The sequence below is a fragment of the Planosporangium spinosum genome (assembly GCF_049999945.1).
GTDB lineage: Bacteria > Actinomycetota > Actinomycetes > Mycobacteriales > Micromonosporaceae > Planosporangium > Planosporangium spinosum.
Genome location: NZ_JBLYUB010000028.1, coordinates 1 through 57367 on the forward strand (window position 1 = coordinate 1; position 57367 = coordinate 57367).

Genomic DNA, 57367 nt, shown 5'->3' on the forward strand with positions numbered 1-57367 from the left:
GTACGGACGCCGCTGGGACGGCGACGACGGCGAATCGCCCGAGCCCAAACGGCCAGCCCGGCTCCTCACCGACCTGCCACCCATCCTGCCCTGGTGGGGACCACGCCAGCGAGGTTGAAATCAGCTCACGGTGACGGTCACGACCGAGCCGGCCTCGACCTCGGCGCCGAGCTTGTAGCTGTCGGCGTTGCCGTGGTCAGCCGGGTCGGCGGTGGCCCAGGAGAGCAGGCCCGGCCAGCGCAGCGGCCCGACCGCCAGGTCGTCGGCCGTCGGCCGCTCCCTGGTGTCGAGGTGGGCCTCGCCGCCGGTACACCGGACCTGCCGGGGACTGTCGGCGGAGCCGGTACCGGTAACGGGGTCGGCGGACGCGGTGCCGGCGGGTGACGAGGCAGGCGGCTTCACCGGCTTCGTCATTACCGGAGCGACGGAGTCCGGGTCCGCACCGCACCCGGCCAGCAGCGTGGCCGTGGCCGCGACGGCGAGGAGGTGCCAGGCGCACACGTGTTCCCCTCCTGTCCGCGCGGCCGGGGCACGGCCGGGCGGGCGCCGCTGCCGGCGACCCGCCCGGCCATCGCCCGGCAGTGATATCCGGCCACCGGTCTGCCCGGCTACCGGCCGTGCCCGGTGACCGAGTTGCCCGGCTACCGGTCGAACTCGCCGTGCTTGACGCCGGCCACGAACGCGGCCCACCCGGCCGGGGTGAACGTCAGGACCGGACCAGCCGGGTCCTTGGAGTCGCGTACCGCGACGACCCCGGCAAGGTTGTCGGCTACTTCCACGCAGTTGCCGCCGTTGTTGCTGCGGCTGCTCTTGCGCCATCGGGCGCGGGACAGGTCGGTCATCGCGATCCCCACTCCTTGGCTGCGGCTGCGATCAGCTTCGTTGATTGTTGCTCGGTCAGGCACGATCGGACGAGGCCGGTCCACACCCTTTCGTAAGCCGCGATCTCCTGGGGCCGGTCGAGGTAGAGGCCGCCGGTCAGACCGTCGCTGTACACCGTGGGCGGTTCGGGGTTCGCGCCTCCCGTGGGGAAGTCCAGGATTACAAACGAGCCGCCGGTCATGGCGGCATGGTGCAGGCCGGTGCTTAGCGGAAGCACGCGGATCGATACGTTGGACAGCTTGCCAACTTCGTTGAGGTGGCGGAGTTGGTCGGCGATCGCGGCGGGCCCGCCGACCGGGCGGCGGAGCACAGCCTCGTTCAGCACGAAATCCACCTGAGGTGCCGGCGGGCGCTTGCGGGTGAGCAGCGCCTGGCGTTCGAGCCGCACCGCCACGCCACGCTCGATGTCCACCTCGGACGTGGCTGGATCGATCCGGAAGACCTCGGTCGCGTACGCCTCGGTCTGGAGCAGTCCTGGGACCAACTCCGGCTCGTACTGCCGCAGCCGGGTCGCGGCGCTCTCCAGGCCGACGTACAGCTCGAACCACGCCGGGATCGCGTCGCCGTAGGAGTGCCACCACCCCTTGGCCTTGGTCTCCTTCGCCAGGCCGGTCAGGACCTGGGTTATCTCGGGGGAGGCTCCGTACACCTTGCACATGGCCTCGACGTCGAGCGCGCGCATCGAGGTCGCGCCGCTCTCGATCCGCCAGATCTTGGGGGCCGACCACTCCAGTTCCTCGGCCGCCGCCTTCACGGTGAGCTGCGCTTCCTCTCGCAGTTGTCGCAGGTAACGCCCGAGTTGTCGCCTCGGGACCGTCGAGCCGGGATCGATCGCCACCGGTACTCCTTCGTCGGTGATTACATACCGGGCGCGATTTACGCTCGATATGTAATTCGAGGGTCTGCGATTGCGCAACGAGATTAGGGCTCACGATTAAATCGAGTCAATTAATTCGTCCGATGATGTTGCATTCTTGAGTAATCGCCACCACGATGGATCGCACGGGACGTGACGGTCGGATGTTCCGGATCCCCACACCCCAAAAGGCCCGGCCGTCACGCCCCTCTCCACGCAGAGGAGAGGGCCATGGACGAGGCTGATATCGCGCGAATCAAATTCCTGCACCGGCCGAGTGTGCGTTGGATCGGAACCCGTGTGATCTTCGGATGTTCCTGCCGGTCCGAGGTCTATCCGTGTGAATTGCGCCGCGCCGCCGACGAGGCGGAGCAGGCGAGGAAAAGGAAATGAGTTCGCTTCACGTACCGGTACGCCCACTGTGGACGTGCGCCTGCTGCTGGGAGGCGTGGCCCTGCCACACCCGCCGGGCCCAACTGCTGGCCGAATTCGACGGTGCGCCGGTGTCACTGGGGTTACTGATGGGTGCGCATTTTGTGCAAGCATCCCAGGACCTTCCGGCGATGGCCGCCGGGGAATTGTACGCGCGGTTTCTGGGCTGGATCCGCCGGCCGCCCCGCCCCGGCAACCGGGGCCACTGGTGACCGGGCCGACAGTGACCGGGGCGCCGGTGCGCGGCCGCCCGTTCCTCTGGCTGGCCGTCCGCCGGTGTGCGGCGCGTTGGCCCGCCGAATCAGTGAGCCATTTTCACCGTGACGGTGCGGTCCGGTGGGTGGGGGGCAGCGTGAGTCGTGCCGGGGCCGCCCAGTCGCGGCCGGTGCCGAGCGGAATGGCGACCCCCGTGGCGGGCGTGGTGGTGAGCAGGTGTCGGCGGGTCGGTCGGGGTGGTCATCGATCCTCCGGGGTGTCGGTAGTCTCGATGGTTTCGACCCGTGTGATGAGCAGCTTCAGCCGCCGGATCTCGTTGGCCAGCGCGGTGGTGCCGGCGGCGGTGAGGGTGATCCAGGTCCGGCCGCGCCGGCCCTCGTACCCCTTCTCCACCTCGATGAGGCCGGCCTCCTCGAGCACGCTCAGGTGCTTGGAGAGGTTGCCGGCGGTCAGCTCCAGCTGGGTGCGCAGGTAGCCGAATTCGACCCGGCGGGCCTCGTGCGTGATGGTGAGGATGCCGAGCCGGACCCGCTGGTGCACCACCTCGTCCAGGCCGGTGACCGGGTGCGCGGCGTGGGGGTCCGGGGTGTCGGTCACGGCGGTCACCGGTGCCGCCGGCGGGCCGCCGCGAAGCCGACCGCGCCCATCAGCAGCACGGCGCCGATGATGAGTTGCGATATCACCATTCCCGCCCGGATTCCGAAATGCGGCGGCCCGAAGTTCATCGTAGGCAGCACCAGCAGCACCAACGCCAGGTAGCCGAGGGTGAACAGTAGCAGCGCGACGTTGCGCTCCAACCGGGCGAGCACCAGCAGCGCGACCCCGATCATGCCCTGCGGTGAGATCAGTTGGTTCAGCAGGAACCACCAGTACGGGTCAGGGTGTGGGTGGTCCGGCAGCGGGTGGCTCCGCAGGTACAGGTCCCCTGCCACGAACGCGGCGGTGAACACGACGGTCGTGGCGGCACCGGTGATCGCGTAAGGCAGCACGCGGGCGCCCAGCCCGCGTGCCCGGGCGGCCCGCACGTAGCAGACGGCGATGACCGCGTAGGCCGCCAGCAGCGCCGGGGGCCAGTAGTACAGCCCGGCCCGTTGCTTTACCTGGCAGCTGCCGTCGGGGTGGCAGTGCAGCTGCAGGCCGAACCAGCTGACCGGGATCGCCACGAGGGTCACCGCGGCCAGCACCAACAGCGCGACCCAGGTCACACGCTGATCGACGCGCACCCGGTGGGCGAGGGTGCGTGCGTCGGACAGCAGCCGGCGGGGGTCGTCGCCGGCAGGTACCGAATGAGTGCTCATGCCAATAGGTTTCCATAACAAACCAGTCGGCGCTAGTGCAGGATTCGCGGGACTCCTGAGTTGGCCGAGAGAGATGATCGCCCGCGCGCCCGGCGACCTGCGTCTTGTACTCCGGTTCGGGACCCACCTCGATTGGGTGGTTTCGATGCTCGCCCGGTTCGCGTCCGCCCGCGACGATGGCAGCATCGGCCGGTCTGGACGGGAGCCCGCCGATGCCGCCGATGTCGAAGGTCGACCTGTTCGCGGCAATCCGACGGGACTCCCGCAGCCACGCACTACCGGACCGATGGCCCAGCCAAGCTCGAACCCGCCCTTCTGACCCCCGGGCGACACCGTCGACCCACCTCCAGGCGGGACCCAAACTCGGCGACATTGATCAAGCGGAAGCGCCCGATCCGGGCCCCGAAGTCACGCACATTTGGGACCCGTTGTCACGAACGAAGCCAGGCAAGGGATCGACGTGAAACGAGGCTCCCGGTAAGACAGCGATCGACCAAGGCCCGACGCCTCAACCGGGAGCCTCGTTGCTGTCCTACATTGCCGCGATTGCGCTGCTGCCCTCGCCGTGCCACCGCGATCGTGTAGGCCATCCTCGTCCTGCACCACCTCGAAGCCGATCGCTACCCACGATGAAAATGGCTCAGTAGCCGGTCTCCGTATCTCCCCGGCGCTGCCCGGCGCCACCCACGACCTGACCGCCGCCCGCACCACGGCATCGTCGACGCCCTGGCCGACGCCAACGTCATGACGTTCGCGGACAAGGGATACCAGGGTGCCGGCGGCACGGTCCGCACCCCGTTCAAACGCCACCACCAGCGTGCGCGCCTGTCGCGACGGCAGAAGGCCGTAAACCGGACCCACGCCAAGATCCGGGCCATCGGGGAGCGCGCCATCGCCACCGTCAAGGGCTGGAAGCTACTGGCCAAGCTGCACTGCTGTCCGCAGCGCGCCACCGCCCTGCTCGCGGCGACCCTCGTCCTTCAACTCCTGGAGGAGCAGCGCCAATCAGGCTGAAAACAGCCCCGTGTCGACGACCTGACCGAGGTGATCATCGCGTGGGCCGAGGCCTGGAATCGCGACCCGAAGCCGTTCGTCTGTACGGCCTCCGCGGACGACATCATCGCCAAGGTCCAACGAGGACGTGACAAACTCCACCAGGCCAAATCAGCGACGGAATACCAGCGCGATGCGCCTCCAGGCGACCGACGAACTCTTCGGCACGGCAGCGCGGTCCAAGCATCGGGGCGGGTCACGACCGGTTGACCGGTAGACGCCGGAATGTTGCCGCGTACCGATGGACGCTCCGCTCGCGGCGCCTGTCAAGGTGTCATAGCCGACATCAAGCCAACCGGCCGTGGGGCCGGTCTGGCCGCAGCAGGATGTCCCGGCAGTTGGTCGTGCCGAAGCGCGGGTTGCAGCCCGTCCGTGGTGCTGGTCAGCGACGGCGCCGAGTGGCTGGCTGTCACTCGCCATCCGGACAATCTCTAGAGTGAATTTGTGTCAACTAATTCGTCATTCGTGACATATATCACAATCGATCGCATTGACCGAAGTCTTCTTCGGTAAATAGATTGGTCGAGTTAAATATTAGGTAGGCAACTCGACGAAGGGGCTCAGGTCAGGTGTCTGCGAAGCACAAGGCTCGTGTAATGGGCGCAATGCGCAGGGCTCTAGTGGCGGTTGCTGTATTCAGCATGGCGTTCGCGGTTAATGCGAAGGCCGCGGCTGGATCAGTAGATGGTGCGGAAGAAACTCTACGGTGGGTGTCGGTGGAGGAGTACGGTGCCGCCACTGGGCTCTCCTTGGAGGCCATTCGGTCGATGCCTTCAGCGAGTCTTCCGGATCGTTTCCATATCGAGCTATCCAATGGAACATTCACAGAGTCGTTGTCGAAGGAGAGTCCGATTCCCGGCGGGGAAGCGGCAGGCCCAACTCCGCAAGACACCGGGACCCCCGGCGTTAATTGGTGGGGAATTGTTTGGGGTGGCAATGACTGGAATGGAACCTACGTCCCCATCCGGTTGGGAACCGATTCGTGGGGATACCAGCACTATTACATGAGGCACAACCTCTACTCCACCGAGCCATTTAAAGCCGCTCTTAGGTCCCATGGGCCGGACGCTCAGGGCAACTACACGGCCGTGCTGGTGGACAACGCGCTGATGATCCGCGAAACGGTCGTGTTCGGAGTGCAACTGGCCACGCGAACGAGCGACGGTGCCTACACGACCCCGGACGGTAAGTACATCGGAGTGATCACGGGCTACTGTAAGGGCAAAAATGTGTGTCCCGACGCGGTCAACCGTGTCCCCGTGCCATAATGCGATCAAGGCAAGCAATTTCCGCTAGGGGGTAGGGCGGCATGAACCTGGAGGATTGCGATCATGTGTACGGCTTCTTGCTGGGAAGCCTGCTGCCTTTCGTGGTAGCTCCTCCAGGTTCAGTCCCTAGACTCAGGGGAGTTGTTCGAGTAGATGCTGAACGTGCCCGAGTAGCGTTGTCTGATGATGCGAGCATGGCATCGGGTGTATCCGCTGAGTTTGCGTTGCCTGAGTTATTTCGTGACGGCAGCCTTCGCGATGTTGACCTAGCCATTGCCTACGTCTTTTCTGAGATTGCGCAGAGTCTGCGCCAAATTTCGCAGAATCCATTGCTCCGAAAAGACAGTCATGCAAATGTAGTTTGCGCGGTTTCGGCTTCTGAGCTGATCGGGGCATCTGCTGAGGTTCCTCCTAATCAAGACTTATTCCGCCTGCTCGCCCAGCTGTATGGCGGTCCGGCGTTGCCTCAGTTCAGGGAGGTATACAAATTTTCGGGATTCATGCTGAGGGGCCCTAATCGATGTCGCATTTACGTTCAGGCGTCGAGCGCAAGAACGTCGTATGGCCTTGATATTCCCCTCACGAGGAGCAGTGGTGAGTCCATCTTCGGGGTGGCGGCAGGCTTTGTGCAAGAGCTAGCGTCTAAGCTGCACACCGATGGTCAATTGTTTGATCCAATCATCAATCAGCCTGATGACTATTGTAATCGGGTCTATGACCTGACGAGCTGGATCAACCCACCTCGGATGGGCTTTCCACTTCCGCCTACCATGTGACTGGGGCCAATTTTGAAGGGCCTTGCAGGGTGTCACGGAGTGCTGCGGTGGGGTGGCAGCCTCATCCCGTCATGTTCAGCCCTGCAAGCGCGGGAATCGATGCGATCTTTTCTTTCGTCAGGTGTCCGATGACGATGCCGCCAGGCCGTCTCGGCGGCTGGCACTCGATCGCCTCGTCAGGTGTGACGATCAAATCGACGCTGAAGTCGTGTTCGGTCTCGGGTGGGTCGTCATCGACGACTTGGAGTTGGTGCTCGGTCGCGACGATCGTGGTGCCCGGGCCGATCAGACCGGCCTCGGTGAGCAATGTGACCTCAATGCCGGAGTACCCGGCGCCCTTACCTATACGTACGCCGTGGCGGTTGGCGGCCACGCTGCCGCAGGCGATCAGGTCAACGGGCTGCATCTCGTCGACCCAGATGGTCCGCGCGCTGTCGGCGGTGAGCGCCGCCGCCACATGGAAGTACTTGAATTGCTTTCAACCTGGGCTAGGCAGTTGCAGGCCAGACAGATCGATGGGCGTGTTGGTCCCTGAATGCGGACGAAGCTCTTGGTAGATGACGTGGTCGACCAAGGCTCATGTCGTCTGCCCGAGGAGCTTCGTGCTGACCTATCCTGCCACGATTCCGCTGTCGTGCCGTAGCCTGACCCACCTGGCCGAGCTGCTGCGCGCCCACCGCGCCCGCCGCGGCACCCAATACCGGCGCCTCAACCCCGGCCGGCAGGCCCTGCTGGTGCTGGCCCATCTGCGCAACGGCGACACTCCGGCCCGGCTGGCCGCCGGCTTCGCCGTCAGCCCCACCACCGCCTGGCGCTACATCCGCGAGGCCGTCGAGCCGCTTGCCGCGTCCGCACCCACCCTCACCCACAGGCCATGCCCGGCATCGCCCGGCTGGCGTACGCGATCGTCGACGGCACCCTGGTCCGCACCGACCGGCTGTCCGGGGCGGCCGACCGGCGCCACTACGCCGGCAAACACTACTGCCACGGCGTCGACGCCCAGGTCATCGCTGACCCGGCCGGCCGGCTGCACTGGATCTCCCCGGCGCTGCCTGTCGCGACGGCAGAAGGCCGTCAACCGGACCCACGCCAAGATCCGGGCCATCGGGGAGCGCGCCATCGCCACCGTCAAGGGCTGGAAGCTACTGGCCAAGCTGCACTGCTGTCCGCAGCGCGCCACCGCCCTGCTCGCGGCGACCCTCGTCCTTCAACTCCTGGAGGAGCAGCGCCAATCAGGCTGAAAACAGCTCCGTGGAGCCCCGACGGTGCGGAGCCCCGACGGAGCGGAATCTACTGGCGCAGGACGGTGAGGAACCGGCCGGCGGCCGCCTGGAGCGCCTCGGCCATCTGCGACAGGCCGTCGTCCGCGCCGCGCCGCCCCTCGGCCGCCGAGGTGATGCCGTCGACCATGGTTTCGACGCCGCGCATCGACTCGAGCACCGTGTCGATCGCGCCGACCACCTCGTCGGTCTGGTTCCGGATACCGGCGACCTTCTGGCTGATCTCGTCGGTCGCCCCGGCGGTCTTGTCGGCCAACTGCTTGACCTCGTTCGCCACGATCGCGAACCCGCGCCCCGCCTCGCCGGCCCGAGCGGCCTCGATCGTCGCGTTCAGCGCGAGGAGCCGGGTCTGTGCCGCCACACTGTTGATCAGTTGGACGATCTGCTCGATCTGCGCCGACGACTCGCTGAGCTGGCGGATCACGTCGGCCGAGCGGTCGGCCGCGACGACCGTGGAGCGGGTCGACTCCGCGAGGCTGCCCGCGGAGGCGCTCAACTCGGTGGCGGCGGAGGCGACGTGTTCCGACATCGACATGACGACCGACTCGAACTCGTCGGCCAGCGCCCGCCGCTGGTCGGCGGCCTCGTTCAGGTCATCGGCGCTCTGCCGGACGGCGATCCGGGCCTTCTCGATGGTCGCCGCGCCCCGCCGGAACGCGCCGCGCATGCCGCGCAGCAGGAAGCGGCGGTAGTAGCGACCCTCGCTCGCCGCGCCCAGCGAGACCGTCGACTCCCGGACGTAGGCGTCGGTCAGGTCGAGCATCCGGTTGAGGCCCTGCCGGGCCCGGGCGATCTCCGGTACGGCGTCCTCCCCGGCGAGTTGGGGGACGCGGACCTCCAGGTCGCCGACGGCCACGTGGTCGCAGAACTCGGCGATCGCCCGCAGCGCCTCGCGGTACACCTCGACGTCGTCGGCCTTGGCCGCGGGGCGCCGGCCGCCTCTCGGCAGTGCGCTCACAGGGTCACCTCTTCGGGTTCGAGCGACCAGACGAACTCGCCGTAGGAGGACGCGTTCGCCATCACGATCTCGTTGAGCAGGGCCGTCGACGCGGCGATCGCGTCGGCCGGACGCTCGTGGCGCCGCTCCTCGGCCAGCATCTGCTGGTAGACGGGTTGGATCCGGGCGAGCGCGGCGTGGTTCGCGGTACGCCGGTTGGAGTGGTACCCGATGATCTGCCCCTGCGAGGAGAAGGTCGGCGTGACGTGGGCGAGCACCCAGTAGTGGGCGCCGTCGCCGGCCAGGTTGACCACGTAGGCGAACAGCTCCTCGCCGGCCTGGATGGTGTCCCACAGCAGCTTGAACACGCCGCGCGGCATGTCCGGGTGGCGGATGACGTTGTGCGGCTGGCCGAGGATCTCCTCCTCGGTGTAGGCGGACACCCGCAGGAACACGTCGTTGACGTAGGTCAACCGGCCCTTCACGTCGGTCTTACTGACGATCACCTCGTCGTCGGAGAATGTGCGTTCGATCCCCGTAGGGCGCACCGAAGCCTGCCGCACGCGTACCCCTTGCCTCGTCGGTCGTACACGGGGTTATCGACCGGTGCGGCCGGTACCTGAGGCGTCCGGGGCCGCTACCCGCGGGCGAGCAGTTCCTCGACCTCGTCCTGGGTGGGTGGCTGGGCGCCCTTACGGGTGCAGACCAGCGCCGCCGCGGCGACCGCGAACCGCAGCGCCGGTACGAGATGGTCGGCGTCGAACGGGCCGGACGGCAGCCGGTGCAGGAACGCGGCCGTGAACGTGTCCCCGGCGCCGACGGTGTCGACGACGTCCACCTCGATCCCCGGTACCCGTACCGGGGCGTGCCCGCGCGGCACCGCGACCGCGCCGTCGGCGCCCTCGGTGACCAGGACCAGCGCCAGGTCGTGCCGGTCCAGCCAGTCCCGGACCACCACCAGCGGGTCCCGCCCGGGGTACAGCCACCGCAGGTCGTCGTCGCTGGCCTTGACGACGTGGGCGACGTCGAGCCAGGCCTCGACGTGCCGGCGGTAGGCGTCCCGGTCGGGCAGCAGGGCCGACCGTACGTTGACGTCGTAGGTCACCATCGTCTCGTCCCGGTGCGCCGCCGCCCATGCGTGCAGCACGTCCGCGCCGGGCGGCAGGACGGTGGCCAGCGAGCCCACGTGCAGCCCCTGCGTACCGGCCGGCAGGCGGTCGGGCAGCTCGTCGGGCGACCACTGCCAGTCGGCGGTACCGCTGACGTAGAACTGGTAGTCGGCGACCCCCTGCTCGTCGAACCCGACGACCGCGAGGGTGGTCGGCTCGCTGGCCGCGACGGCGAGGTGCAGGTCGACGCCGCTGTCGGCCAGGTACGCCCGCAGTTGCCGGCCGAAGCCGTCGCCGGACAGCCGGCAGGCCAGTGCGGCGGGGGTGCCCAGCCGGGCCAGGGCCACCGCCGTGTTGGCCGGGCCGCCCCCGTACGCCGCGTGCCAGGTCGTCGCCGCGGACCCGGCGGGTACGAGGTCGATGAGGGCCTCACCGCACACCACGATCATCTGGATCCCCCGTCGATCCGGCCGGTGCGGGCGCCCGCCGGTCGGTCCCGTACGGGCGCCCGCCGGTCAGCCTCTAGCGCAGGCGCCGTCGCCGCACCATCATGCCGATCCAGCCGATCAGCGCCGCGAGTAGGGTCCCGTTGAGGATGTACAGCGCGATGCGGTTGGTGCCGGTCAGCAGGCCCTCCTGCCCGGCCGCCCGGTCCACGCCCGGCGGCGGCGTGCCCGGTGCGCCGGTCGCGCCGGCCAGGCCCGGTATCGCCCCTGGCGCGCCGGCCACCCCGGCGACCTCGGTCGCACCGGGCGCCGCGCCCGGTGCCGCGCCGGCTCCGTCGGTCGTGCCGGCTCCGTCGGCCGTGGCGGGCAGCGGCGGCTCGGCCGGCTGCTGCTGCTGGGTGTCACCCCCCGGGGCGCTCGCGGCGGGGTTCTCGGCGCCGGCCGCCGGCGCGGTGTCGGGCGCCGCGGTCGCGCCCGGTGCGGCCGCCGCCGACGGTGCCGCGGCACCCGCACTCGGCGCCGCGGGTTGGCCGGTGCCGGCGGCCGCCGTCCGGTCCGCCCGCACGGCCGGCGGGGCCTGCTGGATCTGCTGGCCCGGTGCCGCCGGCGGGGCCGGGGTCTGGGTGCGCGGGGCGCTGGTGTGCGAGTGCCCGGCGGCGCCCGTCGACGCGGCCGGCTGCTGCGGTGCCGACCGGGTCGCGGAGGCGGTCGCCGAGGCCACCTGCGACGGGCTCGGCTCGGCGCCGAGCGCCCCGTCGGCGTCACACTCGTGGGCGGTGTTGATGCAGTGCACGGCCGACTTCATCAGCGCGTCCGGCATGAGGTTGATGAAGTCCGCGTGGTCGGTGAGCGGGTTGTGCTTCTGCTCGGGGAAGGTGTCCAGCGAGATCACCGACCGGGCCGGTACGTCGTAGGTGAGGACCATCCGTAGCTGCGGTACGGCGACCGTCTTCTCCCAGCAGGAGCCGTCGTTCTTGGGGAAGACGATGTGCGACCGGTGGTTGGGGCTGTCGGTGTTCTTGCCGTCCCAGCAACTCGGGAAGTCGAGGATGCGCTGCACCTGGCTGCCCTGCGGGCAGACCGGGTACCTGGTGGTGAGCCGGTTGTCGAAACCGGTGCAGGTCCAGGCGGCGCGGGCGTTGGTCGGTCCGTTGGTACCCGCCTTGGCGTCACCGGTGATCACGCGCAGGAACCGGGGCATCGCCCGTACCTTGGTCTTGGCGTTGCCGCGGAACTCCAGCCGGACCGAGGCGGGGCGCAGGATCGTGCCGATGTTGCCGTCGGCGCTGCCGCCGGGCTGGTCGGCGCCGGCCTTGTGGTCGGTGTCGGACTTGTGGCTCGGGTCGGTCTTCTGGTCGGTGTCGACCTTCGCGCGCGTCCGGAGCACCGGCCAGAAGTACGCCGACTGGTCGTTGCCCTTGCAGGTGGTACCCGCGGCGGCGAGGCTCCCGTCGGTCGAGAAACCGTCGGTGGACACGTTGCCGACGTAGTCGTGGATGTGGTGCGCGCCGTTGGTCACGCCCGGCGCCACGATGAAGTTGTCGGAGTTGTAGTGGTTGTTCTCGTTACGGCCGCACACCGAGACGAAGGTGCCACGCGAGGCGTCCCGCCCGGGTGACGCGTCCCGCACCTTCGCGGGTACGTCGTTGATCGAGACGAAGTCGCTGGCGAACGGGCCGCCCTGGTCGCCGTGCGGGCACGCCGCGCCGGCGGACGCCGAGGGGGCGGCGGACGGGGCCGATGTGGACGTGGCCTGGCCGGCCGACGTGGACGGTGACGCGGTGGCCGGCCGGGTCCCCGCCGACGCCGTCGCCTTCGGTACGTCGCAGACGCCCGGCGCCTGGTCGTTGGGCAGCTGCGCCATGATGGCCAGGATGTCGGGGTCGTCGCTCTCCGTCGCCACCGCGGCCCGGATACCGGCGGCGAAACCCGCCGCCAGCACGACGCCCATGGCGATCCCCAGGAAGCGTTTGCGCTTCGACCGGGCCCGGATCGCCGCTCGCCTCGCCATTCGCTCCACGTACGTGTCACCTCGCTCGTCGGGCGCGCCGCTACGTCCGTCAGGTGCCGGTGGGCCTGGTGAGGATGCCGGTCAGGCCGACCCGGGAGCCGGTCAGGCCGACCCGGGAGACGGCGCGGCGCGCGCTTCGTCGCGTAGTATTCCGCTCTCCCGATGCCGGGGAAACCTGGTCCGAGGGGCGCGGCCCACCCCTGTGACGGCGCGTCCACCCAGCTCAGGATGGGTGTCGATGGCCCGCTGCCCGGCCGCGTCACCGGTTACCTTGCGGTAATCACAAGGAACAATTAAGGCAGACTTGAATTTCCCATGATCATGCAGACCGCCTGGGCACGACCCCACCGATCCTTCATGATCGTGGATTTGGTGCGGGGACGGGGAACGCCGGCTCCCGCAGGGTGCGCAGGCGGGTACCGGCGACCGGGTCGTACTCCAGGCGCAGGGCCGTGTCCGCCGCCAGGCGGACGGTGAGCGCCTCGGCCGTCGGGCCGGGGTCCGGAGCGGGTACCACCGCCACCACCAGTGCCCCCTCGTCGAGCAGGTCGGCCAACAGGGCGCACTCGGTCGCGCCGACGTCCGGATGGGCGTCGAGGAAGACCGCGGTGACCGTGAACCGGGGCAGGCGGGCACGCAGCGCGTCCATCAGTGCCGGCGGGCCGAGCGGGCCGTCCGCGTCGTGGCCGTACACGATCACCAGTTCGTGGTGGGCGGCCAGGTCGGCCAGGGTCGCCACGGCGTCGGCCGGGGCCTGCGCCGCCGCGACCGCGGGTACGGCCACCACCGTGGTCGCGGTCGTGTCGAGATCGGCCGGCAGCGGGGGAGTCGGCGGGTAGGCCAGCGCACGCCCGATCTGGTCCCGGCGCAGGCGCAGGTGCAGCGCCGTGGTGAACGCCACGTTCGCCAGCAGCATGAAACCGATCGTGTACGAGCCGTCCAGCGCGTTCACGAGGACCAGGACCAGCGGCGGTACCAGACCGGCCAGGCTGCCGGCGGCGCCGATCACGCCGGTGACCAGGCCCGCCTGGCTGCGGGGTACGGTGCGGCCGACGAGGTCGCACAGCGCGCCGCCGGCCGTACCGAGCCCGACCGCCATACCCAGCAGGATCAGTCCCGCCACCGGCAGCGCGGGCTGGAACGCCAGCATGACGCCGAAGCAGCCGGTACCGGCGAAGCAGACGGTGAGCACCGCGGCCGCGTCACGTCGCGCGGCGAGCCGACCGCCGACCGGCCGGGCCAGCGCCGCCGCCAGGACGAGCACCGCCGTCTCCAGCGTCGCCCGGGTCCAGTCCAGCCGGTACTGCCGGTGCAGGTACTCCGGCAGGTACAGGACCATCGCCAGCAGGCTGCCGGCCGTGATGGCGTACAGCGCCACCCAGTACCTGGTCGTGCTCAGCCGCAGCGTCGTCGCGAGATCCCCGGCGAGCGACCGGTCCGGCCGGCGGGGCGGGGTGTCCCGGACGAGCACCGCCGCGACCACGGCGTACGCCGCCGGTGCCGCCGCGAGCAGCAGGAGGACGGTACGCAGACCGAGCAGACCGGTCAGCGGGCCGACCAGCGCCGCGCCCACCGCGGCGCCGCCGATACCGGCGCCGAAGACGCTCAGGCTGAAGCCGCGCCGGACGGGCCGGTCCCACCGCGCCACCATCGCGGCGCCCACGGTGAACGCGGCGATCCCGACGCCCAGCGTGCCGCAGGCCAGCGCGGCAGCCGGGCCGGTGCGGGTCAGCGCGAGGGTCACTACCGAACCGGCGGAAACGACGCTCACCAGCGGAAACGTCAGACGGGCACCGTAGGAGTCGGTGAGCGCGCCGATCGGTACGCAGACCAGCGCGCAGACCACGAGCGGCGCCGCGACCACCGCGGCCCGGGCCGTGCCGTTCAGGTCGTGGTACCAGGGCAGAAAGTGCGGGGCCACACCGACCAGCGCCCACGCCGCCGAGTTGACCGTGTACCCGACGACGGCCAACAACAACGTCGGCGCGCCCCGGCTCTGGCGGGCGGGGGCCGGGCTGACCGTCATCGGATCACCTCGCTGCGAGCGCCAGGCCGGCAGATTTATGGTGCTGAACGTCTTCACAGACTACGAAGCGCCGCTCCGCGCCGCGACACGTGGTGATCTTCGCCTCGATCGCGGCGTTGCCTGTACCGCTTTCGAGGGGTTCCCCTGCCCGGCGGCGCTGACGCCGACAACACTGTATCCGTGACCGACCATCTACCCGCGGTGGCGGCCGCCGAGGCGGGGCGCGACCGGTGGCTCGAAGGACGCCGCCAGCGGCTCCACACCGCCCGGGAGTGGCTGCTGTCCGGGGGGAGCGCACTGCTGTTCGGCCCCGCGGGCGTGGGCAAGTCGGCAGCGCTCGATCTGGTCACCGCGGCGGCCACCCGGTCGCGGGTCCTGCGCTTCGACGCCTACCGGCCGGAGCCGGGCCGGCCGTCGGTCACCCGGCGCGCGGCCGACCGCCCGTACGCGGCCCTGGCCGCTCTGTTCGGCGCGGTCGGGCCGGCCGACCTGGCGCCGCTGCCGGCCTCCCGCCGGGACGTGCTCGGCGCCCTGATGGCCGGGGACGCCGAGGCGCTCCCACCCGCCGCGGTACGGCTGGCGGTCCTGAACCTGGTCCGGTTCCTGGCCCGGTCGCGCCCGCTGCTGCTGGCCGTCGACGACCTCCAGGGCGTCGACCCGGCGAGCGCGGACGTCCTGCGGTTCGTGTCGACCCGGGTGGACGACGTACCGGTGCAGTTGGCGGCGACGGAGCGGGTCGCGCCGGGCGCGCTGCCGGTATGCCGCGGCCTGTGCCCGTCGCCGCTGCTGGTGGTACGCCTGGAACCGGTCGATGCCGGCGAGCGTGGGTGAGCTGAGATCGATCCGGGTCATGGGACGGCTCGGTCGCCGAACCCGGCTGGCCGCCCACAGGGGTCGTCAGCCACGCCCCCGGTTGTGAGGAGGGCACCCCTCTACCCGGATAGCTAGTAAGAGGGGCGCCCTCGTCAGGCGGTACCCGCCGTCTCGTGACGGCGGGTACCGACCTACCTCCAGTACCCGCCCGACCAGCGGTCGCCGGACCAGTAGGTGCCCGACCAGTACGTGCCGGACCAGTACGTGCCCGACCAGTACGTGCCGGTCCAGTAGTGGGTGTCCCACTCGTCGTCGGCCCACTTCGCCGAACCGCCCCACGGGCTGCCCGACCAGGTGGCCGGCGCCCACGTCCGGGACGCCCAGGAGGTGCCGGTCCAGCCGTCGCCGGCCATCCGGTGGTCCATCCAGACGCCGCCCTTCCAGGCGGTACCCGCGCTGGTGCGCTGCGCCCAGACGGCCGCGTTGAACGGGCCGAACAGGTCGACCTCGCCCAGCAGCGGCACGCCGTTGCGGGACACGTGGACGGTGCCGCGGCCCAGTTCCAGCGAACCGACCCCGAACCCGGCGAGGTAGTTCTGGGTCGCCGCCGGCGTCGGCTTGGCCAGGGCAGCCCCGAGGTTGAGCTCACCCAGCCGCATCGACGTGGCCTTGCCCACTGTCAGCGGCGTCGCGGACGATTTGAGCAGCGCCTTGACCTGGTCCGGCGTGAGGTTCGGGCGCTGCTGGAGCAGCAGCGCCACCGCCCCGGACACGACCGCGGTCGCCTGCGACGAGCCGGTGCCCCGGAACAGCCGGTCGCCGACCCGGGCGATCGGGAACGTCTTGTCGATCGACGAGCCCGGGTCGCGCAGCGACACGATCGACTCGCCGGGTGCGAGCAGGTCGACGTTGCGCGAGGTCGAGACCGAGCTGAACAGCGACAGCTCGTCGTCGGCGTAGCCCGCCGTCCCCTTGGTCGACGCCGACCCCACCGACAGCACGAACGGGTCGTACGCCGGGTTGGTGAGCCTGCTCGACAGGAGGCCGGTGTTGCCGCCCGACACGACCACGACGATCCCGTGCCGCCAGGCATTCTCGAGCGCGTACGACAGTGGGTCGATCGAGGCCGGCTGGGTGCTGTTCGACCCGTACGCGAGGTTGATCACCCGGATCGGGTTCGCCGGGTCGTCGTTGCGGTGCGCGACGACCCAGTCCACCGCGGCGATCATCTGCGACACGTCGACGGCGCCCTGCGCCGTACCGACCTTGACCGAGGTCAGCTTCGCCCCGGGGGCGAGGCCCCGGAACCCGGCCGCCGGGTCGTTGCCCATGATGATGCCGGCCATGTGCGTACCGTGGCCGAAGGTGTCCAGGTAGCGCACGGTCGAGCCCTGCGACTCGAAGGACAGGTCCGGCCCGTTGACCACCTGGGTCGCCGGCAGGCCCGGCACCTGGACGACGCCGGTGTCGATGAGCGCGACGCCGACCCCGCTGCCGTCCGCGCCGGCCGGCGCGCCGATCATCGTGGCGATGTCGCTCACCTTGGTCGCGGTGGCGGTGCTCGACCAGTCGGACGCCTGCCACAGGCCGCCCTCGAACGACGCTGACGGCGGGTGCGCCGTCGACGCCGCGCCGGCCGCGTAGGCGACCGGTGGTGTCCACAGCGCACCCGGCACCGCCGGTCCGGCAACGACGGCGAACGCGCCGATCGTGGCCAGCCAGCGGACCGGGCGTCGCTGCCTCGTTCCGTCTCGTGACACCGGATCTCCTTCCGTGGGTACCCGGAACCCGTGGGGGCTGGTGTCTAGACGATCGAGCACTTGCTACTGAATGTCACCGTCCTGCAACCGAAAATGACCGACCTGAGGACACAAGGGGCCGGGTCGGTGTACACCGATGACCCGACACCGGCCGGCATCCGCGCGGAGACGGCAGGCGGATCACACGTGACGTACGTCCGATCAGCCTCAGATGTGGCGGGCCGCTGCCGATTCGCGAGGTCATGACGCCACGGTCGGTAGGCACGGAGTCGTGACGCACGACAGGGATCACGATCTCACCCGCCTGGTCACCGACCCGGTGACCGGGGCGTACCCGCGTGCCCTGTTGCAGCCGCGGCTGGACGAGGAACTGGCCCGGGCCACCCGTACCGGACGCTCCTGCGCGGTCTTCCTGTTCGACGTCGACTTCTTCAAGACCGTCAACGACGCGTACGGCCACCTGCGCGGTGACGAGGTGCTCCGGCAGCTCGCGGAGCGGGTCCGGGCCGCGGTCCGCGCCGGCGACGCGCTCTTCCGGTACGGCGGGGACGAGTTCGTCCTCGTCCTGCCCGACACCGACCGGTCCGAGGCGATCCGGCTGGCGCTGCGGCTCACCGAGGAGGTCCGCGCCGCCGAGTTCGCCGGGCGGCCGCCGCTGCACCTGTCGATCAGCCTCGGCGTGGCGAGCTACCCGGAGGACGCCGACGACGCCGTCTCCCTGCTCGCCCACGCCGACCGGCGCAACTACCTGGCCAAACGGCGGGGCCGGGGCGGCGCGGTCGCTGACGACGCCGACACCGGCGTACGTGCGGTCTCCTCCCGGATGTGGGAGCGCGACGCGCCGATGGCCGCCGCCCAGGATTTCCTGACCCGGCTGCTGACCGAGCGGCGGGGGGCGCTGCGGGTCACCGGTGAGCCCGGCGCCGGCCACACCCGGTTCCTGTCCGAGGTCGCCACGGTGGCCCGGCTGCGCGGGTTCACCATCGTCACGCTGCCGTCCGGCGAGGCGGCGCTCGACGTGCCGTCCGGCGAGGCGGCGCTCGACGTGCCGTCCGGCGAGCCCGTCCTCGTCGTCAGTGACCGGGAGACCGGCCGGTACGCCACCGACACCGTCGCGCGCCTCCTGTCGGCCGCCCGGCCGCCCACCTCGCTCGGCCTCGTGTACGCCGACGCCGGTACCGGTCCGACCGCCGGCAGCCTGCCGGTGCTGGCCACCGTGGAGCTGGCGCCGTGGTCACCGGCCGCGCTGCGCGTCTTCCTGCGCCACACGTTGCGGGGCGAGCCCACCCGCACCCTGGTGACCTGGCTGGCCGGGCACAGCGGCGGCCTGCCGGCCCGCGCGGTGAGCGAGCTGGACCGGCTGCGGCGCCGCGACGGCCTCGTCGCGACCGCCAGCGGTGGCTGGACGGTGTCCCCGTCGCTGCTCGGCCGGCCACACCGACGCGGCCGGCTGCCCGTACCGATGACCCCGCTGGTGGGGCGGCAGCGCGAGCGGGCCCGGGTCACCGAGCTGCTGTCCGCCGGCCGCCTGGTGACCCTCGTCGGACCGGGCGGCATCGGCAAGACCCGACTGTCGCTGGCCGTGGCAGCCGACGTCACGGAGTCCTACGAGGACGGCGCGGTGTTCGTGCCGCTCGCCGACACCACCGGCGCCGACCTGGTCCTCGCCGCCGTCGCGACGGCCCTGGAGGTCGCCGAGGTACCCGGCGAGCCCCTGCTCGACACCGTCACCGGGTACCTCGCCGAGGCCGCCCTGCTGCTCGTCCTGGACAACTTCGAACAGGTGCTGGACGCCGCCGGGGTGGTCAGCGACCTGCTGGCGGCGGCCCCCGGCGTCAGCGTCCTGATCACCAGCCGTGCGCGGCTGTCGCTGTACGGCGAGCAGGTGTACCAGGTACCGCCGCTACCGCTGCCCGAGCCCGACGCGCGCGGCGGTACCGGCGGCGTGGCGCGGGCACTGCGGGACTCGCCCGCGGTCGCCCTGTTCGACCAGCGGGCCCGCGCCGTCGCCGAGTTCACGCTCACCCCGGCGAACCTGCCGGCGGTGGTGGCGCTGTGCCGGCGCCTCGACGGCCTGCCGCTGGCGATCGAACTTGCCGCCGCGCGTACCGACCGGCTCGGGCCGGAGGAGCTGCTGGCGCACCTCGCCCAGCACCTCGACGCGCTCGGCGAGGGCCCGCGCGACCTGCCGGCCCGGCAGCAGACCCTGCGCGGCGCGATCGACTGGAGCTTCGCGCTGCTCGACGCGGACAGTCAGCGCCTGTTCACCCGCCTCGCGGTGTTCGCCGGCGGATGGACCGTCGAGGCGGCCCTCGACGTCTGCGCCGCAGCCGACGAGGAGGCACCCGACGAGGAGGCACCCGACGATGGCACGGCCGGGGACGACGCGGCCGGGGTCGACGCGGCCGGGGTCGACGCGGCCGGGGTCGATGCGGCCGGGGTCGACGCGGCCGGGGTCGACGCGGCCGGGGACGACGCGGCGGCGGCCCGCGACCGGTTCGCCGCGCGGCTGGCCGCCCTCGCCGACAAGAGCCTGGTCGTCGCCGAACCCGCCCCCGGCGGCACCCGGTACCGGATGCTGGAGACGATCCGGGCGTACGCGGCCGACCGACTCGCCGCCGACCCGGGCGCCGGTGCGGTACGGGCCCGGCACGCCGTGTCCTACGCCGCGCTCGCCGAGCGGTCGGCGGTCGCGCTGACCGGTCCCGAGCAGGCCGCCTGGGCGGGGCTGCTGGACCGCGAATACCAGAACCTGCGGGCCGCGTTCGCCACCGGTGACGGGTGCGTCGCCGCCCGGCTGTGCCTGGGCCTGTGGCGGTACTGGCGTGGTGGCAACCACATCGGGGAGGGGCGCGACTGGCTCGACCGGGTCCTCGCCGACGGGCACGCGCTGACCGACACGGTCGCCGCGCAGTTGCTGTACGCCGCCGCTGTGCTGGCCGCCGGGCAGGACGACCACGAACGGGCGTACCGGCTCGCTGTCGACGGCCTGCGCCGGGCCGAGGCCGGCGGCGACCGGCCGACCATCGCCCAGGCGCACAACGCGCTCGGTATGGCCGCGATCGGCTCCGGCCGGTACGCGCTGGCCACCGAGCACCTGCGGGAGAGTCTGGCGATCTGGCGGGAACTGGACGCCGCGCCCGGCATGGCCATCGCGCTGGGCAACCTCACCCGGGCCGCGCTGCGCTCGGGCGACGTCACCGCCGCGGACGGGTACGCCCAGCAGTGCCTGGAACTGGAGCGCGCCGCCGGCAACACCCGGGGTATCGTGCTCGGCCTCGCCTGCCTCGGCGAGATTCTGCTGGCCAAGGGGGACGTGCCGGGCGCGCGGGCCGTCCTGGAGGAGAGCCTGGGCCTCAGCCGTACCCTTGGCGACCTGTTCGGCGAGGCGACCGTGCTGCACCAGCTCGGCAACGCCGCCCGCGCCGGCGGCGACGCGGACGAGGCGCTGGGCCTGTTCGCCGGGGCGCTGGTCCGCCGGCACGAGATCGGCGACCGCGAGGATCTGGCCGCCTCCCTCGACAGCGTCGCCGGCCTGATCGCCGACCGGGAACCGGCGCTGGCCGCGCACCTGCTCGGCGCCGCCGACGGGGTACGTGACCGGCACCGGCTGCCGGCGCCCACCGGCGGCGACCGGGAAGCGGCCCGCGACGCGGTCCGGGACCGGCTGGGGGACGCGGCGTTCACCTCGGCGTGGGCGGCCGGCCGGGCGGCGCCGATCCGGATGATCGTCGACCAGGTGCTCGACCTGGTCCCGGTCGCCACCTGAGGTCCGCCGCCGTCATGATCGTCACAACTTCCCGGAAACAGTGGTCTCCGGGCGGGGCTGAGACCACAACTTCCCGGAAGTTGTGACGATCATGGTGACCGCTCGCGGGGCGGCGGCCGTAGGGTCGGGTATGGCCAGCCGTACGGAACTCCTGGATGTCGCCGGCCGGGAGGTGGCCGTCACCAACCCCGACAAGGTCTTCTTCCCGCGGACCGGCCACACCAAGCTCGACCTGGTCCGGTACTACCTGGCGGTGGCGGACGGGGCGCTCCGCGGGGTCGCCGACCGGCCGATGGCGCTCAAGCGGTACGTCAACGGCGTCGAGGGCGAAGCGTTCTACCAGAAGCGGGCGCCTCGTACCCGTCCGGAGTGGATCGAGACCGTCACGCTGCGCTTCCCCTCCGGCCGCACCGCCGAGGAGATCGTGGTCCGTGACGCCGCCCAGCTCGCCTGGGTGGTCAACCTGGGCTGCGTCGACCTGCATCCGCACCCGGTACGCGTCAGCGATCTCGGCCACCCCGACGAGCTGCGGGTCGACCTCGACCCGGTACCCGGGGTCGGCTGGGACGACGTGCGGCGGGTCGCCCTGGTGGCCCGCGAGACCCTCGCCGACGTCGGCCTGACCGGCTGGCCGAAGACCTCCGGTTCGCGTGGCATGCACGTGTACTGCCGGATCCAGCCGCGCTGGACCTTCGCCGAGGTGCGCCGCGTGGCGGTCGCACTGGCCCGCGAGATCGAGCGCCGGGTACCCGACCTGGCGACGAGCCGGTGGTGGAAGGAGGAACGGCACGGCGTGTTCGTCGACTACAACCAGAACGCCAAGGACCGTACGACGGCGTCCGCGTACTCCGTGCGGCCCACCCCGGACGGCCGGGTCTCGACCCCGCTGCGCTGGGCGGAGGTACCCGACTGCACGCCCGAGGCGTTCACCGTCGACACCGTGCCGCAGCGGTACGCGCGCCTGGGTGACCCGTGGGCCGGCATCGACGACGCGGCCGGCTCGCTCGACGCGCTGCTGGCGCTCGCCGACGCGCACGAGCGGGCCGGGTTGGGGGACGAGCCCCGACCGGCGGACCGGAGTGCCGGACCGTCCGCGCCGGGGCGGCGCCGGTCCAGCATGCCGCTGATCGAGATCGCCCGGGCGGCCGGCAAGGAGGAGGCGCTCGCCGGCCTGGAGCGCTGGAAGGCCCGCCACCCGCAGGTCTGGGCGCGGCTCGCCCCCGCCGACGTCCTGGTGGACTCGATGCGGGGGCGGAGCAGCACCTGGACCCGGATCCGGCTCAACCTGCGCAACGTGCCGGAGGTCGAACGGCCGCCGCAGGAGCGGCTGGAGGTCGACTTCGATCCGTGGGGCGGCCGGGCCGCGGCGGCGAAGACGAACCGGCCGGACCACGGGGACGAAGACGAACCGGCCGGACCGCGGGGTGAATCGGCCGGATCGCGGGGTGAACCGGCCGGCGAATAGGAACCGGCCGTTCGTGGTAGGTACCGGGCATGAATGACATCACCGCGCTCATCCTCGATGACCACCACGCGTTCCGGCGCGGCTTCGCCCGCCTCGACGACGCCAAGGACGACCGGGAGTTGGCGGCGATCTGGAACCAGCTCGGCACGCACCTGGAGATCCACGCCGAGGCGGAGGAGGCGATCCTCTACCCGCACCTGCTCAAGCGCGGTGAGCCGGGCGAGGCCAAGGAGGAGACCGAGGACGCGATCCGCGACCACAACAAGATCCGCGACGCGGTCGTCGAGTCCCGGCGGCACCGGGTCGGCAGCGACGAGTGGTGGAAGGCGGTGTGGCAGGCCCGCACCGAGAACAGCGAGCACCTCGCCGAGGAGGAGGACGAGGCGCTGCCGGACTTCCGCAAGCACGCCAGTCTCGAACTGCGCGCCGAGCTGGCCCGCAGGTGGCTCGTCTTCTACGGCGAGCACCCCTGCGCCATGGGGCTCAAGGTCCAGGACAAGGACCCCGAGACGTACATCGAGGCGAACGAGTGAGCTGACCGACGCGAGCCGGTGCCGCGGTCGCCGGAGGCCTGGTCGGTTACGCCACCGACGGGCGGCGCGGCGGCACCGGTATCCGGTCCAGGTCCGAGGCGACCACGATGTCGCCGGAGAACTCCCCGGCCGCCTCCGCCGCGAACCGTTCCGGCTCGGTGTAGCGCTGCGAGAAGTGGGTGAGCACCAGGCGGCGTACCCCCGACTCGGCCGCCACCCGCCCGGCCTGCCGCGCGGTGAGGTGGCCGTACTCGGCGGCCAGTGCCGCCTCCGTGTGCAGGAACGTCGACTCGATGACGAGCAGGTCGGCGCCCTCGGCCAGGGCGTACACCGCGTCGCAGAGCCGGGTGTCCATGACGAACGCGAAGCGCTGCCCGGGGCGGACCACGCTGACGTCGGCGAGGTCGACACCGTCCAGCGATCCGCGTCGTTGCAGTTCGCCGACGCGCGGCCCGCTGATGCCGGCCGCCGCCAGCCGCTCCGGCAGCAGCCGCCGGCCGTCCGGCTCGACCAGGCGGTACCCGTACGCCTCGACCGGATGGTCGAGCCGGCGGGCCTCCAGCCGGCCGAAGTCGCCGGCCGCGACCAGTGCCTCTGCGCCGCTCACCGGCTCCTCGCGCAGGTCGGCCGTCTCGTGGAAGACGCTGGCGTGGCGCAGTCGGGCGAAGTAGTCGCTGCCCGAGGCCGGATAGTGGACCCGTACCGGGTGCGTGACCCGGTCCAGGGACAGCCGCTGCACCACCCCCGGTACGCCGAGGCAGTGATCACCGTGGAAGTGGGTCAGGCAGATCCGGGTGACGTCGCCGGCGGAGACCCCGGCGAACAGCATCTGCCGCTGGGTACCCTCGCCCGGGTCGAACAGCAGCCCCGCGCCGTCCCAGCGCAGCAGGTAGCCGTTGTGGTTGCGGTGGCGGGTCGGCACCTGGCTGCCGGTGCCGAGCACGACCAGTTCACGCCCGGACATCGGTGGCCGCCCCCGTGGTCGGTGCGGGTGTACCGGAATCGGCCGGCAGGGCCGGCCACTCCAGCCGGCGTACCCCGGGTGACAGCAGCGCGGCGGCGGCCGCGACCAGCGTGACGACCGCGCAGCCGACGAGGCTCGCGTGGGTCCCCACGGTCACCGCGAGCGGACCGGCGGCGAGCAGGCCGAGCGGCCCGAGCAGGAGCGAACCCAGCCAGTCGTAGGAACTGACCCGCGACAGCGCGGACGCCGGGATGGTGCGCTGCATGGTGGTCTCCCACAGCACACCGAACACGTCGAAGCCGACGCCGCACAGGAACGAACCGGCGACCACGGCCCACAGCGGCGCACGCAGGCCGAGCAGGGCGGGTGGCAGGGCGTACAGCAGCGTCCACAGCGTCGCGACGAGGATCGGCCGCCTGGGGCGCAGCCGGACGGCGACGAACACGCCGGCCATCATGCCGACGGCCTGGGCACCCAGGATCGCCGACCACGCCGGGGCGCCGCCGAGTTCCGCCTTGGCCACCACCGGCCCGAGTACCCCGTACGCGGCCTGGGTCGCCGCGACCATGAACGAGAACTGGACGACCACGACCCACAGCCACTGCCGCGAGGAGAATTCCCGCCAGCCGTCGCGCAGGTCGGCGACGATGTGCGAACCGCCACCGTCCCGGGGAACGCGAGGCAGGCGCAGCGCTGCCAGCAGCGCGCCGGACACCGCGAACGACGCCGCGTTGACCATCAGTCCCCAGCCCGGCCCGACGAGCGCCACCAGCGCACCGGCCACGGCGAAACCGCTGAGGCGGGCGGCGTTGGTACCCAGCCGCAGGAGGGCGTTGGCGGACTGGAGCCGGGCCGCCGGTACCACCTCGGGTACCACCCCGGCCAGCGCCGGGAAGAACAGCGCGGTGGCCGTCCCGGCCGCCGCGGACAGCAGCAGGAGCGGCTCGAGTGGTGCCCGGCCCACCACGAACATGACGGCGATGGCGCCCCACGCCACCGTGGAACCGGCCTCGGCGACGACCATCAGTCGCTGACGCGGCCACCGGTCCGCGATCGCGCCGCCGAGCAGCATGAACGCGACCTGGCAGATCGAGTACACGGTGAGCACGGCCGACAGTCGGGCCGGAGTGGCGCCGGGTAATCCGAGCACCCCGAACGCCAGCGCGACCGGCCCGATCGCGCTGCCGAGCGTCGAGCAGGTCCGGGCGCCGAACAGCAACGCGAAGCGACGCTCGCGGAGCAGGCCGAGGTCGTTGCGCACCCGTGGACCCTAACCCGGTCGCGCCGGCCCGATCGATCGAATTCGCAATGGTGGTCGCCGTGACCGGGCCGTCCTGGTCGACTCCGACGGCGGACTGGTCACCCTTTCGGCAGCCGGGCGATCGACTCGGCGATCAGGTGCACCTCACGGGCATTGGGGTTGACCCCGAGGCCGCGCAGTCGCTCGGCGAGGACACGGGCCACCTCCTCTTCGGGGGCGCCGGCATGAGTGGTCGCCAGTTGGGCGACAACGTACTGCAGGCGCCCGGCGACTTGTCTGTCGTAGAGTGACATCGAGACGCGGTCCATGGTGACCGCCGGGACCTTGTTTTCCATGGTCACGAAGGTAATCAGCCGCCGGTGCGGCACAAGGTTTCGCAACCGACCGCACCCGGTTCGCAGCCGGACCGCACCCGGGGTGTCGGCGGGTCAGGCGCCCAGGAGCCGGCCGATCGTGCTGAAGAGGTCGCCGTAGAAGGTGCCGTCGAGGTTGCGGAACAGTGCGAACTCCTCGCCCGGGCTGCCGAAGAACGGCCGCAGCGTCCAGCCGAGCTGGGTGCCGACGAAGCCGAACAGCAGGATCCAGATGTACAGCAGCGTCATGCTGGTCGACCGCTGACCGGCCAGCTGCGGGCTCGGCGCCGGGTACTGCGGCCGGTGGAGCTGGCCGGGGTGTCCGGGGTGGATCGGGTGTCCAGGGTGGACCGGCTGGCCGGGGTGGACCGGGTGTCCGGGGTGGACCGCGATCGGCTGGACCGGCTGTCCCTCGGGTACCACGATCGGCTGTCCGGCGTGGACCGGCTGGACCGGGACGGCCTGCGGCGCCGGTACGCCCGTCCCGACCGCGTCGACCGTGCCGCCTGCGGTGCCGGTCGCGCCGTTGGCCGCGGCAGCCGTGCCGGCGGCCGGAGCCGCCGCTGCCACCGGTACCCGCTCCGGCTGGGGAGCCTCCACGGGGGTGGTGGCCGCGATCCGGGCGTGTGCCTCGACGGCGGCGAGGCGCTCCTGGTGCTCGTTGAGCGTGCGCATCCCGGTGGTGAGGAACTTCAGCCCGACGGCCGCGGTGAGCATCAGGATGCCCACGTTGAGCAGCTTGAAGAACGCGTAGCTGTGCGCGCTGATCAAGAAGAACAGGCTGATCGGCGCGAAGGCCAGGGTCAGCACCGAGGTCACCGTGATGGCGACCATGATCAGCGTCACCGCCTGGAGCACCGACAGGCGGGCCCCGAACACGAGGTTGAACAGGTAGAGCGTGGGCAGGCAGATCGCCAGCGTGGCGAGGAACAGCAACGGGAGCTTCACCGCGGACGACAGCGCCTGCAACCAGCCGTAGTTGGCGCCCAGGACCGCGCCGTACAGGGCCAGGCTGACCGCGGAGCTGGCGAGCATCTGCCCGGTCAGCTGGCGCAGGCCGGTCTCCTCGATGATCTGGCGCCAGAGTCCGTCGCGGTCGCGCAGGATGCGCTCGATGACCAGCAGGCCGGGTTGTTGGTTGTCCACGAGCCCTCCCGATGTCCGCGGATGGTCCAGGGGGTGCCCCGCGGATGAGTGGGGAGGTTACCGTTGTCGACGCGCCCGCGCTGCCCCCTACGGCCGGGGGACGGTGTGACGAACCAGCGCGCAATGTTTGGCGCCGGTCGACACGTCAGGCGGGCAGGGGAGGGGTGGACCGTGGACGGTCTCCGGGTGTCCGATGACGACCGGATGCGGGTCGTGGCCGCGCTGGAGCGGCACACCGCCGCCGGCCGGCTCAGCCTCGACGAGTTCTCCGACCGGGTGGCGCGCGCCCTGGCCGCGGCGACCCGCCACGACCTGGCGCTGGTGACCAGCGACCTGCCGGCCGAGCCCGACCCGGCGGCCCGGTCGGGGCAGCTGCTGGTGGCGTTCGGACTGGCGATGGCGACACTGGCGGTGCTCGGCCTGGTCATCACGCTGGCGCGCTGACGGCCGGCGCGCCGAGCGCCGGAGTTCAGCCGTTGACCCGTACCAGCATCGCGCCCATGTCGATACCCGGGCCGACCCGCAGCGCGTCGAGCACGTGCGACACCACGGCCTCCACGTCGTCACGGCCCGCGTGGGCGCCCGCGCCGAGCAGGACGTCGAGGGCGCTGACCAGGTCGGTGCCGCGGCCGCCGACCAGGCTGTCGGTGTAGAGCAGCAGCCGGTCGCCCGGCGCCAGCTCGACCGTCGCGTCCTCGTACGTCGCCTGCGCCACCACGCCCACCGGCAGGCCCAGCGGCCCCGTCAACAGCTCGGCCCCGCCGTCACCGCGGTAGCGTACCGGCGCCGCCTGGCCGGCCGCGGCCCAGCTCAGCCGGTGTGCGCGGGACTCGTACCGGCCGACGACCAGGGTGGCCGTGCGCTCCGGGTCCAGCGCGCACAGCAGGGTGTTGACCGACGCCAGGATCTCGCCCGGGGACATGTCCAGCGCGGCGTAGGAGCGCACCGCGTACCGCAGCCGCGCCGCCGCGGTCATCGCCGCCAGTCCGCTGCCGGCCACGTCACCGACCACCAGGAGGCTGACGCCGTCGGGCAGCGCACAGGCGTCGTACCAGTCGCCGTCGACGTGTCCGGTGTGGTCGGAGGAGCGGCCCCGGCCACTGACCCACAGGCCCTCCGTGGCACCCAGCTCCGGCTGGTCGGGCAGTAGCGCCCGTTGCAGCGCCTGCGCCGCGTGCAACTCCGCGTCCACCCGGCGGCGCTGCGCGGTCACCGCCTCCTCGGCCAGCCGCAGCCGGGATTCGAGGGTGCGTTCGTCGGTCACGTCCTGCACGGTGCCCAGGACGGTGCCGACGACGCCCTCCGCGTCGACCACCGGCTCGGCGACGATGCGCAGCCGCCGCCCGGCCAGCCGGCCGGCGCCGCGGAACTCCCAGCTCAGCTGCTCGCCCCCGACCAGGGTGCGGCTGACCGCCTCCTGGACCGCCGCCAGGTCGTCGGCGTGTACGCAGCCGGCCAGATCGCCGGCGCGGATCGGATGCGGCCGCTCGTCGCCGAAGTACATCCGGTACAGCTGGGGCGAGCAGCGCGGCTCCGGGCTGTCGAGATCCCAGCGGAACGAGCCGATCCGGGCGATCCGCTCGGCGTCGAGCAGCTGCGGGTGGATCAGCTCGGACTCGTCGTGTACCCGCCAGGTCATGACGACCCGGTCGGCGACCCGGCCGGCGCGGGCGCTCAGCATCCGGCCGACCGCCGACCCGCCCGTCGCCGGGGCCAGCCGGACCGGGCCGAGCCGCTGCGGCCGGCCGGTGTGCAGCAGCGTGGCGAGGCGGGGCAGCAGCAGCTCGCTGCCGATCCGGGGATAGATCGCGAGCAGGGTGGCGCCCTCACCGGCGCGGGCCGGCGAGATCAGCTCGGCGGCCGGGGCGTTGGCGTACTCGACCCGGAAGTCGACGACCCGGCCGTCGTCCCACACCGGGGCGAGCAGCACCGTCGGGTCGGGCACGGTCTCCAGCACGATCGGCAGCCACGCCGCCGCGTCGGCGTCGGTACCGTCGGCCTCCGACCCGGCGGGCGACCGGGCGGCCAGCTCGGCGACCTTCCGGGCGGCCGGCATCGCCAGTGCGGTCAGGTACCGGCGGGCGTCGGGGGAGAGTTCGAGCGGCTCGTGCCAGGACAGGCCGAGCGCGCCGACCACCCGGTCGCCGTGCAGCAGCGGAGCGGCGAAGACGGCCCGGCAGTCGGTCTCCGCCACGACCGGGAACCGCTCGGCGAGCAGCTCGGGGTCGGTGACCAGCAGTGGCGCGCGGTCCCGGGCGGCGAGGGTGATCGGGACGTCGGACCGGGGTGGCACCCGGGTCCAGGCACCGCGCTCGCCGGCGGACATCCCGTACGCGCCGACGAAGCGGTGCGCCCCGGTCGGTTCGAGGAGCGTCAGGACGACCGTCGCGGGTGCGGGCCAGCCGGCCGTGGCGGCCCCGACCGCCTCGGCGACCTCGTCGAAGGTCGCGGCGGCGTCGATGCGCGCGCTGACGAGCTGGTGCTGGGACTGGAGCGCCTCGTGGTCGCCGGGCCGGCGGGCCGGGCCCACCCCGCCGCCGGGCCGGCGGGCCGCCGGACGGGTACCGCCCGCCGCCCGCAGGTGCTCGCGGACCAGGTCGGTCACGGGCGTGGTCGGCGGGTCGGGCGCGGTGGTACCCACGATCGCCGCGGCGATCTCGACCAGCTTGACGTTGGCCCGCTGGGACAGCGTGACCAGCTGGTCGAAGGCCGCGTCGGGGGTGATCCGGAGGCGTTCGACGAGGACGCCCTTGGCCTGCTCGATCACGGCCCGGTTGCGCATCCCCGCGCGCACGCCGGCCAGCTCCGTGCGCAGCTTCTCCACCAGCGTGGCGAGCGCCTCGGCCGGTTCGGGTGTGGTGCTCTCCGCGGGCGGGTAGGTCCCCTTCGTCGCGGGGTCGTCCGCCACCCGGGCCGCGGGCGGAGTGGCCCCGGCCGTCCGGCGCTTCGTGGCCGAACCGCCCGGTACCCGCCGCTGGCCACTGTCGGCCGGCCGCTCACGCATCTGGTTCCGCTCCCCACCTGCTGGCTGATCAACATGCTATGCGGAGGCCGCCCGGGCCCTCGGCGGGCGGGCGGCGTCCGACCCATCGTCCCTCATCGGTGCCGGCGCCACCCGGCCGCGTCCGGGGTGCGGCCCGGTACCGGCGTTGTCCCGCCGTCGATCCGGCCGGTACCGGGCTTTCCGGTGAGCGCGCCTGACCCCGGCTGGCCTGGTCGTCGGCCCCCAACAATACGCACCGTAATCGCGCTATGGCGGACCGAGGTGGGAGCTACCCCGGCCCGGCCGGTAACGCAAATTGATGTTTACCGGCCAAGTCGACGGGTAGTGCTCTGGCACAGGCAGTTGGCGTCGGCGCGACCCAGAGGGTCGTGCCCGACACAAGTGTGCAACGAGGCGGGGGGGCGGGGGCGGGTTGTTGCAGAGCCAGGGCTTCGCGGCGGCACTCCTCGACCGGGACGGCACCCTCGTGGAGGACGTGCCCTACAACGGCGACCCCGACCTGGTCCGGCCGGTGCCCGGCGCCCGGGAGGCGCTTGACCGGCTACGGGCCGCCGGTCTCCGCCTGGGCGTGGTCAGCAACCAGTCCGGCATCGCCCGCGGGTGGCTCACCCACGAGCAGGTCCGGCGGGTCAACGCGCGCGTCGAGGAGCTGCTCGGGCCGTTCGACACCTGGCAATACTGCCCGCACGGTCCCGACGACGGCTGCGGCTGCCGCAAGCCCGCCGCCGGCATGGTGCGCGCCGCCGCGCAGGCCCTCGGCGTACCGGTGGAGCGCTGCGTCATGGTCGGCGACATCGGCGCCGACGTGACCGCCGGGCTCGCCGCGGGCGCCGCCGCGGTGCTGGTACCGACGCCGGTAACCCTTCCCGAGGAGGTCGCCGCCGCTCCGGTCGTGGTGGCCGATCTCGCCGCGGCCGCCGACTGGATCCTGGCCGAGTCGCCATCCAGACCCAGGGTGCTCGTCGCCCGCTGCGACTCCGCGGGCGACGTGCTCCTGACCGGACCGGCCATCCGGGCCGTGGCGGCCGGAGCATCACATACCACTCTCATGTGCGGGCCGCGCGGACATGACGCGGCCCGCTTGCTACCCGGGGTGGACGACCTCATCGAGTGGCGGGTGCCGTGGATCGACCCGCAGCCGCGGCCGGTCGACGGCGCCGAGGTCGACGCCCTGGTCAAGGACATCGAGACGCGGCAGTTCGACCGCGCCGTCATCTTCACCTCCTTCCACCAGTCCCCGCTGCCCCTGGCGCTGCTGCTGCGGCTGGCCGGCGTGCCGCACGTCTCGGCCATCTCCGAGGACTACCCGGGATCGCTGCTGGACGTGCGCCACCGCGGCGTCCCCGAGGACATCTCCGAGGTCGAGCGGGCACTGTCGCTGGCCGCCGCGGCCGGGTTCGGCCTACCGGCCGGCGACGACGGCCGGCTGCGCCTGCGCCACCCGCTGCCGGCGGTCACCGGGCTGCCGGACGATTACGTCGTCGTACACCCCGGCGCGAGCGTGCCGGCACGGGCCTGCCCGCCGCAGCGGTGCCGCGAGTTCGTGTGCGCACTGGCCGAGGCCGGCCAGCGGGTCGTCGTCACCGGCGCGGGCAGCGAGCGCGAGCTGACCCGGTACGTGGCCGGCGACACCGCCCTCGACCTCGGCGGGCGTACCAGCATGGCCGAGCTCGCGGCGGTGCTGGAGGGCGCCCGCTGCGCGGTCGTGGCCAACACCGGCCCGGCCCATCTCGCCGCGGCCGTCGGCACCCCGGTGGTGAGCCTGTTCGCGCCGACCGTGCCCTTCGAGAAGTGGCGGCCGTACGGGGTGCCGGTCCGGCGGCTCGGTGACCCCGACGCACCCTGCCGCGACACCCGGGCCGCGGTCTGTCCCGTACCCGGTCATCCCTGTCTGTCCACGGTGGCCACCGACGACCTGGTGGCCGCGGTGGCGGCCCTATCGGCCGACCAGGCGCGAAACGGTGGTGAAGCTTGAGGATCCTGTTCTGGCACGTCCATGGCGCCTGGGCGACGGCATTTGTCCAGGGTGGACACGACTACCTGGTGCCCACCACCCCGGACCGGGGTCCGTACGGGCTCGGCCGGGCGCGGACCTACCCGTGGCCGGACAACGTCGTCGAGGTGTCGCCCGAGGAGCTGGCGGGCGCGGACGTCGACGTGGTGCTGCTGCAACGGCCGGAGGAGTGGGAGCTGGCCGAGCGCTGGCTGGGCCGCCGGTTGGGCGTCGACGTGCCGGCCGTGTTCGTCGAACACAACACGCCCAAACAGGGGGACGTGCCGAACAGCCGGCATCCCATGGCCGACCGCGACGACGTGACGCTCGTACACGTCACCCACTACAACCGACTGATCTGGGACAGCGGCGCGACCCGCGCCGAGGTCATCGAGCACGGTATCCCCGACCCGGGGCCGATCTACACCGGCGAGCTGCGGCGGGTCGCGACGGCCATCAACGAGCCGATCCGGCGGTGGCGGCTCACCGGCACCGACCTGCTGCCGAGGTTCGCCGAGGTCGTGCCGGTCGACGTGTACGGCATGAAGGTGACCGGCCTGCCGGAGCACCTGGGCCTGTCCGGCGAGCGGATGGCGGTCTTCGAGGACCCGCCGCAGGCGCAGATGCACGCCGCCGTCGCCCAGCGCCGGGTGTACCTGCACCCGCACCGCTGGACCTCGCTCGGGCTGTCGCTGCTGGAGGCGATGAGCGCGGCGATGCCGGTTGTCGTCCTGGCCACCACCGAGTCGGTCATGGCCGTCCCGCCTGGTGCGGGCGTGTTGTCCACCTCCGTGGACGAACTGGTGGAGGGCGCCCGGTGGTTGGCGTCCGACGCCGAGGCCGCTCGCCGCTGTGGCGAGGTCGCCCGGCAAGCCGCACGGCAGCGGTACGGGCTGGCCCGATTCCTTGCTGACTGGGACGCGCTTCTGAAGGAGGTAGCTTCGTGACGCGACTGCGGATTGCGATGGTTTCCGAGCACGCCAGTCCGCTGGCGATGATCGGAGGTGTCGACTCGGGTGGGCAGAACACCCACGTGGCCGAGTTGGCGACCGCCCTCGCCCATCGTGGCCACGAGGTGCGGGTGTACACCCGCCGTGACAACCCCGACCTGCCGGACGTGGTCCCGTTCGCCGACGGGGTGCTGGTCGAGCACGTACCGGCCGGTCCGCCGGAGCTCGTGCCCAAGGACGGCCTGCTGCCGTACATGGGGGAGTTCGGCCGCTGGATGGCCGCCCGCTGGGCGTCGTCGGAGTTCACTCCCGACGTCGTGCACGCCCACTTCTGGATGAGCGGCCTGGCCGCGCTCACCGCGACGTCGTCGAGCCGGATCCCGGTGGTCGTCACCTACCACGCGCTCGGCTCGATCAAACGCCGCTACCAGGGTTCCAAGGACACCAGCCCGGACACCCGGCTGGGGCTGGAGCGCGAACTGGGGCACCTGGCCGACCGCGTGATCGCGCAGTGCGCGGAGGAGGTCGAGGAGCTGGGCAGGATGGGCATCCCGCGCGGGTCCATCCAGGTCATTCCGAGCGGCGTCAACACCGAACGGTTCGCGCCGTCGGGTCCGCGGGCGGAGCGCTCGGCGGGCGGACGGCCCCGCATCCTCAGCGTCGGCCGGATGGTCGAACGCAAGGGGTTCGCCGACCTCGTCCAGGCGCTGTACCTGGTGCCCGAGGCCGAACTGGTGCTGCTGGGCGGGCCGCCGGCCGACGAGCTCGACCGCGACCCGGTCGCCGTCGCGCTGCGCCGGCTGGCCGAGAAGCGCGGCGTGGCCGACCGGGTCCGGATCGTCGGGTGCGTACCGCGCGAGGACATGCCGGCCTGGTACCGCTCGGCCGACGTGGTCGCCTGCGCGCCCTGGTACGAGCCGTTCGGCCTGACCCCGCTGGAGGCGATGGCGTGCGGCGTCCCGGTCGTCGCGTACGCCGTCGGCGGCCTGGTCGAGAGCGTCATCGACGGGGTGACCGGCACCCTGGTACCCCCGCGGGACATCCGGCGGCTGGCCGCCGCACTGCGCTCGGTGCTCGGCGACGAGGTGCGCCGGATGAGCTACGCCAGCGCCGCCGTCGACCGGGTGCGTTCGCGCTACACCTGGGAACGTACGGCCGCCGACATGGAGCGGGTGTACGCGTCGGTCACCGGCGATCCGATCGTCGCCGGTGGAGCGCTCACGGAGGTCTCCTCATGACCCTGCTCTCCGGTAACGAGGCGCGCAGCGGAAGCGCCGACGACGCCGAGGACCCGGCCGGCGGACCGGCGGCAGCGGCGCTGGACCCGGTCGTCGACCGGCAACTCGACACGGTGTGGCGGCGGTCGGCCGTCGACGCCAAGCTCGACCGGCTGGCCGAGGCGGTGGATCAGTTCCGGGCGGAGGCGCCGCGGCTGGCCCGCTGGGGCGAGCACCTGGCCCGGGTCCTGGTCGACGGTGGGCGGCTGCTGGTGGCCGGCAACGGCGGCAGCGCCGCGGAGGCGCAGCACCTCACCGCCGAACTGGTCGGCAAGCTGCACGACGACCGGCCGGCGTACTCGGCGATCGCCCTGACCGCCGAGACCTCCAGCCTCACCGCGATCGGCAACGACTACGGGTACGAGCGGGTCTTCGCCCGGCAGGTGGAGGCACACGGCCGCCCCGGCGACGTGCTCATCCTGATCTCGGGCAGCGGGCGCAGCAGGAACCTGATCGCCGCCGCGGAGACCGCGCGCGAGCGGGGCGTCACCTCCTGGGCGATGACCGGTGCGCTGCCGAACCCGCTCGCGATGTGCTGCGACGACGCGCTGGCCATCCAGTGTGACGCGCAGACCGCGCAGGAACTGCACCTCGTCGCGGTACACCTGGTGTGTGAACAGGTCGAGGCGGCGCTGCCGGCCACCGAGATGCGCACCGGCCACCGGGCCGGCCGGGGAGTACGGCGGTGAGCCGGGCTCCGCTGGTGGTCGTCGGTGACGTCCTCCTGGACCGGGAGGTGCTGGGCCGGGTCGACCGGCTGTGTCCGGAGGCGCCGGTGCCGGTGTTCGACGAGACGGAGGTGCTCGACCGGCCCGGCGGCGCCGGACTCGCCGCGGTGTTCGCCGCCTCGGCGGCGGCGAGCGGACCGCCCGGCCGGACCGGCCCCGGCCGCCCACCCCGCGAGGTGGTCCTCGTCGCGGCGGTCAGTGCCGACCCGGCCGGCGACCGGATCAGGGAACTGCTCGCCCGCGCCGGGGTACGCCTGGTCGAGGTGCCGCTGCTCGGGCCGACGCCGGAGAAGATCCGGCTGCGTGCCGGCGGCCACCTGCTGATGCGGCTGGACCGCGGCAGCGAGCCCGGCGAGATCGCCGCGGCTCCGGCCGAGGCGATCGAGGCGATCCGCGCGGCCGGAGCGATCCTCGTCAGCGACTACGGCCGTGGCGTCTGTGCGCATCCGCAGCTGCGCGCCGCCCTGACCGAACGGGCCCAGTGCATGCCCCTGGTGTGGGACCCGCACCCCCGTGGCGGCCAGCCGGTACCCGCCACCCGCCTGGCGACGCCCAACCGGGCCGAGGCGATCGGCTTCGTGTCGGCCAACCCGAGCGGCACGAACAGCGGTGAGTGGCCGGTGCTGGCGCCGCTGCACGCGCACGTCCGGGACGGCGCGCAGGTACGCGCGAACGGCAACGGCCACGCCGCCGGCAACGGCCACGGCAACGAGTACGCCGCCGGCAACGGAAACGGCAACGGGCGCGCGGCCGGCAACGGCAACGGACGGGTAGTCGCGAACGGCAACGGGCGGGTGGTCGCGAACGGCAACGGCCACGGCGCCGGCCGCACCGACCCGGCCACCGCCGACCTGGCGCAGGCGGCCGGGATGGCGGTGCGGCTGCGCCGGTACTGGGCGGCCACCGCGGTCGTCGTCACGCTCGACGACCGCGGTGCGGTGCTCTCCGACGGCGTCAACCCGCCGCTGCTGGTACCCACGCCGTTCAGCGCCCGCGGCGACAGCTGCGGCGCGGGCGACCGGTTCGCCAGCGCGGCGGTGGCGTCGCTCGCGGAGGGCTCGTCGACGCTGGAGGCCGTGACGACCGCGGTCACCGCCGCGACCGCCTACGTGGCCGCCGGCGGGGCGCTGGCCCTCTGCCCCGAGCTGCACGAGCGTGCCGACGACCCCTCGTCGGCAGTGATCATCTGACTGTGGAGGAGAACTGATGCCAGGCGCGGTAATCGTGACCGGTGGCGCGAGCGGCCTGGGCGCCGCGGTCGTCTCGGCGGTACGCGACGCGGGCGGCACACCGTACGTGCTCGACCTCAAACCCCCCGCGGCCGACGTCCCCTACGTGGCCGTCGACCTCGGCGACACCCGCGCCGCCGAGCGGGCCACCCGTGAGCTGGCCGACCAGGCGGTCGCCGAGCACGGCGCGCTGCGCGGCGTGGTCACCGCCGCCGGCATGGACGTCCCCGCGCCGCTCACCGGCATCTCCGGCGAGGACTGGGAGCGGATCGTCGCGGTGAACCTGCTCGGCACGGCGGCCGTCGCCCGGGCGGCGGTGCCGTACCTGCGCGACAGCCACGGCATGCTGGTCACGGTCGCCTCGACGCTGGGGATCAAGGCCGTCGGCGACGCCACCGCGTACTGCGCGGCGAAGTTCGGCGTGGTCGGTTTCACCCGGGCGCTCGCCGCCGAGCTGGCCGGCCAGGTGGGCGTGACGCTGCTGATCCCCGGCGGCATGAAGACCGCGTTCTTCGACGACCGCGACGACAAGTACAAGCCCGCCCCGGACGCACCCCTCAACGACCCGGCGCACACCGCGGCCACGATCATGTTCGCGCTGTCCCAGCCCCCCGGCTGCGCGGTCCGGGAGATGATCGTCTGCTCCGAGGTGGAGTCGTCGTACCCGTGAGGCCGGTCCTGCTGGCGCTGCGGGCGCTGGGCATTGGTGATCTTGCCACGGTGGTACCGAGCCTGCGGGCGCTGCGCCGCGCCTTCCCCACCCACGAGCTGGTCCTCGCCGCGCCGGCCGCCCTGACCCCGCTGGTCGAGGCGACCGGCGCGGTGGACCGGATCTTCGACACCCGCGCGTACGTCCGGGGACCCATCGACCGCCTCGACTGGCCGGGGCCCCGGCCGGACATCGCGGTCAACCTGCACGGCAAGGGGCCGCAGAGCCACCGGGCGCTGCTGGCCACCGACCCGGTGCGGCTGATCGCGTACGCCCAGCCCGAGGCCGGCTGGCCGGACGGCCCGCAGTGGTCCGACGACGAGCACGAGCGCGACCGCTGGTGCCGGTTGCTGCACGAAAACGGCATCCCGGCCGACCCGTACGACCTGGCCCTCGCGGCGCCGCCGCCGGTCGACGGCTGGTCCGGCGCGGTCGTCGTCCACCCCGGCGCGAGCGGCCCGGAGCGGCGCTGGCCGGTGCCGCGCTTCGCCGACGTGGCGCGCCGGCTGGCCGCCGACGGGTACCGTGTCCTGGTGACCGGCTCGCCGGGGGAGGCCGCGGATGCCCGCGAGCTGGCCGAGGCCGCCGGCCTGCCGCCGGACGCGGTCCTGGCCGGCCGCACCGACCTCGGCTCGCTCGCCGCGCTGATCGCGCACGCCCGGCTGCTCATCTGCGGCGACACCGGGGTGGCCCACCTGGCCAGCGGGTACGGCACCCGCTCGGTGGTGCTGTTCGGCCCGGTGTCGCCGGCGCTGTGGGGGCCACCGGCGGTCAGCGGCCGGCACACCGTACTGTGGCGCGGCCCGCAGGGCCTGCCCGACATCGGGGTCGACGAGGTGTACGCGGCGGCCGTGGCCCAGCTCGACGCGGACGCGCCCGACGCCGCCGGCGCATCCGGTACGGCCGGCGCGCCCGACACGGTCGGGGCCGGCCGGCCACCCGGGAGGTAGCGGTCATGCGGCTGCGACGGGCCGACCCGAGCCGGCCCGGATACACCCGCCGCCGGCGCGGTAAGGGTTTCGCTTACTACGACACCGCGGGCCAGCTCATCGGCGACCCGGACGAGCTCGGCCGGATCCGGGCGCTGGTGATCCCGCCGGCCTGGACCGACGTGTGGATCTGTCCGGACCCGCGCGGGCACATCCAGGCCACCGGTGTCGACCAGGCCGGCCGGCGGCAGTACCGCTACCACGACGTGTGGCGGGCCAAGCGCGACGCCGAGAAGTTCGAGCACGTCCTGATCGTCGGCGCGCACCTGCCCCGGCTGCGCAAGCGGGTCGCCGACGACCTGGCCGGCCGGGGGCTGGGCCGGGAGCGGGTGCTGGCGGCCGCCGTCCGCCTGCTCGACCAGGGGGTGTTCCGCATCGGCGGGGAGGCGTACGCCACCGCCGACGGCGGCTCCGGCGAGCCCACGTACGGGCTGGCGACGCTGCAACGCGACCACGTCAGCGTGCGCGGGGCGGCGATGGAGTTCCGGTACCCGGCCAAGGGCGGCGTCGAGCGCTGCCAGCGCCTCGTCGACGCCGAGGTGGCGCCGGTGGTCCGGACGCTGCTCAAACGGCCGGACCCCAACCCGGAGCTGCTGGGCTACCGGGCCGGCGCCCGCGGCCCGTGGCGCGACGTGCGCAGCGCCGACATCAACGACTACCTCAAGGAGGCAAGCGACTGCGAGATCAGCGCCAAGGACTTCCGGACCTGGCACGCGACCGTCATCGCGGCGATCTGCCTGGCCCAGCCCGAGGCCCGCGCGGCGACGTCGGCGACCGCGCGCCGGAAGGCGGTGACCCGGGCGTACCGGGAGGTGTCGGAGTACCTGGGCAACACCCCGGCGGTGGCGAAGGCGTCGTACGTCAACCCGCGGGTGGTCGACCTGTACCACGACGGCGAGACCATCGCGTCGGCGTGCGCCGAGGTACCCGACCCCGACGGCGGGTTCGCCGTCCGGCACACCGCCGAGCAGGCGCTCCTGGCGCTGCTCGGCGGCGACCCCGGCTGAGTCGGGTGGCCGGTGGCCGTCGGCGGGCGGGGAAGGTCGGCCGTCCCCCTTCCGGGGGAACGCTGACCTTCCCACGCTCCGTGGTGGCGCGGTAACGTCGGCAGCGCTGGCATCCTCCGAACGGAGGACTCCTCACTGGAGGAGTCGCCGATGGCACGCCGACCGATCGTCGACCGTCGGGCGACGGCGGGAGCTGGGCCCGGTGTCCGGTCGACCGGGCCGGGTCGGGTGGCGTGTCGCCGCTGTTGCTCCGACTCGCCGGACAAGGGACGACCATGACCGCTACGACCAGCCGCGACACCGACCGCCGCGACGCCGGGCTCGACATCGATCCTCGTGACGCCGTTCCTGACGCCGACCGTCGGAAGGTCACGTCCGGGGCCGACCGCCGCGATGCCGCGCCCGGCGAGGTCACCGGCGTGCCCACGGCGGTCCGCCCGGACGGCGGCCGATCCGGTGCCGAGGCCGAGGTGGTGGTGCGCGCCCTGCTGACACGGCTGGCCGACCTGCCCGCCGACAGTCCCGACCGGCAGCGCGTGCGCGACCGGCTCATCGAGCTGCACCTGCCGCTGGCCGAGTACCTGGCGCGGCGGTTCCGCAACCGTGGCGAGCCGCTCGACGACCTGGTCCAGGTGGCCAACCTCGCGCTGGTCAAGTCGGTCGACGGGTACGACCCGGGTCGGGGTACGGGGTTCGGCAGCTACGCCGTCCCGATGATCCTCGGTGAGCTCAAGCGCCACTTCCGGGACAAGGGATGGGACATCCGGGTACCGCGGCGGGTGCAGGAGCTCCGGATGGAGATCACCCGCACCACGGGTGAGCTGGCCCAGCGGCTCGGCCACTCGCCGACGGTCGCCGACCTCGCCGTCCACCTGGGCATCCGCGAGGAGGACGTCGTCGAGGGGCTGGACTCCGCGCACGCCTACCGGACCCTGTCGCTGCAGACGCCGCTCCAGGGCCAGGAGCCGAACGCCACGGAGCTGGCCGACCTGATGGGCGAGGTCGACCGCCGCCTGGAGCGGGTCGAGGACCGGGAGTCCCTCCGCCCGCTGATCGCCCGGCTGCCCCGACGCGAGCAGCGGATCATCGCGCTGCGCTTCTTCGGCAACATGACCCAGTGTCAGATCGCGGCCGAACTGGGCATCTCCCAGATGCACGTATCGCGGCTGCTGGCGCACGCGCTCCGGGAGCTGCGCAGCGGCCTGCTGTCCTGAACCGCCGTCGGGGGCGGCTGCCATCCCCGTGGGAGCCCGGCTGCCCGCTACGCTCCCGCCGGGGCGGGCACCACGAGCTGGTACACGCTGTACGCCTGTTTGATCACCGGGTGGGCGACGTTGCGCACGTGCACCCCGCCGGCCGTGACGCCGCGTTCGGTGCCGGCGTGCGCGTGGCCGTGCACCGCGAGCGCCGGGCACGGCCCGTCGATGGCCTCGCCGAGCAGGTACGACCCGAGAAAGGGATAGATCTCCAGCGGCTCGCCCAGCAGCGTGTCGGCGGTCGGCGCATAGTGGGTCAGCGCCACCCGGACGTCGCAGTCCAGGTCCTGCAGCGCCGTGCCCAGCTTCTCGGAGACCAGCCGGGTGTGCCGGATGAACGCCTTCATCTCGGGCTCGCCGAACTCGCTCGCGCACCGACCGGCGAAGCCGCCGCCGAAGCCCTTCGCACCCGCGATGCCCAGCCGCACCCCGAAGCAGTCGAGGACGACGCCGGTGCACTCGAGGACGGTGATGCCGCCGTCCTCCAGGATCTTGGTGATCTCGTCGGCGGCGTCGGAGTGGTAGTCGTGGTTGCCGAGGACCGTCACCACCGGTACGGGCAGGTTGCCGAACTCGGTCACCACGCAGCGCGCCTCGTCGCCGGTGCCGTGCCGGGTCAGATCGCCGGCCAGCAGCAGCACGTCGGCCTTCTCGCCGATGCGTTCCAGCGCCGGACGGAACCGACCCAGCACGTTCTCGTCGATGTGTACGTCGCCGACCGCGGCCACCCGTACGCAGTTGGGCGGTCGGTTGTGGTTGTGGTCCGTACTCACACTTCCTCCACCTCTTCCGGCTCGTGTACCCGGGTGACGCCGATGTCGGACTTCACGGTCAGGCCCGGGAACCGCTCGGCCACCACCTGTTCGATGACCTCCTTGCGTTTCGGGCTCGTCACCTCACCGGTCAGCACGAAGGTGCGTTCCTCCAGGTGACTGACCCGGATGCCCTGCTCCGAGACGCGCTCGTCCTCGGTGAGGACGCGCTGCAGCTCGCCTTCCTGGTACGGGTCGGGTTTCATCCGGAAACCTCCTTGAGCTGTGCCCGGCGCTCCGTTGCCGAACTGACCTCCGCCAGAGAAACGATGTTGAGCCGGTCCACCAGCACCATGAACGCCTGCGCGTAGGGGGAGTGCGCCGTCTCGCGGTCGACCCGCGCCCAGTCGATCTGCTCGCGCATGGACTGGGCCACCGGTAGCGCCTTCGCCAGGTCGCAGTAGTGCGGCCCCATGGACAGCAGCTTGTGGATCATGAGTTCGGTCGCGGAGAGCACAGGCATGTGGCAGGCGTTGACCGACAGGACGTCGGTGTCGGCGAGGGTATCGTCCGTGACCGGGCGCTGCACCGGGGAGTAGATCAGGTCGACGAGGCGGTCGTCGTCGTAGACCTTGACCAGCCATCCCTCCGGAGGTATCTCGGCGCGGAAGCCGACCTCGACCAGGCCGGTCAGGATCCGGTCCGCGTCTTCCTCCTTGATCAGAAAGTCGACGTCGTGGTCGCACACACCGCCACCGCGTGCGTACACCGCGAAGCTGCCCGCGAGCGCGAACGGGGCGCCGATCTGCTTGAGGTAGTAGGCGACCCGCTTCAAGGTCTGAATGAGCGGCTGTTGATCCTCGGCTAGAGGCATCGCAGGCTCCTTGTGGTCAGATCGGCCCGCACGTCCGGGGCCGACCGGGACCCTCCTGCAGATACCCGTCACCGTGTGTTCTCACACCGTTCCGAGGGCACCCGTTGACCCCCGCACGGGGCAGATATTCCCGCTGTTTGATCACTGTGGCGAGGGGTACGACCGGTCCATGCGTGTCCTCGGTATCAATGCCGTCTTCCACGACCCATCGGCGGCTCTTGTGGTGGATGGGCAGGTCGTCGCGGCCGCCGAGGAGGAACGGTTCAGCCGCCGCAAGCACGGTAAGCGGCCGGTACCGTTCGCCGCCTGGGAGCTTCCCGAGCAGGCCGCCGCCTGGTGCCTGGCCACCGCCGGCATCGACGCCGCGCAGGTCGACGCGGTGGCGTACTCGTTCGACCCGACGCTGTGCCGCCCCGCCGACGAACTCGGACTCACCGACCCGTGGGACTGGCTGCGCCAGGAGTACGCCAAGCGGGCGCCCGGCTTCCTCGCCACGGCGCTGCCCGGGCTCGACCCCGAGGCCGTACGGTTCGTGCCGCACCACGCCGCGCACGCCGCCTCCGCCGCGCTCGCCGCGCCGGCCGTGGCGGGCCACGGCGACTGCGCCGTGCTCGTCCTCGACGGCCGCGGCGAGGTCGCCAGCCACCTGGCCGGCTACTACCGTGACGGAGAGCTCCACCCGCTGTACGCGCAGTCCCTGCCGCATTCGCTCGGGCTGATGTACGAAGACCTCACCGCCCACCTGGGCTTCCTGCGCTCGTCCGACGAGTACAAGGTGATGGCGCTGGCCAGCTACGGCAAGCCCCGGTTCCTGCCGGAGCTGCGGGAACTGGTCAAGGCCACCGGCGACGGCGGGTTCTCCGTCGCCCCGATCGACTGGGCGGCCCTGACCAAGCCGGTGGCAGCGGGCGCCGAACCCGGCCCGGAGCACGCCGATCTCGCCAGCAGCGTGCAGATTCGGCTGGAGGAGGTCATCGGAGACCTGGCCCGGTGGGTGTACGACGCGACCGGCGGCAACCGGCACCTCGCCATGGCCGGCGGCACCGCGCTCAACTGCGTGGCCAACGCCCGGCTCGCCGCCGAGGGCCCGTTCGAGACGGTGTGGGTGCAGCCGGCCGCCGGCGACTCCGGTACCGCGCTGGGCGCGGCCCTGCACGTGGCCCGCGGTCTGGGTGACCGGACGGCGCCCATGCCCGGTGCGGACCTCGGCCGCGGCTTCACCGACGACGAGATCGAGGCCGAGCTGCGCCGGGCCCGCCTGCCGTACACCCGCCCCGGCTCCATCGCCGAGGAAGCGGCCGAGGTGCTCGCCGCCAACGGCATCGTCGCCTGGTTCCAGGGGCGCAGCGAGTACGGCCCGCGCGCGCTCGGCCACCGGTCGCTGCTGGCCAACCCGACCGACCCGGACAACACCGAGCGACTCAACCTGGTCAAGGGGCGCGAGCAGTTCCGGCCGGTCGCGCCGATGGTGCTCGCGGAGCGGGCCGGCGAGGTCTTCGACGGGCTGCTGGACAGCCCGTACATGCTGTTCGTGCAGAAGGTGAAGCCGGAGTGGCGGGACCGCATCCCGGCCGTCACGCACGTCGACGGCACCGCGCGCATCCAGTCCGTCCGTGACACAGGCGAGCCGCTGGTCGCCGAGATGCTCCGTGCCTTCGAACGTCGTACCGGGGTTCCGGTCGTCGTCAACACCTCGCTGAACACGGCCGGCCGGCCGATGGTCGACTCGCCGTTCGACGCCCTCGAACTCTTCGGCTCGGCACCGATCGATCTGCTCGCGATCGGACCGTTCGCGGTGCGGCGCGCCGACTGCTGGCGCTGACATGGGTACCGGAGTCTCCATCGTCGTACCGACGGTCGGCCGGCCCAGCCTGTCGCGGCTGCTCACGGCGCTCGCGCCGGCCGACGGGGTGCTGCCGATGCCGCTGGAGCTGATCCTCGTCGACGACCGTCGGGACAGCCGCGATCCGCTGGTGGACCTGCCGCCGTCGCTCAAGCCGGTCACGAGGATCGTCGGCGGCCGCGCCGCCGGCCCGGCCGCCGCGCGCAACGTCGGCTGGCGTGCCGCCGCGTACCCGTGGATCGCCTTCCTCGACGACGACGTGGTACCCGCGCCGGACTGGCTGAGCGCCCTCGAAGGCGACCTCGATGTCGATGACCATGTCGCCGGGGTGCAGGGCGTTGTGGAGGTGCCGATGCCACCGGACCGCCGGCCGACCGACTGGGAGCGGGTCACCCGCGGTCTGGCGGACGGCCGGTGGATCACCGCCGATATGGCGTACCGCCGCGAGGCGCTGGCCGCCGTGGGCGGATTCGACGAGCGCTTCCCGCGCGCCTTCCGGGAGGACGCCGACCTGGCGTTCCGGGTCCGGCGGGCGGGCGGCGTGCTCACCGTCGGTCGCCGGCGGGTGATCCATCCGGTACGCCCGGAGAGTCCCTGGGTGAGCCTGCGCACCCAGGCCGGTAACGCCGACGACGCGTTGCTGCGCCGGCTGTACGGCCCGCGATGGCGGGAGCTGCTGGAGGCACCGCCCGGCCGGCGTCCCCGGCACGCCGCCGTGACGGCCGCCGGTCTGGTCGCGCTCGGTGCCCTGGGTACGGCGGCCGGGCTGGCCGGGCGGCCGGGGCGTTCCCCGCGCGCCGCACGCGCCGCGCGGGTGGTCGGGGCGCTCGCCGGGGCGGCGTGGCTGGCCGGGACGGCGGAGTTCGCGGCGGCCCGGATCGCGCCGGGACCGCGTACCACCCGGGAGGTCGCCACGATGGCGGCGACCAGCGCGCTGATCCCGCCGTACGCGATGGCCCAGTGGCTGCGCGGCTGGGTGCGCGCCGCCCGGCCGAGCCGAGCCGAGCCGGCGCGTGGTTCGTGCCCGGGTGACCGGATCGGTGCCCGCGGTTGATCAACTTCACCCGAACGTGTCGTGCGGCGACGATCGTACGCGTGTTCGAATACCGCGGTGGAGCGACGTAAGCACTGGTGGAACGGAACCTGGGGTCGGCTGGCCAGGCACGACGTCTACCTGTACGAAGATGGCGGTCTATGGGTGGTGGAGTCGCGCGAGGGTGGCGCCGACGGTCGTAGCCGGTGGTACGAGTACCGCGACGAGGATGCCGCGATGGGGTGTGTGCGCGGCCTGCTGGCCGACAGTCCGCACTGGCGCCAGATGAGCTAGGCGACCGCGGGCGCCGGATCGCGCACGTGCGGCCGCCGCCCGGCGGGGCCGCGCAACGACGTTGCGTCGGTAGACGATCTACGCAACGAATCTCCGCCTGCGCGCAAGAGGAAGCAATGGCTGACCGGCCGGGTACCCGCTTACAGTCGAGCGGCGCGAGCACTTCCCGTCGAGCGGGCTGTGGTCGAGCGCGCGTGTTGACGGGGCGGCCGGCCGAGATACGAGCGGATTATCCCCGTTTCCGTAGAATTTCGACTGCGCGAAGCCGGTGGGGGGCCGAGCGCCGGACGCAGGAGGTACGCCGATGACCGCCGTCTTCCCCGACCTGACGGCCTCCGCGGTTGCCGAGGCCGAGCAGTGGACCGCGCACAACTACCACCCGCTGCCGGTGGTCATCGCGGACGCGTCGGGAGCGTGGGTGACCGACGTCGATGGTCGCCGCTACCTCGACTGCCTCGCCGGTTACTCCGCGCTCAACTTCGGCCACCGGCACCCGACGCTGATCTCCGCCGCCCGGGAGCAGCTCGACCGGGTGACCCTGACCAGTCGTGCGTTCCTGCACGACCAGTTCGGCCCGTTCTGCCGGGAGCTGGCCGAGCTGTGTGACATGGACCTGGTCCTGCCGATGAACACCGGCGCCGAGGCGGTCGAGACCGCGATCAAGGTCGCCCGTAAGTGGGGGTACCAGGTCAAGGGCGTACCCGACGGCCAGGCCACGATCGTGGTCGCCGAGAACAACTTCCACGGCCGTACCACCACGATCGTCAGCTTCTCCACCGACCCGGACGCCTACCGCGACTACGGCCCGTTCACGCCCGGTTTCCGGATCGTTCCGTACGGTGACCTCGCCGCGATGGAGGCCGCCATCGACGAGACCACCGTCGCGGTGCTGATCGAACCGATCCAGGGCGAGGCCGGGGTCCTGGTCCCGCCGCCGGACTACCTGCCGGGCATCCGGGCGTTGTGCACCTCCCGGAATGTACTGATGATTGCCGACGAGGTGCAGTCGGGCCTCGGGCGGACCGGCGCAACGTTCGCCTGTGACCTGGAAAACGTGAAACCCGACATGTACGTCCTGGGCAAGGCCCTCGGCGGTGGCGTCGTACCGGTGTCGGCGGTCGCCTCGTCCCGTGAGGTGCTCGGGGTGCTCAGGCCGGGCGAGCACGGCTCCACGTTCGGCGGCAACCCGCTGGCCTGTGCGGTCGGCCGCGCCGTGGTGCGCCTCCTTCGGTCCGGGGAATACCAGGAGCGGGCCCGTGAGCTCGGCGAGCACCTGCACCGGCGGCTGGGTGAGCTGGTCGGGCGGGGACTGACGGCGGTACGGGGCCGTGGCCTGTGGGCCGGCCTCGACATCGACCCCGGGCTGATGACCGGACGCCAGGCGTGCGAGCGGCTCGCGGAGCGCGGCATCCTGGCCAAGGACACCCACGGCTCGACGATCCGACTGGCCCCGCCGCTGGTGGTCACCCGGGAGGAGATCGATCTCGCCGTGGACGCGATCGAGGCCATCCTGGCCGCATAGCCCCCGACCCCGCCAGGACCTCCGGGAGCTTGGAAGGTTGGGCACCGGTATTGGTACCCAATCTTCCAAGATTGCTGGCCTGTCCCGGGGACGACGGTTTATCCACAGGGACAACGGGCTGTCCACAGGGGACAACGACGCGACGGCCAGGCGACGACACTGGGCCGGGTGTCCCGCTCTCACGACGAACCAGTGTGGTCGCCGGTCGAAGGCTGCTCAGCCTGGTCGCCGGTCGACGACGCCGCCGCCTGGTCGCCGGTCGACGACGACACCGCCTGGTCGCCGGGCTGTGACGGATCACGGCGGTTGCCGTCCGACGACGCACCCGAACTGGACTGGCTGCTGTTCCGGCAGGATCGGGTACTGAGCCGGCAGCAGGCGCTGGCCGCCCTCGGGCGGCCGGCCCTGCGAAACAGGCTGGCCAGGGGGAACTGGCAGCGGCCACACCGGGGTGTGGTCGTGGCGCACAACGGCCCCCTGACCCGCTCCCAGCGGATCTGGGTCGCCGTGCTCGCCGCCGGCCCCGCAGCGGTGTGCGCCGGTCTGACCGCGGCGACGCTGGACGGGTTGCGGGGGTTCGCCCCGGCGCGGATCCACCTGTTGATCCCGGCTGACCGGCGGGTCGTTCAGGCGACCGGGGTCACCGTGCATCGCACCGATGTGCTGCCGGACCATCACGTGCGGGCGCGTCTCGCGCCACCGCGTACGACCATGGGCCGCGCAATCGTCGACGCGGCCGCGTGGGCGCGTACCGATGAGGATGCCAGGGCCGTCGTGGCGGCGGCGTTCCAGCAGCGACGCGTGTCGGTGGCGGAAGTCGAGCAGGTCCTCGAGGTCATGGGCCGCAGTCGCCGCCGTGCCCTGGTCGGTGAGACGGTCCGGTACGCGCAGGGCGGCGCCCATTCGCTGTCCGAGGTTGATCTGGTCAGGTTGTGTCGCCAGTACCGGTTGCCGCCACCCGACCAGCAGGCCAAGCGGGTGGACCGCGCCGGGCGGACGCGTTACCTCGACGCCTACTGGAAGCAGTGGGGCGTGCACGCGGAGGTGGACGGCGCCTGGCATCTGGACGTGCGGCAATGGTGGGCGGACATGCGTAGGCAGAACGACCTGTGGGTTCGCGGGGACCGGGTACTGCGCTTCCCGGCCTGGGTGGTTGCCAGGCGGCCGGACGAGGTCGCCGCGCAGCTCCGGGCGGCGCTCGAAGCGGCCGGCTGGACCGGTGCGTTGTAGTTCTTGGAGAGTTCGGCACCAATATTGGTGCCCTACTTTCCATGATCGGGGAGTGGCCCGGGGCGGGGCCGGGGTCGGGGTCGGGGTCGGGGTCGGGGTCGGAAAAGCAAACTGCCCGCCGGAGGCGACATCGTCGCGCCCGGCGGGCAGTGCTGGCTCACCCCCACAGCGGCCTGCACGCATTCACCCATGCTCCAACGCGTCTTGTCAACGCGAACGAACAAATGTGCAACCATTCGGGACGGCCGAGGCACCTCGCGGCGACCGCGGCGCGCTCGCGTCGGCGCGTCCGGAGGCCAGCTCGCGTCGGGCGTCGGCGCGTCCGGGACGCGCTCGCGTCGGGCGTCGGCGCGTCCGGGACGCGCTCGCGTCAGGCCCGGTGGACGCCCTGGTTCGGGGTGACCACGAACGGGTCGGGCGGGGCGAAGCCGGCGGATTCGAACGCCGACGATACCGCGGCGGATACCGCCTCCGCCCGGGAATCGTCGATCAGGGCCAGTACGCACCCGCCGAACCCGCCACCGGTCATCCGGGCCCCGTACGCGCCGGCCTCCAGCGCCGCCGCGACGGCGGTGTCCACCTCCGGCACGGTGATCTCGAAGTCGTCGCGCATCGACCCGTGCGAGGCCGTCATCAGCGGACCGATACCCGCGATGTCGCCGGCACGAAGCCGGTCAACGGTATCGAGGACCCGTTGGTTCTCGGTCACGATGTGGCGTACCCGGCGCGCGGAGACCTCGTCGAGGCGACCGGGAACCTCCGGTAGCTGTGCCACGGAGATGTCCCGCAGGGCCGGTACCCCCAGCGTGCGGGCGGCGGCGTCGCAGGTCGCGCGCCGGTCGGCGTACTCGCCGTCGACGTGCCGGTGCGGCGCGTTGGTGTCGATGACCAGTACCGCCAGTCCGGCCGCGGCGACGTCGAACGGGATGTGCTCGACGTCGAGGGTCCGGCAGTCCAGGAACAGCGCGTGGCCGGCCCGAGACAGCGTCGACGCCGACTGGTCCATGATCCCGGTCGGCGCGCCGACGTACTCGTTCTCGGCGCGCTGGGCTATTCGGACCCTGTCCCCGTCGGAGATGGACACGTCGCCGAGGTCGCACAGCGCGGCCATGACGGCGCACTCGACCGCGGCCGACGAGGACAGGCCGGCGCCGACGGGTACGTCGCTGGCGATCGCGATCCGGGCCGGCGGTACCGCGAAGCCGGCGTCCCGCAGCGCCCAGACGACCCCGGCGACGTAGGAGCCCCAGCCGCCGACCGCGCCGGGCTTCAACTCCGACGCGCCGAAGGAGACCGTCCCGTCGTGCCCCTCGGAGCAGACCGTCCACGTGCCGTCGGCCGGTGCCACCGCGGCCGCGGTGACCTGCGGCAGGGCGAAGGGCAGCACGTACCCCTCGTTGTAGTCGGTGTGCTCGCCGATCAGGTTGACCCGTCCGGGCGCCACCCACACCGCCGCCGACGCGGTGCCGAACCGTTCGGCGGCCAGCCGAGCCGCACGATCCGCGGGACTCACCACGTCACCTCCCGCAGCTGCCGGGCGGCCTGCTCCGGCCGGATGTCGTTGATGAACACGCCCATCGCCGACTCCGAACCGGCCAGGTACTTGAGCTTGCCCGGCGCCCGCTGGCTGCTGAACACCTGCAGGTGCAGGTAGGCCAGGTCCCGGTCGACCCGTACCGGAGCCTGGTACCAGGCCGCGATGTAGGGCATCGGGATTCCGAACAGCCCGTCGAGGCGGCGCAGCACCTCCAGGTACACCGGCGCGAAGGCGTCCCGCTCCTCGGCCGACAGGGCGGGGATGTCGGGTACCTGGCGGTTGGGGTACAGGTGAACCTCGTACGGCCAGTGCGCGGTCGCGGGTACGAACGCCGTCCAGTACTCGTTGCCGGCCACGATCCGCTCGCCCGCCGCGCGCTCGGCGGCGAGCACGTCGGCGAAGAGATTCCCGCCGGAGTACCGGCGGGCCGAGTCGAGCATCCGGCGGGTGCGCGGTGTGACGAAGGGGTACGCGTAGATCTGGCCATGCGGGTGGTGCAGGGTCACGCCGATGGCCTCGCCCCGGTTCTCGAAGCAGAAGACCTGCTCGACTCCCGCCAGCGCGCTCAGTTCGGCGGTGCGGTCGGCCCACGCCTCCAGGACGAGGCGTACCTGGTCCCGCGTCAGAGCAGCGAACGAGGAGTGGTGGTCGGAGGTGAAGCAGACGACCTCGCAGCGGCCGGCGCCCGGGCGGACCTCGGTCAGCCCGGAAACCGGTTCGAGCGTCCCCGCCCGGTGCGAGAACGACGGGAACCGGTTCTCGAACACGGCCACGTCGTAGTCGTACGCGGGGATCTCGCTCGACCGGGTCGGTGTGGACGGGCAGAGCGGGCACTCGTCGGACGGCGGCAGGAAGGTCCGGGTCTGCCGGTGCGCCGCGATGGCGACCCACTCGTCGAGGATCGGGTCGTAGCGGATCTCGGAGGCCGGCGGGGGTGGCGGCAGCTCGCGCCGGTCCGGTTGGTCGCGGACGGCCGCGTCGTCGGAGTCGAAGTAGATCAGCTCCCGGCCGTCGGCCAGGTGCGTTACGGTTCGTTTCACTCTTGCTCTCCCGGTACATCGACGACGATCAGTTCGCCGATGCGTTCGCTCAGTTGCACCCGCGCCTCGGCTGGCAGGCGCGAGTCGGTGACGAGGACGTCGGCGTCCTCCAGCGGTGCGATCGTGGCGATGCCCACGGTCTCCCACTTGGTGTGGTCGGCCAGTACGACCAGTCGGCGCGCGGCGGCCACCAGCAGCCGGTTGGTGCCGGCCTCCATCAGGTTGGGCGTGGTGAACCCGGTGCGCGGACTCATCCCATGTACCCCGAGGAACAGCACATCCACGTTCAACGCCGCGATGGCGGCCTCCGCGACCGGGCCGGCCAGCGCGTCCGACGGGGTACGCACGCCGCCGGTGAGCACGACGGTCTGGTCGGAGCGGCCGGAGCGGTAGAGCGCGTCGGCGACCGGGATCGAGTTGGTCACCACGGTCAGGCCGGGCACGTCCAGCAGCAGCGAGGCGAGGGCGGCCGTCGTGGTACCGGCCGACAGCGCGACCGCCGTACTCGGCTCGACGAGCTGCGCGGCGCGGGCGGCGATGGCCGACTTCTCGGTCTGCTGGCGGACCGACTTCGCGTCGAAGCCGGGCTCCTCGGTCGACCCGGGTCCCGCGACGGTGGCCCCGCCGTGCACCTTGTCGACCAGGCCGCGCTCGGCGAGCGCCTCCAGGTCGCGGCGGATGGTCATGTCGGACACGCCGAACTGCCGGACCAGCTGGCTGACCCGTACCCCGCCCTGGCGCCGTACGAGGTCGAGGATCGCCGACTGCCGCTGCTGGGCGAGCATCACGCCACTTCCTTCCGGCCGGTGTCGTCGCGGTTCCCGCGCGGGAGGACGGCGCCGTTCTCGCGCAGGACCACGGCGCCCCGGGCGGGCACCCGGACCGTGCCGCCCGCCGTCACGCCGGTGAGCAGGTCGGTGCCGGTGCCGGGGCCATCGACGTCGTCGGCGCCGTGGTTGATCAGGAAGAGGTAGCTCTGCCCGGACGGCTGCCGGCGGCGTACCGCCTCGACCCCGGTCCAGCCGGTCGGAGTGACGTCGGCGGCCTTGAGGAACCGCGCGACCCACCGGTCGAGCGTCGCGGGGTCCGGCAGCGTGGTGAGGTACCAGGCCTGACCCTGACCGTATCCGTGGCGGGTGAGCACGGGCGAGCCGGCGAGGGCTGAGTCCGGGTACCCGTCGGGGTTGTCGGCGTAGCCGACCTCGGCGGCGGCCCCGGCGAGGTGGGCCAGTTCGGTCCAGACCCGGCCCAGGCCGCCGTCGTCGAGGTTGGCGGTGCCGCCCCCGGGTAGCGGGTGGAACTCCTCGACCCGTACGCCGAGCAGGTCGTCCAGCCGGCCCGGCCGGACGTGGTCGTGCTCGTCGACCACTCCGGTGAACGGGCCGACGACCAGGCAGCCGCCGGCGTCGACGTAGCGGCGCAGGTTCGCCACGCCGGCGTCGCCGAGCAGGTACAGCGACGGGGCGACCACCAGCCGGTACGGGGACAGGTCGGCCGCCGGCTGCGCGAGGTCGACGGGGAGGCCGGCCCGGTACAGGGCCGCGTGCCAGGCCTTGAGCTCGGCGACCGGGTCGAGGTCGGTGCTCGGGTGCGCGGGCAGCTCGCCGGCCCACACGCTGGACCAGTCCAGCAGCAGCGCGACCTCCGGCCGCTCCACCTCGGCCCCGGCCACCTCGGCCAGGGCGCGCAGCGCGCCGCCCAGCTCGACCACCTCGCGCCAGATCCGGGTGCCGGTACCGGTGTGCGGCACCATCGCCGAGTGGAACTTCTCCGCCCCGGCGACCGAGGCGCGCCACTGGAAGAACATCGCGCCGTCGCTGCCGCGCGCCACGTGGGCCAGTGAGTTGCGGCGCAGCTGCCCCGGGGTCTTGGCGAGGTTGCGCGGCTGCCAGTTGACCGCCGAGGTGGAGTGCTCCATCAGCAGCCACGGCCGGCCGCCGGCCAGGGAGCGGGTGAGGTCGGCGGCGAACGCGAGGTCGGTGGTGGGGGTGACGCCCGCCGTGGTGGCGGTCGCCCCCAGGTCGGCGTGCAGATAGTGGTCGGTCGAGACGACGTCCAGCTCGCGGGCCCAGGCCCAGTAGTCGGCCGCCCAGAATGCGCCGGCCATCAGGTTGGTGGTGACCGGGACGCCGGGGGTGATCCGGCGCAGCACGTCGCGCTCGGCGCGGTAGCAGTCGAGCAGCTCGTCGCTGGTGAACCGGCGGAAGTCCAGCGTCTGGGTGGGGTTGCCGAAGGTGGGTGTGGCGCGCGGCGGAATGACCTGCTCCCAGTCGGTGTAGCGCTGCGACCAGAAGGCGGTGCCCCAGGCGGCGTTGAGGGCGTCCAGGTCGTCGCCGTAGCGGCGGCGCAGCCAGGTCCGGAACGCGGCGGCGGAGACGTCGCAGTAGCAGTGCGCGACGTGGCAGCCGTACTCGTTGTTCACGTGCCACAGCGCGAGCGCGGGGTGGCTGCCGTAGCGGAGGGCGAGCTGCTCGGCCAGGCGCGCGGCGGCCTCCCGGTAGACCGGCGAGCTGGGGCAGTACGCCTGCCTGCTGCCGGCCGACAGCCGGCGGCCGTCCGCGTCGACCGGCAGCGTCTGCGGGTACGCGTGCGAGAACCACGGCGGCGGGGAGGCGGTCGCGGTGGCGAGGTCGACCGCGATGCCGTGGTCGTGCAGCAGGTCGACGACCTCGTCGAGGACGGCGAACTCGTAGCGCCCCTCCGCCGGCTCCAGCCATGCCCAGGCGAACACGCCGACCGTGACCAGCGTGACGCCGGCCTCCGCCATGAGGGACACGTCCTCGCGCCAGACCGTCGGTGGCCATTGCTCGGGGTTGTAGTCGCCGCCGTAGGCGAGGGTCGGCAGGCGCGGGAGCAGAGGCATGGCGTACAGCTTCGAACCAACGTGAGCAGAAGTCAACAAACTTCAACAGTGCGTCGGCGCCACCGCCCGTCGGACAACTTCGACGTCTCGATACATCCGATGTATTTCTGGGCGGTGACCGAATCGTTACCACGCAGCGGCGATGACCTTTGTTTGTAAACTGTCATCAATATGGACATAGAGACCTGACGATTGATCGGCAAGGCATTGACTTTGGTCGACGGCGGATTCAAGGTGCCTCATCTGAGGGTTCACGTTTGTTTCTGTCGCAGCCCGTGTACTTCGGCGTGGATCAGGAGGGGCTATGGCCCAGTACCGAGCCGGTCAGTCGCCGGCACCCAGCACCGTCGGCAACCTGTCGCGCCGCGCCATGCTCCGTGGCTCCGCGCTCGCGGCCGGTGCCGTCACGATCCCGAGCCTGCTGTCCGCGTGTGGCGGCGGCGACGGTGGCTCGTCGGATACCGGCGGCACCGGTGGCAAGACGGTGTCGTTCGGCTCCAACTACTCCGACCCGGTACCCAAGAACGCGATCGCCGCCGCGATGAAGGTGTACGAGGGTAGGTCGGGGAAGACAGTCAAGATCAATACGGTCGACCACAACACGTTCCAGACGAACATCAACCGGTACCTGCAGGGCAACCCGGACGACGTGTTCTGCTGGTTCGCCGGCAACCGCATGAAGTTCTTCGCCAGCAAGGGCCTGGCCGCCGACATCAGCGACATCTGGAAGGGCTTCGACGGCTACACGCCGGCCCTGAAGGACGCCTCGACCGGCGAGGACGGCAAGCAGTACTTCGTGCCGTACTACTACTACCCGTGGGCGGTCTTCTACCGAAAGAGCGTCTGGCAGCAGCGCGGGTACCAGCCCCCGAAGACCTGGGACGAGTACAAGGCCCTCGCCGCGAAGATGAAGACCGACGGGCTGACCCCGATCTCCCTCGGGGACAAGGACGGCTGGCCCGCCATGGGCACGTTCGACTACATCAACATGCGGCTCAACGGGTACGACTTCCACATCAGCCTGCTCAGCGGCAAGGAGGACTGGGCCGGCGCGAAGGTCAAGAACGTCTTCGACACCTGGCGGTCGATCCTGCCGTACACCCAGGAGGGCGCCAACGGCCGCACCTGGCAGGAGGCAGCCAACGCGCTGGTGCAGAAGCAGGCCGGCATGCACACGCTGGGCCTGTTCGTCGGCATCCAGTTCCCCGACGGCGAGCGCGACGACATCGACTTCTTCCCGTACCCGGAGATCGATCCGGCGCACGGCCAGGACTCGGTCGAGGCGCCGATCGACGGCTTCATGATCTCCAAGAAGGCCAAGGACGTCGCCGCGGCCAAGGACCTGCTGACGTTCCTCGCCTCGCCCGAGGGCCAGCTGGCCTACCTCAAATCCGACCCCAACGACGTCGCCACCAGTTCCAAGGCCGACACCAGCGGGTACGCCGCGCGGCAGAAGAAGGCCGTGGAAATGGTGAGCGGCGCCAAGCACATCTCCCAGTTCATGGACCGCGACACCCGGCCCGACTTCGCACAGACCGTGATGATCCCGGCCATCCAGCAGTTCCTCGGCAACCCCAACGACGTCGACAGCATCCTCAAGAACATCGAGGCGCAGAAGAAGACCATCTTCGCGTCCGAGTGAAAGGGTCGTCGTGACGCTCCCTGCGACACAGGCCGAGCCGTCCGCGCCGCGGGCGACGCCACCCATCCCGGGTGGACGTCGCCCGCGGCGCCGGATCCGGCGGCTGACCTCGCGTGACATCCTGACGCTGAGCCTCCTGCTCGGCATTCCGGTGCTGCTGGACCTGGCCCTGATCTGGGGCCCGACGGCGACGTCGGTCCTGCTGTCGTTCACGTCCTGGGACGGGCTGGGCGAGATCAAGCCGGTCGGCACGAAGAACTACCACACGATCTTCGAGGTCTACCCGCTGTTCTGGCCGGCCGTCCGGCACAACCTGCTGTGGCTGGCGTTCCTCGGGCTGGTCGCCACCCCGCTCGGCATGTTCTTCGCCGTGCTGCTGGACAAGCAGATCCGGTTCAGCCGCTTCTACCAGAGCGCACTGTTCCTGCCGGTCGTCCTGTCGCTGGCGATCGTGGGCTTCATCGCCCAGCTCGTCTTCTCCCGCGACTACGGCGCCCTCAACAGCGTGCTGGGGCGTGCCGACCATCCGACCGACTGGCTGGGCGACCCGCACCTCAACATCTGGGTGATGATGATCGCCGCGAGCTGGCGGCACGTCGGGTACGTGATGATCCTGTACCTGGCGGGCCTGAAGTCGGTCGACCCGGCGTTGAAGGAGTCGGCCTCGCTCGACGGCGCCAACGAGGCGCAGACCTTCTTCCGGATCACCTTCCCGACGCTGCGCCCGGTCAACATCATTCTGCTGGTCATCACGGTGATCGAGGGACTGCGCGCGTTCGACGTCGTCTATGTGGTCAACTCCGGACGCAACGGCCTGGAACTGCTGTCGGTCCTGGTCTTCGACAACATCGTCGGTGAGGCGAGCCGGATCGGGTTCGGATCGGCGCTCGCCGTGATCCTGTTCGTGATCAGCCTCGGCTTCATCGTCACGTACCTGTCCAGAATCATGCGCGAGGAGGACCGGTGAGCCTGTCGACCGCGACGCTCCAGCCGGCGGCGGGCCGACCGGTACCGGTGCGGCGCCCGCCGCGCCCCGCCCGGCTGCTGCTGCACGCCTTCCTGATCCTGGTGTCGCTGGGCTGGCTCGCGCCGCTGGCCCTGGGCGTCTACGCGTCCTTGCGGCCGTACCGCGAGACCGCCCAGGACGGCTACTTCTCGCTGCCGCGCACGCTCACCCTGCACTACTACACCCAGGCGTGGCACGACGCGGAGCTGACGAAGTACTTCCTCAACACGCTCCTCATCGCCGTCCCCGGCGTGGTCGTCACGCTGTTCCTCGCCTCGTTCGTGGCGTTCGCCATCACCCGGGTCCGGCTGCGCTTCGGTGTGCCGCTGCTGGTGCTGTTCACCGCCGGCAACCTGCTGCCACCGCAGATCATGGCCGTGCCGCTGTACGAGATGTTCAAGCGGGTTCCGTTGCCGGCGGCCATGTCGGACTCGCTGACGCTCTACGACTCGTACTGGGGCGTCATCGCCATCCACGTGGCGTTCCAGACCGGGTTCTGCGTGTTCGTGCTGACCAACTACATGCGCACGCTCCCGTACGAGATCACCGAGGCGGCCATCGTGGACGGTGCGGGGGTGTGGCGGCAGTACTGGCAGGTCACGCTGCCGCTGTGCCGGCCGGCCCTGGCGGCGCTGGCGACGCTGGAGTTCACCTGGATGTACAACGACTTCCTGTGGGCGCTGGTGCTGATGTCCACCGGGGACAAGCTGCCGGTCACCAGCGCGCTCAACAACCTGCGCGGCCAGTTCTTCACCGACTACAACCTGCTGGCGGCGGGCTGCGTCATCGTCGCGCTGCCCACCATGATCGTGTTCTTCGCGTTGCAGCGACAATTCATCGCCGGGCTGACGCTCGGCGCCAACAAGGGGTGATGTCCTCGTGCCCTTCGAGACCATCGACGAGGTGCCGGTCGACCCGGCGCGGGCCCGGGTGTACGAGCACGGCTGGCAGAGCTGGAGCCCGACCACCACGTACCCGGCCGACGCCACCTCGTGGCGGCCGGTGCGCCCGCCCACCCAGGTCATGTCGTACCGGCCCGGCAGACCGGGGCCGGAGCGCGGCTTCCAGGGCGAGGGGCTGCTCGCCGTCGACCCGGGCGACGGCGGCGCGGTCCGGCTGTACGCCGCAGGCGACGGGGTGGGCGAGGTGGCGTCGATCCGGGCGTCCCTCGTGGACGGCCGGGTGCGGGTCAGCGCCGACGGGCCGGTGGAGCAGTCGAGCCACGGATCGATCGAGGGCGGCCTCGCCGCGTGGGGCGACGCGTTCGCCCGTACCGTCGGCGCGGCGCCGCCGCGGCCGGCGCCGACCGTCTGGTGCTCGTGGTACCACTACTTCACCGAGGTCACCGAGGCCGACGTGGACGAGAACCTGGGCGCGCTCGTCGCGCACGACCTTCCGGTCGACGTGGTCCAGGTCGACGACGGCTGGCAGTCCGAGATCGGGGACTGGCTGACCCTGTCCGGCCGGTTCGCCTCGCTGTCCGGGCTGGTCGGCCGGGTCCGGGACGCGGGCCGGCGCACCGGGATCTGGGTGGCCCCGTTCCTGGTCAGCCAGCGCAGCGAGACCGCCAGGGAGCACCCCGACTGGCTGCTGCGCGACGCCGCCGGCGACCCGGTGGACGCCGGGTTCAACTGGGACGCGCCGTTGTACGCGCTGGACGCCACGCACCCGGGCGTGCGCGGCTACCTTACCGAGGCGTTCACCCGGCTGCGCGGGTACGGCATCGACTATTTCAAGATTGACTTCATCTACGCGGGCGCCCTGGACGGGGTGCGCCACGACGGATCGGCGCCGCTGGAGGCGTACCGGTCCGGTGTACGCCTGATCCGGGAGGCGATCGGCGCCGAGTCGTACCTGCTCGGCTGCGGCGCGCCGATCCTGCCCAGCGTCGGCCTGGTCGACGCGATGCGGGTCTCCGCCGACGTCGCGCCGACG

The 57367-nt window shown here is 72.1% G+C and carries 50 protein-coding genes and 2 pseudogenes (1 of these 52 cut by a window edge); 28 read left to right on the forward strand and 24 right to left on the reverse strand.

The features are described from left to right. Positions 1–120: 120 nt before the first annotated feature. From ACNTMW_RS27935 to ACNTMW_RS27945, 3 genes are all read right to left on the reverse strand, one after another. Complete coding sequence (locus ACNTMW_RS27935) at positions 121–501, reverse strand: hypothetical protein (protein ID WP_426636855.1); 381 nt, start codon at positions 499–501, stop codon at positions 121–123. Positions 502–641: 140 nt separating this feature from the next. After that, on the reverse strand, positions 642–842 hold the full coding sequence (locus ACNTMW_RS27940) for a DUF397 domain-containing protein (RefSeq protein WP_426636856.1): 201 nt from the start codon (positions 840–842) through the stop codon (positions 642–644). Beyond that, positions 839–1720 (reverse strand): helix-turn-helix domain-containing protein, encoded by an 882-nt coding sequence (locus ACNTMW_RS27945; protein ID WP_426636858.1) that lies wholly within the window; start codon positions 1718–1720, stop codon positions 839–841. The genes ACNTMW_RS27940 and ACNTMW_RS27945 overlap by 4 nt, the downstream gene beginning before the upstream one ends. Before the next feature lie 249 nt (positions 1721–1969). On the opposite strand from ACNTMW_RS27945, the gene ACNTMW_RS27950 reads away from it, so the two are divergent. After that, a complete protein-coding gene (locus ACNTMW_RS27950) occupies positions 1970–2131 on the forward strand; it encodes a hypothetical protein (RefSeq protein WP_426636860.1) in 162 nt (53 codons plus the stop codon). A 495-nt stretch (positions 2132–2626) separates the two neighbouring features. Here the strand turns inward: ACNTMW_RS27950 and ACNTMW_RS27955 are convergent, their stop codons facing one another. Then, entirely contained in the window at positions 2627–2992 is a 366-nt protein-coding gene (locus ACNTMW_RS27955) for a transcriptional regulator (RefSeq protein ID WP_426636861.1), read from the reverse strand. Next, on the reverse strand, positions 2989–3684 hold the full coding sequence (locus ACNTMW_RS27960) for a hypothetical protein (RefSeq protein ID WP_426636862.1): 696 nt from the start codon (positions 3682–3684) through the stop codon (positions 2989–2991). The genes ACNTMW_RS27955 and ACNTMW_RS27960 overlap by 4 nt, the downstream gene beginning before the upstream one ends. 661 nt (positions 3685–4345) lie before the next feature. Here ACNTMW_RS27960 and ACNTMW_RS27965 point away from each other — a divergent pair. The 3 genes and pseudogenes from ACNTMW_RS27965 to ACNTMW_RS27975 all read left to right on the forward strand — a co-directional run. Beyond that, positions 4346–4698 (forward strand): annotated as a pseudogene (locus ACNTMW_RS27965) (transposase family protein); the annotation flags it as partial. 644 nt (positions 4699–5342) lie between these two features. Next, the gene (locus tag ACNTMW_RS27970; RefSeq protein WP_426636863.1) at positions 5343–6005 is read left to right on the forward strand and encodes a hypothetical protein; all 663 of its coding nucleotides are present in this window, start codon (positions 5343–5345) and stop codon (positions 6003–6005) included. Between the two features lie 41 nt (positions 6006–6046). Beyond that, positions 6047–6781: a hypothetical protein gene (locus ACNTMW_RS27975; RefSeq protein ID WP_426636864.1), complete on the forward strand. Its 735-nt coding sequence runs from the start codon at positions 6047–6049 to the stop codon at positions 6779–6781. A 61-nt stretch (positions 6782–6842) separates the two neighbouring features. On the opposite strand, the gene ACNTMW_RS27980 is transcribed toward ACNTMW_RS27975, so the two are convergent. Further along, a complete protein-coding gene (locus tag ACNTMW_RS27980; RefSeq protein WP_426636865.1) occupies positions 6843–7238 on the reverse strand; it encodes a 5-formyltetrahydrofolate cyclo-ligase in 396 nt (131 codons plus the stop codon). 145 nt (positions 7239–7383) lie between these two features. On the opposite strand from ACNTMW_RS27980, the pseudogene ACNTMW_RS27985 reads away from it, so the two are divergent. After that, positions 7384–8022 (forward strand): annotated as a pseudogene (locus ACNTMW_RS27985) (transposase family protein). Between the two features lie 49 nt (positions 8023–8071). On the opposite strand, the gene ACNTMW_RS27990 reads toward ACNTMW_RS27985, so the two are convergent. The 5 genes from ACNTMW_RS27990 to ACNTMW_RS28010 form a co-directional block, all read right to left on the reverse strand. Beyond that, a complete protein-coding gene (locus ACNTMW_RS27990; RefSeq protein ID WP_426636866.1) occupies positions 8072–9019 on the reverse strand; it encodes a methyl-accepting chemotaxis protein in 948 nt (315 codons plus the stop codon). Beyond that, positions 9016–9561 (reverse strand): PAS domain-containing protein, encoded by a 546-nt coding sequence (locus ACNTMW_RS27995; RefSeq protein ID WP_426636867.1) that lies wholly within the window; start codon positions 9559–9561, stop codon positions 9016–9018. The genes ACNTMW_RS27990 and ACNTMW_RS27995 overlap by 4 nt, the downstream gene beginning before the upstream one ends. Positions 9562–9635: 74 nt before the next feature. Beyond that, positions 9636–10556 (reverse strand): carbohydrate kinase family protein, encoded by a 921-nt coding sequence (locus tag ACNTMW_RS28000; protein WP_426636868.1) that lies wholly within the window; start codon positions 10554–10556, stop codon positions 9636–9638. 73 nt (positions 10557–10629) lie between these two features. Beyond that, positions 10630–12564, reverse strand: coding sequence for a DUF1996 domain-containing protein (locus tag ACNTMW_RS28005; RefSeq protein ID WP_426636869.1), 1935 nt, complete (start codon positions 12562–12564; stop codon positions 10630–10632). A gap of 355 nt (positions 12565–12919) precedes the next feature. After that, positions 12920–14590, reverse strand: a complete 1671-nt coding sequence (locus tag ACNTMW_RS28010; protein WP_426636871.1) for an MFS transporter — start codon at positions 14588–14590, stop codon at positions 12920–12922. 180 nt (positions 14591–14770) lie between these two features. Here ACNTMW_RS28010 and ACNTMW_RS28015 point away from each other — a divergent pair, with 180 nt between their 5' ends. Then, a complete protein-coding gene (locus ACNTMW_RS28015; RefSeq protein ID WP_426636873.1) occupies positions 14771–15421 on the forward strand; it encodes an ATP-binding protein in 651 nt (216 codons plus the stop codon). A gap of 173 nt (positions 15422–15594) precedes the next feature. Here ACNTMW_RS28015 and ACNTMW_RS28020 read toward each other — a convergent pair whose 3' ends face one another. Then, positions 15595–17163, reverse strand: coding sequence for a S8 family serine peptidase (locus ACNTMW_RS28020; protein ID WP_426636874.1), 1569 nt, complete (start codon positions 17161–17163; stop codon positions 15595–15597). Positions 17164–17434: 271 nt separating this feature from the next. Between ACNTMW_RS28020 and ACNTMW_RS28025 the strand changes: the two genes are divergently transcribed. The 3 genes from ACNTMW_RS28025 (at position 17435) to ACNTMW_RS28035 (ending at position 22930) form a co-directional block, all read left to right on the forward strand. Next, complete coding sequence (locus ACNTMW_RS28025) at positions 17435–20932, forward strand: diguanylate cyclase (RefSeq protein WP_426636875.1); 3498 nt, start codon at positions 17435–17437, stop codon at positions 20930–20932. Positions 20933–21062: 130 nt separating this feature from the next. Then, positions 21063–22397 carry a non-homologous end-joining DNA ligase gene (gene ligD / locus ACNTMW_RS28030; RefSeq protein WP_426636876.1) on the forward strand — a complete coding sequence of 445 codons (1335 nt, stop codon included), beginning with the start codon at positions 21063–21065 and terminating at the stop codon, positions 22395–22397. A 29-nt stretch (positions 22398–22426) separates the two neighbouring features. Further along, the gene (locus ACNTMW_RS28035; RefSeq protein WP_426636877.1) at positions 22427–22930 is read left to right on the forward strand and encodes a hemerythrin domain-containing protein; all 504 of its coding nucleotides are present in this window, start codon (positions 22427–22429) and stop codon (positions 22928–22930) included. 46 nt (positions 22931–22976) lie between these two features. On the opposite strand, the gene ACNTMW_RS28040 is transcribed toward ACNTMW_RS28035, so the two are convergent. From ACNTMW_RS28040 to ACNTMW_RS28055, 4 genes are all read right to left on the reverse strand, one after another. After that, complete coding sequence (locus ACNTMW_RS28040) at positions 22977–23894, reverse strand: ribonuclease Z (RefSeq protein WP_426636878.1); 918 nt, start codon at positions 23892–23894, stop codon at positions 22977–22979. Beyond that, complete coding sequence (locus ACNTMW_RS28045) at positions 23881–25155, reverse strand: MFS transporter (protein ID WP_426636879.1); 1275 nt, start codon at positions 25153–25155, stop codon at positions 23881–23883. The genes ACNTMW_RS28040 and ACNTMW_RS28045 overlap by 14 nt, the downstream gene beginning before the upstream one ends. Positions 25156–25253: 98 nt before the next feature. Next, on the reverse strand, positions 25254–25490 hold the full coding sequence (locus ACNTMW_RS28050) for a hypothetical protein (RefSeq protein ID WP_426636880.1): 237 nt from the start codon (positions 25488–25490) through the stop codon (positions 25254–25256). A 93-nt stretch (positions 25491–25583) separates the two neighbouring features. Next, entirely contained in the window at positions 25584–26654 is a 1071-nt protein-coding gene (locus tag ACNTMW_RS28055; RefSeq protein ID WP_426636881.1) for a hypothetical protein, read from the reverse strand. A 186-nt stretch (positions 26655–26840) separates the two neighbouring features. On the opposite strand from ACNTMW_RS28055, the gene ACNTMW_RS28060 reads away from it, so the two are divergent. After that, the gene (locus ACNTMW_RS28060; RefSeq protein ID WP_426636882.1) at positions 26841–27098 is read left to right on the forward strand and encodes a DUF1707 SHOCT-like domain-containing protein; all 258 of its coding nucleotides are present in this window, start codon (positions 26841–26843) and stop codon (positions 27096–27098) included. Positions 27099–27123: 25 nt separating this feature from the next. Here the strand turns inward: ACNTMW_RS28060 and ACNTMW_RS28065 are convergent, their stop codons facing one another. Then, complete coding sequence (locus ACNTMW_RS28065; protein WP_426636883.1) at positions 27124–29658, reverse strand: SpoIIE family protein phosphatase; 2535 nt, start codon at positions 29656–29658, stop codon at positions 27124–27126. Positions 29659–30073: 415 nt separating this feature from the next. On the opposite strand from ACNTMW_RS28065, the gene ACNTMW_RS28070 reads away from it, so the two are divergent. The 9 genes from ACNTMW_RS28070 to ACNTMW_RS28110 all read left to right on the forward strand — a co-directional run bounded on the left by ACNTMW_RS28070 (position 30074) and on the right by ACNTMW_RS28110 (position 39754). After that, a complete protein-coding gene (locus tag ACNTMW_RS28070; protein WP_426636884.1) occupies positions 30074–31633 on the forward strand; it encodes an HAD-IIIA family hydrolase in 1560 nt (519 codons plus the stop codon). Beyond that, complete coding sequence (locus ACNTMW_RS28075) at positions 31630–32598, forward strand: glycosyltransferase (protein WP_426636886.1); 969 nt, start codon at positions 31630–31632, stop codon at positions 32596–32598. The genes ACNTMW_RS28070 and ACNTMW_RS28075 overlap by 4 nt, the downstream gene beginning before the upstream one ends. Positions 32599–32603: 5 nt before the next feature. Then, positions 32604–33839 (forward strand): glycosyltransferase, encoded by a 1236-nt coding sequence (locus tag ACNTMW_RS28080; RefSeq protein WP_426636942.1) that lies wholly within the window; start codon positions 32604–32606, stop codon positions 33837–33839. Continuing rightward, positions 33836–34567 carry a D-sedoheptulose-7-phosphate isomerase gene (locus ACNTMW_RS28085; protein WP_426636887.1) on the forward strand — a complete coding sequence of 244 codons (732 nt, stop codon included), beginning with the start codon at positions 33836–33838 and terminating at the stop codon, positions 34565–34567. The genes ACNTMW_RS28080 and ACNTMW_RS28085 overlap by 4 nt, the downstream gene beginning before the upstream one ends. After that, positions 34564–35796, forward strand: a complete 1233-nt coding sequence (locus ACNTMW_RS28090; protein ID WP_426636888.1) for a PfkB family carbohydrate kinase — start codon at positions 34564–34566, stop codon at positions 35794–35796. The genes ACNTMW_RS28085 and ACNTMW_RS28090 overlap by 4 nt, the downstream gene beginning before the upstream one ends. Positions 35797–35812: 16 nt before the next feature. Further along, positions 35813–36505, forward strand: a complete 693-nt coding sequence (locus ACNTMW_RS28095; RefSeq protein ID WP_426636889.1) for an SDR family oxidoreductase — start codon at positions 35813–35815, stop codon at positions 36503–36505. Continuing rightward, complete coding sequence (locus tag ACNTMW_RS28100) at positions 36502–37494, forward strand: glycosyltransferase family 9 protein (RefSeq protein WP_426636890.1); 993 nt, start codon at positions 36502–36504, stop codon at positions 37492–37494. The genes ACNTMW_RS28095 and ACNTMW_RS28100 overlap by 4 nt, the downstream gene beginning before the upstream one ends. 5 nt (positions 37495–37499) lie before the next feature. Next, positions 37500–38540, forward strand: coding sequence for a DNA topoisomerase IB (locus ACNTMW_RS28105; RefSeq protein ID WP_426636891.1), 1041 nt, complete (start codon positions 37500–37502; stop codon positions 38538–38540). Positions 38541–38815: 275 nt separating this feature from the next. Further along, a complete protein-coding gene (locus tag ACNTMW_RS28110; protein WP_426636892.1) occupies positions 38816–39754 on the forward strand; it encodes a SigB/SigF/SigG family RNA polymerase sigma factor in 939 nt (312 codons plus the stop codon). Positions 39755–39801: 47 nt separating this feature from the next. Here ACNTMW_RS28110 and ACNTMW_RS28115 read toward each other — a convergent pair whose 3' ends face one another. From ACNTMW_RS28115 to ACNTMW_RS28125, 3 genes are read right to left on the reverse strand one after another with little or no spacing between them, the layout of a single operon-like run. Continuing rightward, on the reverse strand, positions 39802–40569 hold the full coding sequence (locus ACNTMW_RS28115; protein WP_426636893.1) for a metallophosphoesterase family protein: 768 nt from the start codon (positions 40567–40569) through the stop codon (positions 39802–39804). After that, on the reverse strand, positions 40566–40814 hold the full coding sequence (locus tag ACNTMW_RS28120; RefSeq protein WP_426636894.1) for a hypothetical protein: 249 nt from the start codon (positions 40812–40814) through the stop codon (positions 40566–40568). Before ACNTMW_RS28120 ends, ACNTMW_RS28115 begins: the two co-directional genes overlap by 4 nt. Beyond that, a complete protein-coding gene (locus ACNTMW_RS28125) occupies positions 40811–41422 on the reverse strand; it encodes a nucleotidyltransferase family protein (protein ID WP_426636895.1) in 612 nt (203 codons plus the stop codon). The genes ACNTMW_RS28120 and ACNTMW_RS28125 overlap by 4 nt, the downstream gene beginning before the upstream one ends. Before the next feature lie 169 nt (positions 41423–41591). On the opposite strand from ACNTMW_RS28125, the gene ACNTMW_RS28130 reads away from it, so the two are divergent. The 5 genes from ACNTMW_RS28130 to ACNTMW_RS28150 all read left to right on the forward strand — a co-directional run bounded on the left by ACNTMW_RS28130 (position 41592) and on the right by ACNTMW_RS28150 (position 47344). Then, positions 41592–43244, forward strand: coding sequence for a carbamoyltransferase family protein (locus ACNTMW_RS28130; RefSeq protein ID WP_426636896.1), 1653 nt, complete (start codon positions 41592–41594; stop codon positions 43242–43244). A 1-nt stretch (position 43245) separates the two neighbouring features. Beyond that, positions 43246–44319, forward strand: a complete 1074-nt coding sequence (locus ACNTMW_RS28135) for a glycosyltransferase family 2 protein (RefSeq protein ID WP_426636897.1) — start codon at positions 43246–43248, stop codon at positions 44317–44319. A 57-nt stretch (positions 44320–44376) separates the two neighbouring features. Beyond that, positions 44377–44592 (forward strand): hypothetical protein, encoded by a 216-nt coding sequence (locus ACNTMW_RS28140; RefSeq protein WP_426636898.1) that lies wholly within the window; start codon positions 44377–44379, stop codon positions 44590–44592. A 304-nt stretch (positions 44593–44896) separates the two neighbouring features. Further along, positions 44897–46114 (forward strand): ornithine--oxo-acid transaminase, encoded by a 1218-nt coding sequence (rocD, locus tag ACNTMW_RS28145; protein WP_426636899.1) that lies wholly within the window; start codon positions 44897–44899, stop codon positions 46112–46114. A gap of 168 nt (positions 46115–46282) precedes the next feature. Continuing rightward, complete coding sequence (locus ACNTMW_RS28150; protein ID WP_426636900.1) at positions 46283–47344, forward strand: DUF559 domain-containing protein; 1062 nt, start codon at positions 46283–46285, stop codon at positions 47342–47344. Positions 47345–47714: 370 nt separating this feature from the next. Here ACNTMW_RS28150 and galK read toward each other — a convergent pair whose 3' ends face one another. Genes galK through ACNTMW_RS28170 form a run of 4 tightly spaced genes read right to left on the reverse strand, consistent with a single transcriptional unit; the run spans position 47715 to position 52784 of the window. Continuing rightward, positions 47715–48857, reverse strand: a complete 1143-nt coding sequence (gene galK, locus ACNTMW_RS28155; RefSeq protein ID WP_426636901.1) for a galactokinase — start codon at positions 48855–48857, stop codon at positions 47715–47717. Continuing rightward, entirely contained in the window at positions 48854–49921 is a 1068-nt protein-coding gene (galT, locus tag ACNTMW_RS28160) for a galactose-1-phosphate uridylyltransferase (RefSeq protein ID WP_426636902.1), read from the reverse strand. The genes galK and galT overlap by 4 nt, the downstream gene beginning before the upstream one ends. After that, positions 49918–50706 carry a DeoR/GlpR family DNA-binding transcription regulator gene (locus ACNTMW_RS28165; protein ID WP_426636903.1) on the reverse strand — a complete coding sequence of 263 codons (789 nt, stop codon included), beginning with the start codon at positions 50704–50706 and terminating at the stop codon, positions 49918–49920. Before ACNTMW_RS28165 ends, galT begins: the two co-directional genes overlap by 4 nt. Then, the gene (locus ACNTMW_RS28170) at positions 50706–52784 is read right to left on the reverse strand and encodes a beta-galactosidase (protein ID WP_426636905.1); all 2079 of its coding nucleotides are present in this window, start codon (positions 52782–52784) and stop codon (positions 50706–50708) included. The genes ACNTMW_RS28165 and ACNTMW_RS28170 overlap by 1 nt, the downstream gene beginning before the upstream one ends. A gap of 304 nt (positions 52785–53088) precedes the next feature. On the opposite strand from ACNTMW_RS28170, the gene ACNTMW_RS28175 reads away from it, so the two are divergent. The 4 genes in view from ACNTMW_RS28175 to ACNTMW_RS28190 are tightly spaced (at most 10 nt apart) and all read left to right on the forward strand, a layout consistent with a single transcriptional unit that may run on beyond the window. Next, positions 53089–54426: an ABC transporter substrate-binding protein gene (locus ACNTMW_RS28175; RefSeq protein ID WP_426636906.1), complete on the forward strand. Its 1338-nt coding sequence runs from the start codon at positions 53089–53091 to the stop codon at positions 54424–54426. A gap of 10 nt (positions 54427–54436) precedes the next feature. Continuing rightward, the gene (locus ACNTMW_RS28180) at positions 54437–55393 is read left to right on the forward strand and encodes a carbohydrate ABC transporter permease (RefSeq protein ID WP_426636907.1); all 957 of its coding nucleotides are present in this window, start codon (positions 54437–54439) and stop codon (positions 55391–55393) included. Then, a complete protein-coding gene (locus tag ACNTMW_RS28185) occupies positions 55390–56304 on the forward strand; it encodes a carbohydrate ABC transporter permease (protein WP_426636908.1) in 915 nt (304 codons plus the stop codon). The genes ACNTMW_RS28180 and ACNTMW_RS28185 overlap by 4 nt, the downstream gene beginning before the upstream one ends. Before the next feature lie 7 nt (positions 56305–56311). After that, positions 56312–57367 carry the 5' portion of a glycoside hydrolase family 36 protein gene (locus tag ACNTMW_RS28190; protein WP_426636909.1) on the forward strand. 279 nt of this gene lie beyond the right edge of the window, so 1056 of the gene's 1335 nt are visible here — the first part of the coding sequence; its start codon is at positions 56312–56314; its stop codon lies beyond the right edge, outside the window.

Bases quoted from the DNA above. Each gene is read 5' to 3' on its own strand.
- ACNTMW_RS27975 (WP_426636864.1), top strand. From the start codon at position 6,047: ATGAACCTGGAGGATTGCGATCATGTGTACGGCTTCTTGCTGGGAAGC.
- rocD (WP_426636899.1), top strand. From the start codon at position 44,897: ATGACCGCCGTCTTCCCCGACCTGACGGCCTCCGCGGTTGCCGAGGCC.
- ACNTMW_RS27940 (WP_426636856.1), bottom strand. From the start codon at position 842: ATGACCGACCTGTCCCGCGCCCGATGGCGCAAGAGCAGCCGCAGCAAC.
- ACNTMW_RS28065 (WP_426636883.1), bottom strand. From the start codon at position 29,658: ATGCGTGAGCGGCCGGCCGACAGTGGCCAGCGGCGGGTACCGGGCGGT.
- ACNTMW_RS28000 (WP_426636868.1), bottom strand. From the start codon at position 10,556: ATGATCGTGGTGTGCGGTGAGGCCCTCATCGACCTCGTACCCGCCGGG.
- ACNTMW_RS28130 (WP_426636896.1), top strand. From the start codon at position 41,592: ATGCGTGTCCTCGGTATCAATGCCGTCTTCCACGACCCATCGGCGGCT.
- ACNTMW_RS28085 (WP_426636887.1), top strand. From the start codon at position 33,836: ATGACCCTGCTCTCCGGTAACGAGGCGCGCAGCGGAAGCGCCGACGAC.
- ACNTMW_RS28120 (WP_426636894.1), bottom strand. From the start codon at position 40,814: ATGAAACCCGACCCGTACCAGGAAGGCGAGCTGCAGCGCGTCCTCACC.
- ACNTMW_RS27950 (WP_426636860.1), top strand. From the start codon at position 1,970: ATGGACGAGGCTGATATCGCGCGAATCAAATTCCTGCACCGGCCGAGT.
- ligD (WP_426636876.1), top strand. From the start codon at position 21,063: ATGGCCAGCCGTACGGAACTCCTGGATGTCGCCGGCCGGGAGGTGGCC.
- ACNTMW_RS28035 (WP_426636877.1), top strand. From the start codon at position 22,427: ATGAATGACATCACCGCGCTCATCCTCGATGACCACCACGCGTTCCGG.
- ACNTMW_RS28095 (WP_426636889.1), top strand. From the start codon at position 35,813: ATGCCAGGCGCGGTAATCGTGACCGGTGGCGCGAGCGGCCTGGGCGCC.
- ACNTMW_RS28005 (WP_426636869.1), bottom strand. From the start codon at position 12,564: ATGGCGAGGCGAGCGGCGATCCGGGCCCGGTCGAAGCGCAAACGCTTC.
- ACNTMW_RS28010 (WP_426636871.1), bottom strand. From the start codon at position 14,590: ATGACGGTCAGCCCGGCCCCCGCCCGCCAGAGCCGGGGCGCGCCGACG.
- ACNTMW_RS27960 (WP_426636862.1), bottom strand. From the start codon at position 3,684: ATGAGCACTCATTCGGTACCTGCCGGCGACGACCCCCGCCGGCTGCTG.
- ACNTMW_RS28040 (WP_426636878.1), bottom strand. From the start codon at position 23,894: ATGTCCGGGCGTGAACTGGTCGTGCTCGGCACCGGCAGCCAGGTGCCG.
- ACNTMW_RS28135 (WP_426636897.1), top strand. From the start codon at position 43,246: ATGGGTACCGGAGTCTCCATCGTCGTACCGACGGTCGGCCGGCCCAGC.
- ACNTMW_RS28125 (WP_426636895.1), bottom strand. From the start codon at position 41,422: ATGCCTCTAGCCGAGGATCAACAGCCGCTCATTCAGACCTTGAAGCGG.
- ACNTMW_RS28105 (WP_426636891.1), top strand. From the start codon at position 37,500: ATGCGGCTGCGACGGGCCGACCCGAGCCGGCCCGGATACACCCGCCGC.
- ACNTMW_RS28050 (WP_426636880.1), bottom strand. From the start codon at position 25,490: ATGGAAAACAAGGTCCCGGCGGTCACCATGGACCGCGTCTCGATGTCA.
- ACNTMW_RS28165 (WP_426636903.1), bottom strand. From the start codon at position 50,706: ATGCTCGCCCAGCAGCGGCAGTCGGCGATCCTCGACCTCGTACGGCGC.
- ACNTMW_RS27970 (WP_426636863.1), top strand. From the start codon at position 5,343: ATGCGCAGGGCTCTAGTGGCGGTTGCTGTATTCAGCATGGCGTTCGCG.
- ACNTMW_RS28170 (WP_426636905.1), bottom strand. From the start codon at position 52,784: ATGCCTCTGCTCCCGCGCCTGCCGACCCTCGCCTACGGCGGCGACTAC.
- ACNTMW_RS28175 (WP_426636906.1), top strand. From the start codon at position 53,089: ATGGCCCAGTACCGAGCCGGTCAGTCGCCGGCACCCAGCACCGTCGGC.
- ACNTMW_RS28110 (WP_426636892.1), top strand. From the start codon at position 38,816: ATGACCGCTACGACCAGCCGCGACACCGACCGCCGCGACGCCGGGCTC.